Annotated in this window: 37 protein-coding genes, 3 tRNA genes and 1 riboswitch (1 of these 41 only partly in view); of the genes, 27 read left to right on the top strand and 13 right to left on the bottom strand. The window is 72.8% G+C overall.

Going from position 1 to position 41,379, the window contains the following annotated elements; all coding sequences use genetic code 11:
* The first annotated feature begins 128 nt into the window (after positions 1-128).
* From ACWAT2_RS07060 to ACWAT2_RS07010, 11 genes are all read left to right on the top strand, one after another.
* Positions 129-201, top strand: a tRNA-Thr gene (locus tag ACWAT2_RS07060).
* A gap of 65 nt (positions 202-266) precedes the next feature.
* Positions 267-343: transfer RNA gene (locus ACWAT2_RS07055), tRNA-Met, on the top strand.
* A gap of 94 nt (positions 344-437) precedes the next feature.
* Positions 438-608 carry a 50S ribosomal protein L33 gene (rpmG, locus tag ACWAT2_RS07050; RefSeq protein WP_106267369.1) on the top strand — a complete coding sequence of 57 codons (171 nt, stop codon included), beginning with the start codon at positions 438-440 and terminating at the stop codon, positions 606-608.
* A gap of 30 nt (positions 609-638) precedes the next feature.
* Positions 639-1,115 carry an FAS1-like dehydratase domain-containing protein gene (locus tag ACWAT2_RS07045; RefSeq protein ID WP_402372578.1) on the top strand — a complete coding sequence of 159 codons (477 nt, stop codon included), beginning with the start codon at positions 639-641 and terminating at the stop codon, positions 1,113-1,115.
* On the top strand, positions 1,115-1,546 hold the full coding sequence (locus ACWAT2_RS07040; RefSeq protein ID WP_402372577.1) for a MaoC family dehydratase: 432 nt from the start codon (positions 1,115-1,117) through the stop codon (positions 1,544-1,546). The genes ACWAT2_RS07045 and ACWAT2_RS07040 overlap by 1 nt, the downstream gene beginning before the upstream one ends.
* A gap of 87 nt (positions 1,547-1,633) precedes the next feature.
* Positions 1,634-1,739, top strand: a riboswitch (TPP riboswitch).
* A complete protein-coding gene (thiC, locus tag ACWAT2_RS07035; protein WP_402372575.1) occupies positions 1,736-3,523 on the top strand; it encodes a phosphomethylpyrimidine synthase ThiC in 1,788 nt (595 codons plus the stop codon). Its footprint overlaps the riboswitch before it by 4 nt.
* Positions 3,524-3,832: 309 nt before the next feature.
* Positions 3,833-5,410, top strand: a complete 1,578-nt coding sequence (locus ACWAT2_RS07030; RefSeq protein WP_402372572.1) for a pyridoxal phosphate-dependent decarboxylase family protein — start codon at positions 3,833-3,835, stop codon at positions 5,408-5,410.
* Complete coding sequence (locus ACWAT2_RS07025) at positions 5,407-6,792, top strand: lysine N(6)-hydroxylase/L-ornithine N(5)-oxygenase family protein (protein ID WP_402372570.1); 1,386 nt, start codon at positions 5,407-5,409, stop codon at positions 6,790-6,792. Before ACWAT2_RS07030 ends, ACWAT2_RS07025 begins: the two co-directional genes overlap by 4 nt.
* Positions 6,789-9,263 (top strand): GNAT family N-acetyltransferase, encoded by a 2,475-nt coding sequence (locus tag ACWAT2_RS07020; RefSeq protein WP_402372568.1) that lies wholly within the window; start codon positions 6,789-6,791, stop codon positions 9,261-9,263. The genes ACWAT2_RS07025 and ACWAT2_RS07020 overlap by 4 nt, the downstream gene beginning before the upstream one ends.
* Complete coding sequence (locus tag ACWAT2_RS07015) at positions 9,260-11,425, top strand: penicillin acylase family protein (RefSeq protein WP_402372566.1); 2,166 nt, start codon at positions 9,260-9,262, stop codon at positions 11,423-11,425. The genes ACWAT2_RS07020 and ACWAT2_RS07015 overlap by 4 nt, the downstream gene beginning before the upstream one ends.
* Positions 11,422-12,015 carry a GNAT family N-acetyltransferase gene (locus ACWAT2_RS07010; RefSeq protein WP_402372563.1) on the top strand — a complete coding sequence of 198 codons (594 nt, stop codon included), beginning with the start codon at positions 11,422-11,424 and terminating at the stop codon, positions 12,013-12,015. Before ACWAT2_RS07015 ends, ACWAT2_RS07010 begins: the two co-directional genes overlap by 4 nt.
* Before the next feature lie 2 nt (positions 12,016-12,017).
* On the opposite strand, the gene ACWAT2_RS07005 is transcribed toward ACWAT2_RS07010, so the two are convergent.
* On the bottom strand, positions 12,018-13,094 hold the full coding sequence (locus ACWAT2_RS07005; protein WP_402372561.1) for a LacI family DNA-binding transcriptional regulator: 1,077 nt from the start codon (positions 13,092-13,094) through the stop codon (positions 12,018-12,020).
* A gap of 104 nt (positions 13,095-13,198) precedes the next feature.
* Here ACWAT2_RS07005 and ACWAT2_RS07000 point away from each other — a divergent pair, with 104 nt between their 5' ends.
* Complete coding sequence (locus tag ACWAT2_RS07000; protein WP_402372559.1) at positions 13,199-14,488, top strand: MFS transporter; 1,290 nt, start codon at positions 13,199-13,201, stop codon at positions 14,486-14,488.
* Complete coding sequence (locus ACWAT2_RS06995) at positions 14,485-15,711, top strand: UDP-N-acetylmuramate dehydrogenase (protein WP_402372556.1); 1,227 nt, start codon at positions 14,485-14,487, stop codon at positions 15,709-15,711. The genes ACWAT2_RS07000 and ACWAT2_RS06995 overlap by 4 nt, the downstream gene beginning before the upstream one ends.
* Positions 15,712-15,817: 106 nt before the next feature.
* On the opposite strand, the gene ACWAT2_RS06990 is transcribed toward ACWAT2_RS06995, so the two are convergent.
* From ACWAT2_RS06990 to ACWAT2_RS06975, 4 genes are all read right to left on the bottom strand, one after another.
* Positions 15,818-16,819: a L,D-transpeptidase family protein gene (locus ACWAT2_RS06990; protein ID WP_402372554.1), complete on the bottom strand. Its 1,002-nt coding sequence runs from the start codon at positions 16,817-16,819 to the stop codon at positions 15,818-15,820.
* 231 nt (positions 16,820-17,050) lie between these two features.
* Entirely contained in the window at positions 17,051-17,311 is a 261-nt protein-coding gene (locus ACWAT2_RS06985) for an SHOCT domain-containing protein (RefSeq protein WP_402372552.1), read from the bottom strand.
* A 123-nt stretch (positions 17,312-17,434) separates the two neighbouring features.
* Complete coding sequence (locus ACWAT2_RS06980; protein WP_402372549.1) at positions 17,435-18,100, bottom strand: response regulator; 666 nt, start codon at positions 18,098-18,100, stop codon at positions 17,435-17,437.
* Positions 18,097-19,323: a sensor histidine kinase gene (locus tag ACWAT2_RS06975; RefSeq protein ID WP_402372546.1), complete on the bottom strand. Its 1,227-nt coding sequence runs from the start codon at positions 19,321-19,323 to the stop codon at positions 18,097-18,099. Before ACWAT2_RS06975 ends, ACWAT2_RS06980 begins: the two co-directional genes overlap by 4 nt.
* Before the next feature lie 151 nt (positions 19,324-19,474).
* Between ACWAT2_RS06975 and ACWAT2_RS06970 the strand changes: the two genes are divergently transcribed.
* Both ACWAT2_RS06970 and ACWAT2_RS06965 read left to right on the top strand, forming a co-directional pair.
* Positions 19,475-20,758 (top strand): phosphotransferase family protein, encoded by a 1,284-nt coding sequence (locus ACWAT2_RS06970; protein ID WP_402372543.1) that lies wholly within the window; start codon positions 19,475-19,477, stop codon positions 20,756-20,758.
* Between the two features lie 119 nt (positions 20,759-20,877).
* Positions 20,878-21,339, top strand: coding sequence for a hypothetical protein (locus ACWAT2_RS06965; protein WP_402372540.1), 462 nt, complete (start codon positions 20,878-20,880; stop codon positions 21,337-21,339).
* 154 nt (positions 21,340-21,493) lie between these two features.
* On the opposite strand, the gene ACWAT2_RS06960 is transcribed toward ACWAT2_RS06965, so the two are convergent.
* Genes ACWAT2_RS06960 through ACWAT2_RS06925 form a run of 8 tightly spaced genes read right to left on the bottom strand, consistent with a single transcriptional unit; the run spans position 21,494 to position 28,631 of the window.
* Positions 21,494-22,150 (bottom strand): response regulator transcription factor, encoded by a 657-nt coding sequence (locus ACWAT2_RS06960; RefSeq protein WP_402372539.1) that lies wholly within the window; start codon positions 22,148-22,150, stop codon positions 21,494-21,496.
* On the bottom strand, positions 22,147-23,649 hold the full coding sequence (locus tag ACWAT2_RS06955; protein WP_402372537.1) for a sensor histidine kinase: 1,503 nt from the start codon (positions 23,647-23,649) through the stop codon (positions 22,147-22,149). Before ACWAT2_RS06955 ends, ACWAT2_RS06960 begins: the two co-directional genes overlap by 4 nt.
* Complete coding sequence (locus ACWAT2_RS06950; RefSeq protein ID WP_402372534.1) at positions 23,649-23,948, bottom strand: hypothetical protein; 300 nt, start codon at positions 23,946-23,948, stop codon at positions 23,649-23,651. Before ACWAT2_RS06950 ends, ACWAT2_RS06955 begins: the two co-directional genes overlap by 1 nt.
* Positions 23,949-23,955: 7 nt before the next feature.
* Positions 23,956-24,993, bottom strand: coding sequence for an adenosine deaminase (locus ACWAT2_RS06945; RefSeq protein ID WP_402372532.1), 1,038 nt, complete (start codon positions 24,991-24,993; stop codon positions 23,956-23,958).
* Between the two features lie 15 nt (positions 24,994-25,008).
* Complete coding sequence (locus tag ACWAT2_RS06940) at positions 25,009-25,632, bottom strand: response regulator (RefSeq protein ID WP_402372530.1); 624 nt, start codon at positions 25,630-25,632, stop codon at positions 25,009-25,011.
* Complete coding sequence (locus ACWAT2_RS06935) at positions 25,629-26,873, bottom strand: sensor histidine kinase (RefSeq protein WP_402372529.1); 1,245 nt, start codon at positions 26,871-26,873, stop codon at positions 25,629-25,631. The genes ACWAT2_RS06940 and ACWAT2_RS06935 overlap by 4 nt, the downstream gene beginning before the upstream one ends.
* Positions 26,860-27,729, bottom strand: a complete 870-nt coding sequence (locus tag ACWAT2_RS06930; protein WP_402372526.1) for an ABC transporter permease — start codon at positions 27,727-27,729, stop codon at positions 26,860-26,862. The genes ACWAT2_RS06935 and ACWAT2_RS06930 overlap by 14 nt, the downstream gene beginning before the upstream one ends.
* Complete coding sequence (locus tag ACWAT2_RS06925) at positions 27,726-28,631, bottom strand: ABC transporter ATP-binding protein (RefSeq protein ID WP_402372524.1); 906 nt, start codon at positions 28,629-28,631, stop codon at positions 27,726-27,728. The genes ACWAT2_RS06930 and ACWAT2_RS06925 overlap by 4 nt, the downstream gene beginning before the upstream one ends.
* Positions 28,632-28,823: 192 nt before the next feature.
* On the opposite strand from ACWAT2_RS06925, the gene ACWAT2_RS06920 reads away from it, so the two are divergent.
* From ACWAT2_RS06920 to rpoB, 12 genes are all read left to right on the top strand, one after another.
* Positions 28,824-28,899 (top strand) — tRNA-Trp (locus ACWAT2_RS06920).
* Positions 28,900-29,033: 134 nt separating this feature from the next.
* Entirely contained in the window at positions 29,034-29,288 is a 255-nt protein-coding gene (secE, locus tag ACWAT2_RS06915) for a preprotein translocase subunit SecE (protein WP_402372522.1), read from the top strand.
* Positions 29,289-29,352: 64 nt separating this feature from the next.
* The gene (gene nusG, locus ACWAT2_RS06910; RefSeq protein WP_402372521.1) at positions 29,353-30,120 is read left to right on the top strand and encodes a transcription termination/antitermination protein NusG; all 768 of its coding nucleotides are present in this window, start codon (positions 29,353-29,355) and stop codon (positions 30,118-30,120) included.
* A 96-nt stretch (positions 30,121-30,216) separates the two neighbouring features.
* Positions 30,217-30,648 (top strand): 50S ribosomal protein L11, encoded by a 432-nt coding sequence (gene rplK, locus ACWAT2_RS06905; RefSeq protein WP_402372519.1) that lies wholly within the window; start codon positions 30,217-30,219, stop codon positions 30,646-30,648.
* Positions 30,649-30,757: 109 nt separating this feature from the next.
* Complete coding sequence (gene rplA, locus ACWAT2_RS06900) at positions 30,758-31,465, top strand: 50S ribosomal protein L1 (protein WP_402372516.1); 708 nt, start codon at positions 30,758-30,760, stop codon at positions 31,463-31,465.
* A 261-nt stretch (positions 31,466-31,726) separates the two neighbouring features.
* Positions 31,727-32,335 carry an RNA polymerase sigma factor gene (locus ACWAT2_RS06895; protein WP_402372514.1) on the top strand — a complete coding sequence of 203 codons (609 nt, stop codon included), beginning with the start codon at positions 31,727-31,729 and terminating at the stop codon, positions 32,333-32,335.
* The gene (locus tag ACWAT2_RS06890) at positions 32,326-32,826 is read left to right on the top strand and encodes a hypothetical protein (protein WP_402372512.1); all 501 of its coding nucleotides are present in this window, start codon (positions 32,326-32,328) and stop codon (positions 32,824-32,826) included. Before ACWAT2_RS06895 ends, ACWAT2_RS06890 begins: the two co-directional genes overlap by 10 nt.
* Positions 32,827-33,181: 355 nt before the next feature.
* Complete coding sequence (locus ACWAT2_RS06885; RefSeq protein ID WP_480048677.1) at positions 33,182-34,693, top strand: S8 family peptidase; 1,512 nt, start codon at positions 33,182-33,184, stop codon at positions 34,691-34,693.
* 18 nt (positions 34,694-34,711) lie between these two features.
* Complete coding sequence (locus ACWAT2_RS06880) at positions 34,712-37,264, top strand: CHAT domain-containing protein (RefSeq protein WP_402372507.1); 2,553 nt, start codon at positions 34,712-34,714, stop codon at positions 37,262-37,264.
* A gap of 297 nt (positions 37,265-37,561) precedes the next feature.
* Positions 37,562-38,092, top strand: a complete 531-nt coding sequence (rplJ, locus tag ACWAT2_RS06875) for a 50S ribosomal protein L10 (protein ID WP_402372505.1) — start codon at positions 37,562-37,564, stop codon at positions 38,090-38,092.
* Positions 38,093-38,175: 83 nt separating this feature from the next.
* Positions 38,176-38,565, top strand: a complete 390-nt coding sequence (gene rplL / locus ACWAT2_RS06870) for a 50S ribosomal protein L7/L12 (RefSeq protein ID WP_402372502.1) — start codon at positions 38,176-38,178, stop codon at positions 38,563-38,565.
* A 490-nt stretch (positions 38,566-39,055) separates the two neighbouring features.
* Positions 39,056-41,379: the 5' portion of a DNA-directed RNA polymerase subunit beta gene (rpoB, locus tag ACWAT2_RS06865; RefSeq protein WP_402372500.1), read on the top strand. It continues 1,189 nt past the right edge of the window; only the first 2,324 of its 3,513 coding nucleotides appear in the window; the start codon lies at positions 39,056-39,058; the stop codon falls past the right edge of the window.

The following is a 41,379-nucleotide window of genomic DNA, read 5'->3' as shown; positions in this document are numbered from 1 at the left end:
CTCACCTGCCACCGCACGGAGCGGTTCTCATCTCGGTGAGGTTGTTCCGGCACCCGGGGAGGGTGCAGGTGCGGCAGGGGAAGCCGGATTTCGTCCGGACCGCCCACGCCGTGTAATGTTCTCTCCGCGCCCCGATAGCTCAGTCGGTAGAGCATCTCCATGGTAAGGAGAAGGTCAAGGGTTCGATTCCCTTTCGGGGCTCTGTGACACGACGCGGGTCCGCCACCCGAGACAACGGGTGGACGGTCTCGCGCTGAGTCACGCGCGGCGGGGTAGCTCAGCTGGTCAGAGCGCACGACTCATAATCGTGAGGTCGCGGGTTCGAGCCCCGCCCTCGCTACCAACCACACGGCAACACACGGTTCGACGGCCGGCGTCGAACCACCCAGATCCTTGACGCACGTTGCGCCTTCCGGGGGCGCGAGAGGTGACACACCATGGCTTCCAAGAGCGCGGACGTCCGCCCGAAGATCACGCTCGCCTGCGTGGACTGCAAGGAGCGGAACTACATCACCAAGAAGAACCGTCGCAACAACCCGGACCGCCTGGAGATGGCGAAGTTCTGCCCGCGTTGCGGCAAGCACACCGCTCACCGCGAGACCCGCTGACGCGGTCTCGTCGCGAGACTCCACACCGACGTGGCGAACACCCAGCCCGACACCGCCTTCGCAGGCCGTGAGTACCCGGCCACCGAGCCGTACCAGGTAGGGCGCGAGAAGATCCGCGAGTTCGCCGACGCCGTCGGCGCCCAGCACCCCGCGCACCACGACACCGTGGCGGCGCGGGGTCTCGGCTATCCGGACCTCGTCGCGCCGCCCACCTTCGCGGTGGTGGTCGCCCAGCGCGCCGAGTCGCAGTACGTCGCGGACCCTGCTGCCGGGATCGACTTCGCACGCGTCGTGCACGCGGACGAGAAGTTCGAGCACCACCGCCCGATCGTCGCCGGCGACGAGCTGGTGACGGTCCTGCACGTCGACTCCGTCACGCAGCGGGCGAGCATCTCCATGGTCACCACCCGGTGCGAGATCTTCGCCACCGGGGCCGACGACGCCGCTCCGGGCGAGCACGTCGCCACGGTCACGTCCAGCCTGGTCGTCCGCGGGGAGGACTCCTGATGACCACGCAGCGCCCCGAGCTGGCCGAGCTGGCGGTGGGTGACGTCGTCGCCACCCGCACCCTCGAGCTCGACCGCGCCACCCTGGTCCGCTACGCCGGCGCCAGCGGCGACTTCAACGCGATCCACTGGGACGAGGGCTTCGCGACCGACGTCGGGCTCCCCGGGGTGATCGCCCACGGCATGTGCACGATGGGCTCCGTCATCGGCGTGGTCACCGACTGGGTCGGCGATCCGGGTGCGGTCGTCCGGTACGGCACACGATTCACCAAGCCGGTGCCCGTCCCCGCCCGCGGGAGCGCCGTCGTCGACGTCGTCGCGACGATCGGTGCGCTCGACCCCGAGGCCGGCACGGCACGGGTCGATCTCACCGTCACCCACGAGGACGTCAAGGTCCTCGGTCGGGCCCAGGCCGTCGTGCGACTCGCCTGACGACACCCTGCCAGGCTTCATCGGCCCCGCTCTGCTCTGCTCCGCACGCCCCCACGGCCCTCGCCGTGGGGGCGTGCTACGTTGACCGGGATCCCACGGGAGCCTCACGCAGGGGCTGAGATCGGGCTGACGCGGCCCGGACCGTCGAACCTGACCGGGTCATGCCGGCGTAGGAAGATGGAGTACCACATGTCGCACGACGCACCGTCGCGCGCGCTCGCCTTCGAGCGCGACATCGAGACCGGGATCGTCGTCCCGGTCACCGAGATCACCCTGGCCGACGCCCCTGACGGGTCGGCCAACCCACCGGTGCGGATCTACCGCACCGACGGCCCGGGCGGCGATCCCACGCAGGGGATCCCGGGCCTGCGCACGGCATGGATCGCCGGGCGCGACGACACCGAGGAGTACACGGGGCGGGAGCGCGACCTGGCCGACGACGGCCGGGGAGCCCGACGGCGGGGAGCCGCGTCCGCCGAGTGGCAGGGCGAGCGGCGCACGCCGCGTCGCGCGCTGCCCGGGCGCAAGGTCACGCAGATGCACTACGCCCGCCGGGGGGAGATCACCCCGGAGATGCGGTTCGTCGCGATCCGCGAAGGGGTCGACGTCGAGCTGGTGCGCTCGGAGGTCGCGGCGGGCCGCGCGATCATCCCCAACAACGTGAACCACCCCGAGTCCGAGCCGATGATCATCGGGCGCGCGTTCACCGTGAAGGTCAACGCCAACATCGGCAACTCCGCGGTGCACTCGACGATCGCGGAGGAGGTCGAGAAGCTGCAGTGGGCCACGAAGTGGGGTGCCGACACCGTCATGGACCTGTCCACCGGCGACGACATCCACACCACCCGGGAGTGGCTGCTGCGCAACGCGCCGGTCCCGATCGGCACGGTGCCGATCTACCAGGCCCTCGAGAAGGTCGACGGTGACGCGTCGCGCCTCACCTGGGAGATCTACCGCGACACGGTCATCGAGCAGTGCGAGCAGGGCGTCGACTACATGACGGTCCACGCCGGCGTGCTGCTGCGGTACGTCCCGCTGACGGCGAACCGGGTGACCGGCATCGTGTCGCGGGGTGGGTCGATCATGGCCGGCTGGTGCCTGGCGCATCACCAGGAGAACTTCCTGTACACGCACTACGACGAGCTCTGCGAGATCTTCGCGCGGTACGACGTGGCGTTCTCGCTCGGGGACGGGTTGCGTCCCGGGTCGATCGCGGACGCCAACGACGCCGCCCAGTTCGCCGAGCTCGACACCTTGGCCGAGCTGACCAAGAGAGCCTGGGAGCACGACGTCCAGGTGATGGTCGAGGGCCCGGGCCACGTCCCGCTGCACCTGGTGCGCGAGAACGTCGAACGGCAGCAGGAGCTCTGCGACGGCGCCCCCTTCTACACGCTGGGGCCGCTGGTGACGGACATCGCACCGGGTTACGACCACATCACCTCGGCCATCGGCGCCACGGAGATCGCCCGGTACGGCACGGCGATGCTCTGCTACGTCACGCCCAAGGAGCACCTGGGCCTGCCGAACCGCGACGACGTGCGCACCGGCGTCGTCACCTACAAGATCGCGGCGCACGCGGCCGACGTCGCCAAGGGGCACCCGGGTGCCACCGAGCGGGACGACGCGCTGAGCAAGGCGCGGTTCGAGTTCCGCTGGCGGGACCAGTTCAACCTCTCGCTGGACCCGGAGCTGGCCGAGGAGTACCACGACGAGACGTTGCCCGCCGAGGCGGCGAAGACGGCGCACTTCTGCTCGATGTGCGGGCCGAAGTTCTGCTCGATGCGCATCTCGCAGGACATCCGCGACGAGTTCGGCGACGCCGAGGCCCAGCGTGAGCGGGTCGCGGGGGCGGAGGCGGAGATGGCCGCGGGGATGGCGGCCAAGTCCGCAGAGTTCCGGGCCGCCGGGGGAGAGGTCTACCTGCCGACCCCGACGATGCCCACCCCCGCCGAGGTGGTACCCGACCCGGCGAGGTAGTACCGCTCTCCCCGAGGTAGTTGCCCGCCTGTCGAGGTAGCAGGCCGGTGGCCGAGGTAGTGCCTGACGGCGTCAGGTAGCGCCGGGCGGGAGCGTCGAAGCGGGGTGTCGGGTCCCGTGCACGGTCGTCAGTCCCGAAGTGGAGGGCGCCCTGCGCCCGTGAACGCGACCGTGCACGGGACCCGACACCCCGCGGCACCGCCAGCCCCACGCGGTCTCAGATAGTGGCTCGTCTGGACCTGGGACTTAGGTGAGACTAAGTTAGGCGAGCCTGACCAACTCATCCCCTTCGGCGAGGAGCCCCCGGACGTGCCCACCACTCCGCCCGACGCGACGCTGACCTGCACCGACGCTCTCCTGAACAGCAGCACGGCGAGCTCCTACGCCCGCTCGGTCGGCCGGGTCGTCGACGACGTCGCCGCCCGCCTCGCCGCCGTCGAGCAGCCCTGGAGCGGCGCGAGCCGCACCGAGCTGGCCGCCCTCGTGGAGGGCGTCGACCTCGACGCACCCATCGGCACCGACAGCGCCTTGCGTGAGACCGCGGACCTGTACGCCACCCACGCGGTGTGGTTCCACGACCCTGCGTACGCGGCGCACCTCAACTGCCCCGTGGCGATCCCGGCCGTCGGTGCCGAGGCGATGCTCGCCGCGATCAACACCTCGGTGGACACCTACGACCAGTCCACCGTGGCGACGCTCATGGAGCGCCGGCTCGTCGGGTGGACCACCGAGCGCATCGGCTTCACCGGCGGCGACGGCGTGTTCACCTCGGGGGGGACGCAGTCGAACCTCCACGCCCTCCTGGCTGCCCGGGAGAGTGCGCTGACCGGGCCGGAAAGCACGCGCCTGCGGGGTGTCGCGCGGCACGGGCTGCAGGACCGGCTGCGCATCCTGACGACCTCCAGCAGCCACTTCTCGGTCGCGAAGTCCGCCATGATCCTGGGGCTGTCGGACGACGCGGTGGTCACGGTGGGTGCGGACGCCGACGGCCGCATGGACCCTGGTGCGCTCGCGGAGGCGCTCGCGACGACGGCGCGGGTCGGCGACGTCGTCATGGCGGTGGTCGCCACGGCGGGCACCACGGACCGTGGCTGCATCGACCCGATCGCGACGATCGCGGACCTGTGCGACGCGACCGACGCGTGGCTGCACGTCGACGCGGCCTACGGCGGCGGTCTGCTCGTCTCGGCGGCTCGTCGTCACTGCCTCGACGGCATCGAGCGCGCCCGCTCGGTGACGGTCGACTTCCACAAGACGTTCTTCCAGCCGGTGTCCGCCAGCGCGGTGCTGGTGCGCGATCCGGCCGACCTGGCGCGGACCGCCTGGCACGCCGACTACCTCAACCCGGTCCCGGAGGCGGGCGCGGCCGACGTCGAGATCAACCAGGTCGACAGGTCGCTGCAGACCACGCGCCGGTTCGACGCGCTCAAGCTGTGGGCGACGCTGCGGGCGGTGGGTGCCGACGGGATCGGCGAGATGGTCGACGCCGTCTGCGACCTGGCTGCCGCGGTGCACGCGGACCTGAGGGACGACCCGGAGCTCCACCTGGTGGGGCGCACCGACCTGTCCACGGTGTTGTTCCGCTACCAGCCCGCCGGGGTCACGGACGCCCAGGCGGACGCCCTGGTGGCGCGGGTGCGGCGGGTGCTGTTCGACTCGGGGCGTGCGAGCGTGGCCAGGACGGTCGTGGAGGGGCGTCCCTGCCTCAAGCTCACCCTGCTCAACCCGGAGGTCACGCTCGACGACGTCCGCCACGTGCTGGGACTGGTGCGCGGCGCGGCGCACGGCATCCTCGCCGGTCAGGCGCTCGCCGACGACCACGTGCCCCCGTGCCGGGACGTGCACCCGCACCTGGACCGCTACGACACCACGGAGGCGGCACGATGAGCACCTACGACGTGGTCGGCATCGGCATCGGCCCGTTCAACCTGGGGCTCGCCGCGCTCGCCGACCCGTTGGCGGACGTCGACGCGGTGTTCCTGGACCAGGCGGACGAGTTCCGCTGGCATCCCGGCATGATGCTCGAGGGCGCGACCATCCAGGTGCCCTTCCTCGCGGACCTGGTCACGATGGCGGACCCCACCTCGCCGTTCTCGTTCCTGGCGTTCCTCAAGGCGACGGGGCGGCTGTACCCGTTCTACGTCCGCGAGTCGTTCTACCCGCTCCGTGCCGAGTACGACCAGTACTGCCGCTGGGTGGCCGCGCGGCTCGACTCGTTGCGCTGGGGCCGCCGCGTCGTCGCCGTGGAGCACGACGCGAGCGCGGACGAGTACGTGGTGACGGCGGAGGTCGCCGGGGACGACGGCGGCATCCGCCGGGAGCGGTACCAGGCCCGCCACGTGGTGCTCGGCGTGGGCACGACGCCCCGGCTGCCGCCTCCGCTGGCCGGTCTGGCGGAGTCCGCCGGGCGCACGCCGGGTGCCGGACCGGTGATCCACACGGCCGACTACCTGCCGCACCGCGACGCTCTGCGGGCCAGCGGCGCGGTGACGGTCGTGGGGTCGGGGCAGTCCGCCGCGGAGGTGTACCGCGACCTGCTGGAGGACGCGGGCGCCTTCCGGCTGGACTGGGTGACGCGTTCGCCGCGGTTCTTCCCCATGGAGTACACCAAGCTGACCCTCGAGATGACCTCGCCGGAGTACACGGACCACTTCCACGGGCTCGCGCCGGAGCTGCGCGACCTGGTCGGCCGCGAGCAGCGCAACCTCTACAAGGGGATCAGCGGCGACCTGATCGACGACATCTACGACACGCTCTACCGCCGCACCGCGCTGGGGCGGGAGGTCCCCACCACGCTGCTCAGCGACACGGAGGTCGTCGCCGCGCGCACGGAGCCCGCCGACGACGGCGGTCTGGAGCACGTGCTGACGTTGCGGCACGCGCAGCTCGGCCGCACCGTGGAGCACCGGACCCGGGCGGTCGTCGCCGCCACCGGCTACGGCGCGGGCGTGCCGGAGCTCCTCGAGCCGGTCCGCGACCGGCTCCTGCTGGACGACCGCGGCCGCTTCGACGTCACGCGCGACTACGCGGTGAGCACCGACGGGCGCATCCACACCCTCAACGGCGAGGAGCACACGCACGGTGTCACCGCGCCGGACCTCGGGTTCGGTCCGTGGCGCAACTCGGTGGTCCTCGCGAAGGTCACGGGTCGCGAGCCGTACCCGGTGGAGCGGCGCATCGCCTTCCAGCAGTTCGGTCTGCCCGGCGGGTTGCCCGACGGCGGCACCCCGGCCGCGTCGTCGGCACCGGCGGCGGAGGCGACCCGATGAGCGCGACGACTGCCACCGCCGTCGTGCCCGCGGCGGACCGCACGGTGTTCTCGGCCGCGACGCGGCTCGGGGAGCTGACGTTCACCGCCGTGTCGCCGGTCCGTGACGCCGCGACGGTGCAGGCGTGGCTGGCCCACCCGGCGTCGTCGGCGTGGGCGATGGCCGACCTGGACGTGGACGGGGTGCGTGGCTACCTGGCCGCGGTCGCCGCCGACGACGCGCAGGACGGCTGGATCGGCCGGCTCGACGATGAGCCGGTCGTGTACACCGAGACGTACGACCCGGCCCGCGTGCTGCTCACCCAGGTGCACGCCGCGGAGCCGGGCGACGTCGGCATGCACCTGCTGGTCGCGCCGCCGCCGGACGACCCGGCCCGCCGACGGCCGGGCCTGACGGACGCCGTGATGGGCGCCGTCGTGCGCTTCTGCCTCGCGGACGTGGCCGTGGGCGGGCGCGGAGGAGCGCGCGTCGTCGTCGAGCCCGACGTCACCAACGCGAAGATCGCCGCGAAGAACGCCGCCGCAGGCTTCCGGGTGCTGCGCGAGGTGCGGGTCAGCGACGCCGGCCACACGAAGACAGCCGCGCTGAGCGTGTGCACGCGGGCCGACTTCGCGGCGTCCCCGCTCGGGGACGGCGTCACGTTCGCCGGGCACCTGCGCAGCGACCTCGCCGACGTCGCCCACCGGCACCTGGCCGCCAAGGCGCTCGCGGAGCTCGCGCACGAGCGGTTGTTCACCCCGGCCCTGGACGGCCGGGACGGCCGTGGCGGCACCGGTGCGTACCGGCTCGACCTCGAGGACGCGAGCTACGCGTTCGCGGCCCGCACGTTCGCGCTCGAGCACTGGGTGGTGGACCCCGCATCGATCACCCGGACCGCCCCGGACGGGTCCGTGCTGCCGGTGGACGTGCTCGACCTGATCGCCGGGCTGCAGCCGCTGCTGCGGGTCCCGGACGCGCTGCTCGCCACGTACCTGGAGGAGCTGTCGAGCACGCTCGCCGCGGCGATCGCCAAGCGGGACCGGGAGCTGACCGGTGCCACGCCGGACGTCGCGCGCCTCGTCGCGGATCTCACGCTGCCGGCCGCCGACGCCGCGGCCGAGAACCGTCGGGCCGCGGAGGCCTACCAGGCCGTCGAGGGCGCGATGAGCGAGGGCCATCCGGGCTTCCTCGCGAACAACGGGCGCATCGGCTTCTCCCTGGAGGACTACGCGGCCTACGCGCCCGAGCGGGGCGGCCGGCTGCGGCTGCAGTGGGTCGCCGCGCGCCGTGAGCACACGCACCTGGCGCTCGGAGCGGGCCAGCGCGAGGACGCGCTGTACGGCGCGGAGCTCTCCGGCGCCGAGCGCACTGCCTTCGAGGACCGCCTCACCGCCCGCGGGCTGGACCCGGCCGAGTACCTCTACCTGCCCGTGCACCCGTGGCAGGCGCAGCACCGGCTGCCGATCACCTTCGCCGCCGACGTGGCGCGCGGCGACCTCGTGCCGCTCGGGCCGGGCGCCGACGAGTACACGCCGCAGCAGTCCATCCGCACGATGTTCAACCGCACCCGGCCGGAGCGCCACTACGTCAAGGTGGCGCTCGCGATCCAGAACATGGGGTTCCTGCGGGGCCTGAGCCCGGGCTACATGCGGGCGACGCCGGCGATCAACGACTGGGTCGCCGGGCTGGTGGCGCAGGACGCGACGCTCGCGGGCGCCGGGTTCGGCGTCCTGCGCGAGCTGGCGGCGATCGGGTACACCGGCGACGTCTACCACCGCACGCCGCAGCCGAACGCCCACCGCAAGATGCTCGCCGCGCTGTGGCGCGAGTCGCCGCTGCCCCGGACCGCTCCGGGCGAGCGGCTGGCCACGATGGCGAGCCTGCTGCACCGGGACGCGGCCGGGTCGGCGCTGGCCACCGCGCTGGTCCGGGCGTCCGGCATCGGCGCCGAGGCCTGGGTCCGCGCCTACCTGGACGCCTACCTGTACCCGCTGGTGCACTGCCTGCGCGCCCACGACCTGGCGTTCATGCCGCACGGGGAGAACCTCGTGCTCGTGCTGCGCGACGGCGTCGTGCGGGGTGCGTTCATGAAGGACATCGGCGAGGAGGTCGCCGTGCTCTCCGACCGCCTCTCGTCCGCGATGCCCGGCGACGTCGCCCGGATCGTCACGCCCGTGGACGACGCCGAGAAGGCGCTCGCCATCTTCACCGACGTGTTCGACGGCGTGCTGCGCCATCTCGCGGGCATCCTCGCGGTCGACGGCGTGCTCGCCGAGGACCGTTTCTGGGCGCTCGTGGGCGAGTGCATCGACCGGCACCACGCCGAGCACCCGGACCTCGAGTCCGGGGTGGACCTGCGGGCCGACCGGTTCGCGCACTCGTGCCTGAACCGGCTGCAGCTGCGCAACACGCTGCAGATGGTGGACCTGGCCGACCAGTCGAGCTCGCTGATCTATGCCGGCACGCTGGCGAACCCGGTGGCGCGCGGATGAGGTTCGAGACCTTCCGTGATGCCTGGGGCGTGCCGCACGTGCGGGCCGGCACGGAGCCGGACCTCGCCTACGGGCAGGGGTACGTGACGGCGCGCGACCGGGGCTGGCAGCTGGAGTCCGACCGCTGGCGCGCCGAGGGCCGCCTGGCCGCGCGGATCGGACCCGGCGGTCTGGCATGGGACCGGTTCGCCGTGCGGGTCCGGCTCGTCGACACCGCCCGGCGGGTCCACGCCGCGCTCGCGGCCCCGGAGCGGGCCTGGCTCGCGGCCTACACGGCGGGCGTGAACGCCGGCCTGGCCGAGGGCGGCCGCGACGTGCCCGAGCTCGACGTGCTGGCCGGTGCCGTCCCGGGGGAGCTGCCGCCGCACACCCCCTGGCCGGACTGGATGCCGATCGGGGTGTTCCTGACCAACCACGTCCTGTTCAGCGGCTGGCCGCACCTGCTGTGGCGCGAGCACGTTGCCCAGACGCTCGGCCCGGACCACGTGCTCCTGGGCGAGGCGGACGGCGACGGGTCCGGCGCGTCGGCCGGCTCCAACGCCTGGGCGCTCGCGGGCGGACGGACGGCGAGCGGCATCCCGCTGCTGGCCGGCGACCCGCACCGGCTGCTCGAGCTGCCGGGTGTGTACCAGCAGGTCCGCCTCGCCTGCGACGAGTACGACGTGGTGGGGCTGGCGTTCCCGGGCGTCCCCGGTATCCAGCACTTCGGGCAGGCGACGGTGCCCGACGGCGGCGCGCCGGACGGTCCGTCCCGCTCGGTGGCGTGGGGCATCACCAACGCGATGGCCCATCACGTCGAGCTGTTCACGGAGACGGCGGACACGTTGCACGGCTCCGCGGGAGACGGCGTGTCCGGTCGCGAGATCGTCCCGGTGCGTGGCGCCGAGGACGTCGAGGTCGCCTGGACCGAGACGCCGCGCGGGCCGCTGGTCACCGACCGGCACAGCCTGCGCTGGCCCGCCCGCACCGAGGCGGACCTCGGCGTCGCGTCGTGGCGTCGACTGCTGCGTGCGCGGAGCGCCCGCGACGTGGCGGCAGCGTTCGCCGGCTGGGTCGACCCGGTCAACCGTGTGCTCACGGCCGACACGGGCGGCACGGTGCTCAGCCTCACCGCGGGCCGGGCCCCGGACCGCTCGCCGGCCGAGCGCGTCCTTCCGCACGCCGTCGGCCCCGGCTGGTCGGCTCCGCCGTGGCGGTCGATGCCGGCCCCCGTCGAGGTGCGCGACCTCGCCGTCGACGCGAACGACCGCCCGGTCCCCGCTGGTCGCGTGCCCGGCCTCGGGCACACGTACGCCCCGCACCGTGCCGGGCGGATCGCTGCGCTGCTCGCCACGGCTCCGGACGACGGCGAGCGGCCCGACGGCCAGTCGCGGGTCTTCGGCGACGTGTCCGACGGCGGTGCGGCGGCCCTGGTCGGTCTGCTCGACGGGGTGCGGGGGCCCGGCGTCGGCCCGGCCGCGGCACGCCTGCGCGACTGGGCGGGGGCCGGCGCACGGATGGAGGCCGGCTCGCGGGACGCGGCGTCGTTCGTGCGCTGGCGGGACGCGCTGGCCCGTCGGGTGGCCGCGCACCCCGCGCTGGCTCCGGTCCACGCGCCGACCGGGCTGCCGGCGTTGTTCGATCCCTGGTGCGACGTGACCGCGCGGGTGGCGGGCGCCCTGGAGCCGCTCCTGCGTGCGGGCGTGACGTGGGACCCGCCGCTGGACCCGGCCGCCGTGGCCGGGGCCGCGCTGGCGGAGGTGACCGGGCGGACCGGTGGACCTGTCCCGGCCGAGGCTGTGCCGAGCGTCCCGGCGACCTGGGGAGAGCTGCACCCGGTCGTGCCGCTGCACACCCTGGCCGAGGTGACGGGGCTCGACCCGGTCGCCGTCCCGCAGGTCCCGGACGCGCTGCGGGCACCCGTCGGCGGGGCCGCCGACACCGTGTGCTGCACCGGCTCCGTGCCGGGCGTCTCGACCGTGTCCTGGCGAGGTTCCGTGGCGCGCTGGGTATGGGACCTCGCGGACCGTCGGCGCAGCCGGTGGGGCGTGCCGTTCGGGGCGAGCGGCGACCCGAGGTCGCCGCACCTCGCGGACCAGCACCCCGAGTGGGCGGCGGCGGGCACGCACGAGATCGAGACGGACTGGGCGCGGCTGCGCCCCGAGACCTGGGAGACGCCATGACGGCACGGCTGCACGACGGGGCGCCCGGCGAGGAGGTCTGGTGCGCGGGGACGTCGGGGCTGCGCGTGACGATGCTCGACCCGGCCGCCGACGTCGAGGTGCTGCACGACTGGGTGACACGGCCGCACGCCGGGTTCTTCGGCCTGGGGCGGCTGACGCGCGAGGAGCTGCGCGAGACGTACGAGTTCGTGGGCTCGCTGCCCACGCACCACGCCTACCTGGTGCGCGACGGTGAGGTCCCGGTGGCGCTCGCGCAGCTCTACCATCCCGAGGACGACCCGGTCGCGGCGGCGTACGACGTCCGGCCCGGCGACGTCGGTGCCCACTTCTTCCGCGGCAGCGAGGCGGTGGCCTGGGAGGTGCTCGGGCCGACGCTGGTCGGGTTCGCGTTCTCGCGGCCCGACGTCGAGCGGATCGTGGTGGAGCCCGACGTGCGCCACCGTGCGGCGATCGCGCGGACGGCGGCGATGGGGTTCGAGCTCGCCGGTGCGGTGCGCTTCGAGTCCCCGCACGGCCCGAAGGACGCGATGCTGGCGTTCCTGACCCGAGAGCGCGCGCTCGCCGAGGTAGTGCCGCGCTCGCCGAGGTAGTACTACTGCGGCGCGGGCCCCGTCGTCGTCCCCGTCGCCAGCCCCACCGGCAGCGTCACGGTGGTCGGTTCCTCGCCCGCGAGCAGGCCGATGACGGCGTGGCCCAGCGCGGCGCCCTTCTCCCGCAGCGGCTGGTGCACGCTCGTGAGCACGTCGGGCGACAGCCAGGGCAGGGCGATGCCGTCGAAGCCGGCGATCGAGACGTCCTCGGGCACGGACAGTCCGAGCTCGCGGGCGGCGATGACGGCCCCCGCCGCCAGCAGGTCCGAGTGGGCCACGATCGCCGTCGGACGTTCCCACGCCGGGACCCAGGTGGACAGGATCTCCGTCGCGGCGTCGCGCCCGTGCTCGACCAGCGACGCGGGCGTCTCCCAGGTGAGCACGGGGTCGACGGCGTCCCGCACGCCGGCGAGGCGGTTCGCGGTGGGCGTCCGGTCCACCCTCGTCAGCCGCTCGGCGTCGACCGGGCCGGAGCGTTCGCCGTGGCCGAAGGGCAGCGCGATCTCCGCGACGCGAGTGTGCCCGAGGTCGAGGAGGTGGCGGGCGGCCTCGGCCATCCCGACGCGGTCGTCGAGGGCGACCAGCGGCGCGCCGTCGACCGCGCGGCCCTCGCCGACGACGACGGGGACGTTGCGCCGTTGCAGCGCGGTGAGGATCGGGTCGTCCGTCAGCACGCCCCAGACGAGCACCGCGACGTCCATGGCCGCCGTCTCGAGCAGGGGGTCCACGCCGTCGTCGGAGGGGCTGACGCCGGGGATCAGCAGGACGCCGAGGCCCTGGGTGCCGAGCACGTCGACGAGGCCGTCCAGCACCTGCACGGCGACCGGGTCGCGGAAGGCGCGCCCGGGGTAGTCGCCGATGACGACACCGATGATGCCGGACCGCCCGCGGCGGAGCTGGCGTCCGAGCGGGTTGGGGCCGGTGTACCCGAGCTCCGCGGCCGCGACGAGCACCTTGTCGCGGGTCTCGCCGGTGATCGGCCCCGACCCGGAGAAGGCGAGCGAGGCCGTGGAGACGGAGACGCCGGCGTGCTCGGCGACCCGAGCGAGGGTCGGGCGGCTGCCCGGTGTGCGGCCCATGCGGCTCCTTCTGCCGTCGGTGCGAGCCGCCAGCCTATCGGTGCGCGAGGCACTCCGCTCGAAACGATTTGACCGAACGGTGGGTGCTGCTGGATCGTCATGCTGTGAACACCTCTGTCCCCGCCGCGGCCGCCGACGAGCGCCGCCTCCGCTCCGCCACGTGGGCGGTCTTCGGCGTCTTCGCCACCGCCGGGTTCGGCATGGCCACCTGGGCGTCCCGGATCCCCGCCGTCCGCGACGGTCTCGGGTTCTCCGAGGGGCAGATGGGGCTGCTGCTGCTCACCGCCTCCATCGGGTCGATCTGCGCGCTCCCGCTGTCCGGGATGATCAGCTCGCGGCTCGGGGCGTCGCGCACCGTGCTGTTCTTCGCCATCGCCTCCGCGGTCGGGTTCGCCGTCGCCTGCTTCGGGGTCGACGCCGGGAACCACGTCTGGGTGCGGGTCGGCCTCTTCCTCGCTGGCGTCGGCGTCGGAGTGTGGGACGCGGCCATGAACCTCGAGGGCGCGGTGGTCGAGCAGCGGCTCCGCAAGGCGATCATGCCGCGGTTCCATGCCGCGTTCAGCGTCGGCACCGTCGCCGGTGCCGGCATCGGCGCGGTCGCGGCGTGGCTGCAGGTCCCGATCACGCCGCACCTGGTGAGCATCGTCGTCCTCGACTCCGTCGCCGTGGCCTTCTGCGTCCGGGCCTTCCTGCCCGCGCACGACGCCGGTCCCACCATCTCGCAGGACGGCGCCCAGGACACGATCGCCGACCCGTCGATCGCCGTCGAGCCCTCGCACGGGCACACCGTCAAGGACACGCTGGCGACCTGGCGCGAGCCGCGCACCCTGCTCGTCGGTCTCATCGTGCTCGGCGCGGCGCTCACCGAGGGCGCCGCGAACGACTGGGTCGGCCTGGCCACCGTCGACGGATTCGGCGTCGGGGACGGCCTCGGAGCGTTCGCGCTGGCGATCTTCCTCGTCGCGATGACCGTCACCCGGATGGTGGGCACCGCGCTCATCGACCGGTTCGGTCGGGTGTGGGTCCTGCGGGGCAGCGGGGCGTCCGCCATCGTGGGCGTGCTGATCTTCGCCCTCGTGCCGAACCTGCCGACGGCGCTGGTCGGCGTCGCGCTCTGGGGCGCCGGCGCCGGCCTCGGGTTCCCGATGGGCATGTCCGCGGCGTCCGACGACCCGCGCCGCGCCGCCCTGCGCGTCGCCGTCGTCTCGACCGTCGGCTACTCGGCGTTCTTCCTCGGCCCGGCGCTCATCGGGTTCCTCGCCGAGCACACCGGCTACCGGCTCGCGCTGCTCGTGCTGGCCGCGCCCGTGCTCCTCGGGATCCTCGTGGCCGGCGCGGCGAAGCCTCCGCAGGACGAGGTGCCCGCGGTCGAGGCGTCTACCCTGGAGAGGTGAGCCAGACCGCGCCGAGCACCTCCACCGAGCCGACCTCCGCCGTCGGGCAGGATGCCGCCCCGACCCTCGCCGACCTGACGACGCTGCGCGTCGGCGGGCCGGTCGACCACTACGTCGAGGCCACCACGGAGGCCGAGCTGATCGACGCGGTGCGGGGGGCGGACGACGCCGGGGTGCCGCTGCTCGTCGTGGGCGGCGGGTCCAACCTGCTCGTCTCGGACGAGGGGTTCGACGGCCTGGTGGTGCGTGACGTGCGCCAGGGCCTGGAGGCGGACCTGGAGGACTCCTGCGGCACGGACGGTGCCTGCGGCGGGGCGAGCCTGAGCATCCCGGCGGGGCAGGACTGGGACGCGTTCGTGGCCGAGGCCGTGGCGAACGAGTGGGTCGGCGTCGAGGCGCTGTCCGGGATCCCGGGGACGGTCGGCGCGGCGCCCGTGCAGAACATCGGCGCGTACGGGCAGGAGATCTCGGGCGTGGTCGCGGCGGTGCGGACCTGGGACCGTGCCACGGGGCAGCGCAAGTCCCTGTCGCTGTCGGAGCTCGAGTTCGGGTACCGGTCGAGCCTGCTCAAGCGGACGATGCGGGTCGCCCCGACGGGCGGAGCCGACCTCTGGTACCCGACGCCGCGGTACGTGGTGCTCCAGGTCGACCTGCAGATGCGCCTCGGTTCGCTCTCGGCGCCCGTCGGCTACGGCGAGCTGGCGCGCCGCCTCGGTGTCGAGGTGGGGCAGCGAGCGCCGTCCGCCAAGGTGCGCGAGGCGGTCCTCGAGCTGCGGGGCGGCAAGGGGATGCTGCTCGACGGCGTGGGCCCGGACGCGCAGCCCGGTGACCATGACCGCTGGTCGGCCGGCTCGTTCTTCACCAACCCGGTGGTGCCGGTCGACGCGGCCGACGTGCTGCCGGCCGACGCGCCGCGGTTCCCGGTCCGGTCGGCGACGCCGACCACGACGACGGGTCCGGCGCTGGGAGAGATCGACCCGTCGCTGGTCAAGACGTCCGCGGCCTGGTTGATCGAGCACGCCGGGTTCGCCAAGGGTTTCGGGCTCGCGGGGGAGCACTCGCCGGCGCGGTTGTCGACGCGGCACACGCTGGCCCTGACGAACCGGGGCGGCGCGACGGCGCACGACCTCGTGGCGCTGGCCCGCGCGGTCCGCGACGGGGTGCGGGACGAGTTCGGCATCGAGCTGGAGCCGGAGCCCGTGCTGGTCGGCCTCGCCCTCTGACGCCCCGCCCCCCTCCCGCTGTGGGTGCACGACACGCCGGTGCGCAGAGCGACCCGCCGGCGCGTCGTGCACCCACAGCGGGAGGGGGTGCGGGCGCGGGAGGGGGTCAGTAGACGACGACCGGGGTGCCCTTCGACATGCCCCAGGTGTCCCAGAGCCAGTTCATCGCAGAGTTCGACACGCGGACGCAGCCGTGCGACGCCGGCCACGGCGGGATCGATCCCGACCCGTGCACGGCGAACGACCCGTGGAAGTACTTCGGCCGGTACATCGAACCCAGCTCCAGCGTCGACTCGTGCAGATAGTTGCGCTCCATGTACACCGCGAACGATCCCCGCGGGGTGCTCGCCGTGTACGTGCGGCCCCTGGCCTCGTACGTCTCGCCGTTGCCGGACGACGCGTTGAGCACGCGGGTGACGCGGCCGTCCTCGACCGTCATGAGGAGCTGTCGGGACAGGTCGATCTCCACGACCTTGCCCGACGACGACTGCGGTGACGGCCGGGCGCCCGAGTCGAGCGCCTTCTGCGTCTGGGGCCCGACGACGCCGTCCCGCCCGAGGCCGGCGGCCTTCTGCAGGGCCCACACCGCCTGCTGGGTCGCGGGCCCGAACCGCCCGTCGACCTCCGGCAGGAAGTAGCCGAGGTCGACCAGGCGCTGCTGCAGGGCGGTCACCTGCTTGCCGGACGCCCCGTAGACGGGCCAGTCGGGCGCCTCGTCCTTCGCCTCGGCCCCCTTCTTGCCGGAGCCCTTGCCCTTCTTGTCCCGAGAGCCGCGCTCCTTCGCCTCGGCCTGCTTCGCCTCGTCCACCGCCGAGTCGTCGGCGTCGTCCGCCTCGGCGTCGCCCGCGTCCGACGACGGCGACGCGGCCGCCGAGGGGCGCTCGGGCGGGAGGCCCTCCGGAGACGGCAGGTCCGTGACGGCGTCGGCCGAACCGGGCGAGGCCTGCGGGGCAGCCGTCGGCGTGGTAGCAGCCGTGCTCGACTTTGCCGACGTGGGCTCCTGCCCCTCGGTCCCGGTGAGCGTCGCGCAGCCGGGTACCAGCAACAGTGCGAGTCCGATACCGGCTGCCGTGAGCCGTCGTCGCCTCGTCGTCGTGGTCCTCGTCATCGTGCACACCTTCCCGGAACGGCCGCGTCGGGCCGGGCTCGCGACCGCGGACTTCTACCGTGCCGCGTCGGCGACCGCTTGGCGAGCCACGGCGCCGTCCGACCGGTGATCGACACCGTCTCGTGACCTGGACGTCGTCACCGTGAGGTGATCTCACCGTCCATGACGTACGGCAGGCGTCGATCGGGACAGACGGCACCGCGGCATCGATGCGCGGGAGCCTCGCCGGGGTCAGCGTGCGCGCAGCACCTCCAGGCGGTGCCGGTACTCGCTCTCGTCGATCTCGCCGCGCGCGTAGCGCTCGCCGAGCACCGACTCGGGGGACCCGGCACGGCCCCACGGGCCCCAGCCGTGCCGGGCGCGCCGGGCGACGAGGAACACCACCGCCGCGAGCAGCAGGAACCACAGGATCGGCAAGACGATCCACCAGCCGGGCCCACCGCCGCCCGACCAGGCGGGGTGGGCGGCGACGGATGCCACGGTGGTCAGCATGTCGGTCTCCTTCGGGTCGTGGCCGCGCGTGGTGCGGGCCTGGTCCCACGGTCGCGGTCGAGGCGCTCGCCGTCGTCCCCCGTGGGTGCCGATCCTCGTCGTCCCGGGGTGCCGCCCGGCCGGTCAGCCCGACCAGCCGGGCCGCACCACGCCGGCCTCGTAGGCGGTGACCACGAGCTGGGCCCGGTCGCGCGCCGCGAGCTTGGTCATCACGCGCGACACGTGGGTCTTGACGGTCGACTCGGAGAGGTGCAGGTGGCGGGCGATCTCCTCGTTGGACGCCCCGCCGGCCACCTCGACGAGGACCTGGTGCTCGCGGTCCGTGAGGTCGGCCAGCCCGGGCGGCGGCACCACCTCCCGGGTGGCGGCGGCGACCCGGGCCAGCAGCCGTCGCGTCACGCCGGGGGAGAGGAGGGCGTCGCCGGCGGCGGCCACGCGCACCGCCCGGACCAGGTCCGCCGGCTCGGTGTCCTTGACGAGGAACCCGGTCGCGCCGCCACGGATGGCCTCGGCCACGTAGTCGTCGAGCTCGAAGGTCGTCACCACGACGACGTGCACGTGGCTCGCCCGCCGGTCGGCGACGATCCGCCGGGTGGCCGCCAGGCCGTCGAGCCCCGGCATGCGGACGTCCATGAGCACGACGTCGGGGAGCAGCTCGAGGGCGAGGCGGACGGCGTCGTGCCCGGTGGAGGCCTCGCCGACCACCGTCATGCCGTCCTCGGCCGTCAGGAGGGCGCGGAACCCGCCGCGCACCAACGCCTGGTCGTCGGCCAGCAGCACCCGGATCATGTGTCCTCCTGCGTCCCGGAGCCCGCGTCGTGCGGCGGGCTCGCCCACGGGATCGTCGCATCGACCGCGAACCCGTCGCGGGTCGGGCCCGCGTACAGGGTCCCGCCGGCGCCCTCGACCCGCTCGCGCATCCCGCGCAACCCGTACCCCGGGTGTCCGGACGGGCCTGGGGTCGGTCCGTCGCCCGGGCGGCCGTCGTCGCTCACCCGTACGCGGAGCGACCCACCCTGGCGGTCGAGGCGGACGACGACGGCGCGCGCGTCCTGCGCGTGCCGGCCCACGTTGGTCAGGGCCTCCTGGACCACGCGGTAGGCGATCCCGGCGACGTGCGGCGGGACCTCGGGCAAGGGCTCCGCGTCGAACCGCACGGTGGTCCCGAGCGCACGCAGGGGCTCGGCGAGCGCCGGGAGCGTCGCCAGGTCCCAGGCGGGTGCGGGGACGTGGTCGCCGGCGACGACGTCCCCGTCCTCCGCGCGGACCACGCCCAGGACGGCGCGCACCTCGTCGAGCGCGTCACGGCTGGTGGCGCGGATCGACGTGAGCGCGGAGCGGGCCTGCTCCGGGTCGCGTTCCAGCAGGTGCAGCCCCACGCCGGACTGCACGGTGATCGCGGACAGCGAGTGGGCCAGCACGTCGTGCAGCTCGCGGGCGATGCGGAGCCGTTCGGTGGCCACGGCGGTGCGCTCCCGCTCGAGGCGGGCGGCCCGGTGCGCCGCCACCCGGGCGAACCGTTCGCGGACCGCACCCGCCACGAGCAGCGCGACGGCCGTCCACGCGATCCCGCCGAGGATGCCGGCGGGCCGGGGGACGTCGGTGCGCAGGGCGGCCGCCGCCAGGATCGCGCCCCAGCCCACCACCGCCCCGGACCAGGCGACGACGCGTGCTCGCCGTGCCGGGCCGGTCAGGGCGACCGTGACGAGCACCCCGAGCAACCCGCCGATCGCGGGACCCCACGCGTAGCCGAGCGCGAGGTAGCTGCCGACGGCGGTCGCGGCGAGCAGGACCGCCACCACGGGGCGCCGCACGAGCGCAGCCACGACGACGGGGGACGCCAGCGCCAGGCCGAGCCCCAGCACGTCCAGCGGTCGTTCGCCGGGACGCCAGTGCGAGGCGCCCAGCGTGCCGACCGTGACGACGACGGCCAGTGCCGTCGCGAGGAACAGGCGCGGCCGCCGCCGGTCGAGCGGACCTCGCGCGTCCTCGCCGGTGTGGGACCGGTCCATGCCTGGCACCGTACGCCGAGCGGTTCCCGGGCGCGTCCCGCTGAGGTGCCGTCCGCCGTCGTCCCCGGGTACCGCTCGCCCGACGGTCCGGATGAGAGGACTCTCATCCGGCTCTCACCGCCCACCCGCTCGAGTGCGATCGGATGGCCGTATGACCGTCGAGACCTCTGCCTCCCGGACCTCGCCCGCAGACCACCGCGTCTGGCGGGACCTGCTGACCGGTCCGTCGGCGGGCGCGGTCCTCGCGGCCGCGCTGGGGGCCGACGGCGCGAGCCTCGACACCTGGCACGTGCGCGAGGTGCAGGCACGCCCGGGCGCGGAGCTGACGGTGGCCTACGACGTCGTCGCGCGTCGCCGGGACGACGGCGCGGACACCAGCGCGCACGAGCACCTCTTCGCCACGAGCGCGGCGGGCCTGGACGCCGGCGCCGACAGCACGGCCCTGGACGACGGCGTGGTGCGGCTCGACGACGGCACGCACCTCCTGCACGTCTGGCGCCACCCGCACGACCCGGCGCTGCCCGGGATGCCGGTCGGCACCACACCGGCGCGACTGACGGCGCGGCTGCGCGAGGCCGGCATCGCCGCCGACGTCCTGTCGCTGGAGACCGTGACCTACCGGCCGATGCGGCGGGCCGTGCTGCGAGCCCGCACCACGATCGGGACGCTGTACGTCAAGGTGGTCCGGCCCGCGCGGGCGGCCGCCCTCGTGCAGCGGCACGAGCTGTTCACCGCCCAGGACCGGCTCGCCGCACCGCGGGTGCTGACCTGGGGCGACGACGGTGTCGTGGTGCTCGCGGAGCTCGTCGGCCGACCGCTGGCCGACCACCTGGCGGCCACGCCCGCGCACCGGCAGCCCGACGCTTTCGACCCCGCCGACCTCCTGCGCCTGGCCGCCGCGCTGCCCGCCGAGGGCGTCCGGCTGCCGCGCCGTGCGCCCTGGGCGGAGCGGCTCGACCAGTACACCGCGGCGCTCGCGGACGGGCACGGCATCGACCCCGCGCGGCTGGACCGGCTGGCGGCCGGGGTGCGTGACGCCGTCCGGGGCCGGGACCTGGGCCCGGTCGTGACCACGCACGGCGACCTCCACGCCGCGAACATCGTGCTCGGGGACGCCGGGCCGGGCGCCGCGCCGCGGCCGGCGGGCGTCCTCGACGTCGACACCCTGGGTCCCGGCCACCTGGTCGACGACCTGGCATGCGCCGTCGCCCACCTCGCCGTGCTGCCGGGCCTCGCGCCCGGGACGTACGACGGCGTCGACGGGCTGGTCGAGCGCTGCCTGGCGGGGTTCGGTGCCGCGGTGGACCCGGTGGTGCTGCGGGCCCGGGCGGCCGCCGTCGTGGTCTCGCTCGCCGTCGGGGCGCCGGACGCTGCGACCGCGTCCGGCTGGATCGACGTCGCCGAGCGGTTCGTGGCGGCGGTCGAAGGTTTCTGAGAGTCCTCTCACCTCGACCTCCTCGACGTCTCACCCGGAGCCGCGAGTCTTGAGTCATCAGGCAGCCGGAGGGCTGCACCGACGGACCGAGGGTCCTCGCCACGAAGGAGCTGGAACTCATGAAGGCACGCAACGTCTGGATCGTCAGCGGAGCGCTCGGAGCGGTCGCGCTGGGTACCACGATGGCCGCTGCGCAGGGGACGTTCGACGCGCCGTCGGACAAGGTGGTCTCGTCGGCCGTCACTGTCGGTGACGACACGACCGGTGCTGTGACCGACCCGGGGGCCAGCACCGCGACGGACACCCAGTCGGTCTCGCCGTCGCCGGCCGCCGTGCAGAACAGCACGTCGATCACCACGGTCACCGCGGGTTCGGTGGCCAGCGCCACCACGGCCCCGACGACGGACACCCCCGGCTCGCCGGTCAGCCCGGTCTCGGCGACGAGCCCCGTCAGCCCGGTGTCCCCCCAGAGCGCCCAGTCGGCCGACTCTGCCCAGTCGGCCCAGAGCGCCCAGTCGGCCCAGAGCGCCCAGAGCGCCCAGAGCGCCCAGTCGGCGCCGTCCGCCCCCTCGGCGGACTGAAGCCCGACCGGCCGGCAGTCATCCAGAAAGGTGGGTCGGGGTTCCTCGCGCCGTCGTCAGACGGGAAGCGCAGGTCGCGCAGCGACCGTGAGCGCGACGGCGCGAGGAACCCCGACCCACCCTTCGTCGTCGACCGGCGAACGAGACGGAGCCGTCACGCCAACCGGTACCCCATCCCGCGGACCGTGACGAACCGTTCCGCGCCCAGCTTGTTGCGCAGGTAGCGCACGTACACGTCCACCACGTTGGACCCGGGGTCGAAGTCGTAGCCCCACACCCGTGAGAGCAGCTGCTCGCGGCTGAGCACCTGCCCGGGGTTGCGCAGGAACGCCTCGGCGAGGGCGAACTCGCGAGCGGAGAGGTCCACCTCGACGTCACCGGCACGAGCCCGCCGGGTGCGCAGGTCGAGGCTGAGGTCGCCGTGGCTCAGGACGGTCACGTCGCCGCCGGGCTCGGTGCGCAACCGCAGCCGGATGCGCGCCAGGAGCTCCTCGAACCGGAACGGCTTGGGCATGTAGTCGTCGGCGCCGCCCTCGAGGCCTGCCACGGTGTCGGAGACCGAGGTCCGTGCCGTCAGGATGATCACGGGCATAGCGACCTTCGCCTCGCGGAGCCGGCGCAGCACGGTGAACCCGTCCTGGTCGGGCAGCCCGAGGTCCAGCACGAGCAGGTCGAAGTCGCCGGAGGCGGCGAGGTCGAACGCCTCGCGGGCCGTGCCCACCGTGGTGCTGGCGTAGCCGGCGGCGCGCAGTCCCTTGGCGATGAACGAGGCGATGCGGGACTCGTCCTCGGCGACGAGGATCTGGCTCACGGGTCGGTCCTTCCGTCTGGTCGGGTGTCGGTCGGCGTGGCCGCGGGACGGGCGATCACCGGCAGGTCGATGGTGAACGTGGCGCCGTGACCGGGGACGGAGTCCACGGAGACGGTCCCCTCGTGACCCTCGGCGATCGCGGCGACGATCGCGAGGCCGAGCCCGGACCCGTCCCGCCGGTCTCCGCCGTGGTCGCCGCGAGCGAACCGGTCGAAGATCGCGGTGGCGTCCTCGCTCGAGATCCCGACGCCCTCGTCGCGCACCCACAGGTGGACCCGCGAGCCGTCGTCGCTGATGCGCGAGCCGATCGCGACCACGCTGCCGTCGTCCGAGAACTTCACGGCGTTCGCCGCGAGCTGCAGCCAGGCCTGGGTCAGTCGCTGGGCGTCGGCGAGGGCGAACGCGTCGGTGCGGTCGTCCACGAGCCAGGTCCGCTCGCCGAGGGGACGGATCTTGTCGAGCACGTCGTCGGTGAGGCGCCCGAGGTCCACGAGGGCGGGACGGACGAAGTCCGGCTGCCCGACGGTGGCGAGGGTCACGAGGTCGTCGACGAGGCGGCGCATCCGGTCCAGCTCGTCGAGCGCCAGGTCGCGGGTGTCGGCCGCGTCGGCCGGGTCGTGCGGGTCCATCAGCTCGAGGTGGCCCTGCACGATCGTCAGTGGTGTGCGGAGCTCGTGCCCGACGTCGTCGAGCAGCCGTCGCTGTGCCTCGAAGGACTCCTCCAGCCGACCGAGCATGCCGTTGAAGGCCCGGGTGAGCTGGGTGAGGTCGTCGTTGCCGGTCTCGGGGATGCGCGCCGACAGGTCGGTGTCGCCGATCTGCTGGGCCGTCCGGGCGAGGAGGCGGATCGGCCGGAGCAGCCGTCCGGCGAGCAGCCAGCCCACGACGCCGGTGACCACCAGCGCGACGAGGGCCACGAGCGCGTAGCCGCGGAAGACGGCGTGGGTCACGGCGTGCTCCGCGGCCCGGTCGTAGGCGAGCACGAGCGCGGCCGGGGCGCCCGCGGAGTCCGCCTGCGCGCCGGGGAGCGACGCCACGGGGACCACGAGTGCGCGGTAGTCGGTCGACGCGGTCTGCACCGACCGGAGCACGGCCTGCTCGGCGTCGACCAGCGGGGTCACCGCCTCGACGAAGGCCGCGTCGTCCTCCAGGTGGACCGTCACCGCCTGCTGCGTGACCAGCGGGCTCTTCCCGGCACGCAGGCCGATCACACCTTCGTTGCGGCTCGGCACGGTGAGCTGGATCGCCGTGACGACGACATCCTCCGGGGAGGAGAACGGCTCACCGGTCACGGGGCTGACGCCGGACTCCGCGAGCGCCCGCAGCTCGTCGACGTCCTGCACGAGGTCGGCATCGATCCGGGTGTCGACCTGCCGGAAGGCGAGGAGGTAGGCGGTCCCGCCCGCCAGGGTGACGGCGAGCACGGTGAGGGCGAGCAGGGCGGCCAGGATGCGGGTGCGAACGGTGAGGCCACGGGCCGGGTCGGTGACGAGGGCCATCAGTCGTCGTCCTCGTCCTCGTCGTCATCATCGTCGTCGTCGTCATCGTCGTCGACCGCCGGCGGCACCGGGGCGACCTCGCCGTCCTCCCGGGCCGGGCGCTCCGACGGCGTCGGGCGATCGGAGGGCGTCGGGCCGGCGGGGAGCGACGGCTCGGGCGAGGGGGAGATGACGACGACGCTCCCGACGTCGCGGTCCTCGGGCTCGCCGGACACGGCGGCGGCCACCGCGACCCCGGCCGCGACCAGGAGGAGCCCGACGAGCGCCCAGGTGAGCAGACGGAGCGTCGGGCGAGTCATGCGCGGATCATCCCGCGGCCGGATGAGACGGAGATGAGAGCCAGTCGTCCACCCCGGCGAGCAGACGCTTGCGCGTCGTCTCGGAGGCCCGTGAGCCCCGGACGGAAGCCCGGGCGAGGTCGGCGAGCTCGGGGTCGCTGAAGCCGTGCACGGTGCGGGCGGTCTCGTACTGCTGCACCAGGCGTGAGCCGAACAGCAGCGGGTCGTCCGCCCCGAGCGCCACCTGGGCACCGGCGTCGACCAGCGTGCGCAGAGGGACGTCGTCGTCCCGTTCGTACACGCCCAGGCTCACGTTGGAGGCCGGGCAGACCTCGAGGGCCACCCCGGACTCGACGAGCGATCCCAGCAGGGCCGGATCCTCCACCGCGCGCACCCCGTGACCGAGCCGGTCCGGTGTCAGCGCCCCCACGACCTCGCGCAGGTGCGCCGGGCCGAGCAGCTCGCCGCCGTGCGGCACCGACGCCAGCCCGGCCCGCCGGGCGATGCGGAACGCGGCGGCGAACTCCGAGGTGTCGCCCCGGCGCTCGTCGTTGCTCAGCCCGAACCCGACGATCTCGCCCGGCCCGTCGCCGGCGTACCGGGCCGCCAGCCGGGCCAGCGTCCGCGCGTCCAGCGGGTGCCGCATGCGAGAGGCGGCGACGACGACGGCGACCTCCACCCCGTGCGCGGCGCTCGCGGCACGCGCCTCGTCCAGGACGATCTCGACGGCCGGGGTGATGCCCCCGACGAACGGGGCGTACGAGGTGGGGTCCACCTGGATCTCGAGCCGACCGGACCCCTCGGCGGCGTCGTCGGCCGCGGCCTCGGCGACGAGCCGGCGCATGTCGGCCTCGGAACGGACGCAGTGGCGGGCGGCGTCGTAGAGCCGCTGGAAACGGAACCAGCCGCGCTCGTCGGCGGGGACGCGCAGGGCGACGCCGTCGGTGAGCGCGGACGGCAGCCGGATGCCGTGCTCGGCGGACATCTCACGCAGGGAGGAGACCCTGAGCGACCCCGTGAAGTGCAGGTGGAGGTGGGCCTTGGGGAGCTTCGCCAGGTCGCGCACCCTGACAGTCTGGCACTACGTGAGCCAGCCGCGCCGTCGGGCCACCGTGACCGCCGCGGTGCGGTCGTCCACGCCGAGCTTGGCGAACGCGCGCAGGAGGTGCGTCTTGACGGTCGTCTCGGCGATGAACAGCTCGCGGCCGATCGCGGCGTTCGACAACCCGCGCTCCACCAGTCGCAGCACCTCGGCTTCGCGCGGGGTCGGGCGCTCCTCCGCCGTGCGCACGGAGGTCATCAGCCGTGTCACGACCGACGGCGCCAGCACCGTCTCGCCGCGGGCCGCGGCATGGACGCCGGCCACCAGCGTGGCCCGGGGTGCGTCCTTGAGCAGGTATCCCGTCGCTCCGGCCTCGACCGCACGCAGGATGTCGGCGTCGGTGTCGTACGTGGTGAGCACGACGACGCGGGGTCCGCCCGCGACGTCCCGGGCGATCTGCTCCGTCGCGCCCACGCCGTCGAGCACGGGCATCCGCAGGTCCATGAGGACGACGTCGGGGGAGAGCTCCCGGGCCAGGGCCACCGCGCGTTCGCCGTCGGCCGCCTCGCCGACGATGTGCACGTCCGGCTCGCCCGCCAGCATGCCGACGATGCCGGAGCGGACGACGGGGTGGTCGTCGACGACGAGCACACGGATCGTCACGACGTACTCACCGGCAGCCGGACCTGTACCCGGGTGCCTCGCGGGGCGGCGGGGCCGACCTCGAGCACCCCGCCGACCGCCGTGGCCCGTTCGCGCATCCCCGACAGCCCGAACCCCTCGGCGAACTGAGCGGGCAGGCCGCGGCCGTCGTCGGACACCTCGAGCTCGACGGCCGCGTCGGAACGGGTCAGGCGCACGGCGACCGCTGACGCCCCTGCGTGTCGGCGGACGTTCGTCAGCGCCTCCTGCGCCGCACGCAGGAGCACGACGTCGGACGCCGCCCCGGCGGGGTCGAGGCCGTCGGCCGCGTCGGTCTCGCCCTCGACGTCGAACCGCACGACCGTGCCCGTCTCGGTGGTGAACCGTTCCGCGAGGCGTCGGAGCGCTTCGGCGAGCGTGGTGTCCTGCAGCGGGACCGGTGCGAACGCCGCGACGAGCCCTCGTGCCTCGGCCAGGTTGTCCCGGGCGGTCGCCTCGACGACGGCGAGCCGGTCGCGTGCCGCCTGCTCCTCGCCGCGGTCGAGCGCGGCGGAGGCGGCCTGCACCTGGGTCACGACGCTGGTGAACCCCTGGGCGAGGGTGTCGTGGATCTCGCGTGCCATCCGTTCGCGCTCGGCCGCCACCCCTGCCGCGTGGTGGGTCTGCGCGAGCTGGTGCTGCGTGGACCGGAGCTCGTGCAGGAGCTGGGCCCGATCCTCGGAGCGTCGCATCCACGTCGCGGTCCAGAGCCCTAACGTCAGCGCGAAGGCGAGCGCGATCGCCATGTGCGGCGCCGCTGCGAGGAGCCCCCGGGTGGAGAGTCCCGCCTCGAACGCGAGCCCGAACGTCGTCGCGACGGCCAGGACCACCGACGCGAGGACGGCCCGGCGAGGAGGTTCGAGCAGCATCCAGAGCTGGGTGAAGGCCCCGAACAGCAGGAAGGTCGCCAGGCCGCCCTGGGAGACCGCGACGGTGGTCGCGACGACGAGCACCGAGACGTAGGCGGCTGCGCGTCGTTGGTCCCGCGACCGCGCCGCCGGCGCGCCCCATGCCGCGTAGGCGACGAGGATCGCTGCCATCGCCCCGTACGCGACCCACAGCTCGCGGCCGGACTGCCCGCTGACGGGCAGGGCGACGGCCGTGAGCAGGACGATCGCGACGAACGCGACGTCCCACCAGACCACCTGCCGGTCCCAGTCGTCGCCGAGGTCGCCGGGAGGTCCGGCGTCGCGGTCGTCGCCCACCGGGTCAGCCGTCGTCACGCCGCCGCCAGCGGAACGTGCGGACGCCGATCACGAGGCAGAGGATCAGCCATGCGCCCAGTACAGCAGCGACGGCCCCGAGCTGCCAGGACCCGCCGGTCTCGAGGACCACCATGTCCTCGGGCAGGAACACCGAGCGCATCCCCTGGGCGAGCCACTTGAGCGGGAAGACCGACGCCGCGGTCTGCATCCAGCCCGGCAGGGCGAAGAACGCGAAGAAGACGCCGGAGACGAACTGCAGGATCAGTACGACAGGGGTCACCACGGCCGACGCCGACCGCCCGGACCGGGGGACGCTGGAGAACGCGACGCCGCAGACCGCACCGGTCGCGGTGCCGAGGACGTAGACCCAGGCGAACGTCGCCCAGCGGGAGACGTCGTCGGGCATCGGGACGTCGTACAACCATGCCGCGACGGCGAGCAGCACGGCCGTCTGGACCACCGACGTCGCGAGCGTCAGCAGGACCTTGCCGCCGAAGTACGACGTCACGGGCAGCGGGGTGCCCCGCAGCCGGCGCAGCGTCCCGTCGTCGCGCTCCACCGCGATGGAGACGGCGAGCGACTGGAAGCTCGTGAGCATGATCCCCGTCGCGACCATGCCCGGCAGGAAGTACTGGGCGTAGTCCACGGAGGCGACCGGACCGCCCTGCTCCTCCGCGCCGAAGACCGTGGCGAAGATCGCGAGCATGACGATCGGGTAGGCGAAGACGAAGATCACGGCGTCGCGCTCGCGCCAGAACTGACGGAGCTCCAGGCCGGCGCGGGTCAGCGCCAGGCTCGGCACGGAGGGCAGGGGTGCGGTCGAGGGCGGCCTCGCCGTGGTGGTCGTCGCGCGGCGTGCTGTCGTGCTGCTCATCGGTGGGCCTCCGTCCCGACGAGCCCGAGGTAGACGTCCTCGAGGCTGGGGCGGGTGACGCGCAGGTCGGCGACCTCGCCGTCGGGGCCCGACGCCGTCGCGACGAGGTGCGCGACGAGCGCGGACGGTGTCGTGGTGCGGCGGTCGTGGGTGACCCCGTCGGCGGACCACGTGACGACCGGGACGCGGGCCTCGGGCCCGCCGAGCGTGTCGGGCGTGCCGGTGGCGACGACCCGCCCGTCACGGACGACGACGGCCCGGTCGGCGAGGTACGCGGCCTCGTCGAGGTCGTGGGTCGTCAGCAGGATCGTGGTGCCGCCGTCACGCAGCGCCCGCACGATCTCCCAGAAGGAGCGGCGCGCCTGCGGGTCGAATCCCGTCGTCGGCTCGTCGAGGAAGAGCAGATCCGGCTGGCCCACGATGCCGCAGGCGACGTCGAGGCGGCGCCGCTGCCCGCCCGAGAGGCCGCGGACGCGGGTGTCGCTCTTCGCGGTCAGCCCGACCGTGTCGAGGACGGTGCCGGGGTCCGCGGGCGCCGGGTAGTAGCGGGAGGTGTACCGCAGGGTCTCGGCCACGGTCAGCTCGGCCTGGTCGCGCGAGTCCTGGGTCACGACGCCGAGCCGTGCCCGCCAGGCCCGGCCCGCCGACGCCGGGTCCTCGCCGAGGACGCGGACCTCGCCGGCGTCGCGGGTCCGGAAACCTTCGAGGATCTCGATCGTCGTCGTCTTGCCCGCGCCGTTCGGCCCGAGCACCGCGACGATCTCGCCCTGGTCGATGTCGAGGTCGAGCCCGTCCACGGCGCGTCTGTCGCCGTAGCGCTTGCGCAGGCCGCGGACGTGCACGGCTCGGCTGCTCCTGCTCGGTGCGGCGGGCCTGGGGGAGTGTGTCGTCACGGTGGTCATGGACCCAGCCTCCCGACCGCGCGGTCCGGGCGGGACGTCCGTACGGTGGGACGTGGCGTCCACCGGTCGGTGGACACGGCGTGGTTCGACCCACGGCGTCGCGTCGCGTACAGTTGTCCCTCGGTGGTTGACGGCCGCCATGCTGGACCGCGCCCTCACGGGGCTCGACCGGTGCGACGTCGTCGGGCACGAAGGGTAGTGGCGCAATTGGTAGCGCAGCGGTCTCCAAAACCGCAGGTTGCAGGTTCGAGTCCTGTCTACCCTGCCAGCGTGATCCCCCGCGGGGCCGCGCGCAGCGGGGCCATGCGACATGTGTGACCCGAACGCCAGGAGTCTGTGCCGTGGGTACGTCGCCGGCAGGCGGCGTGGCTGCGGTGTGATCGCGAAACGGGGTAGGTCGAAGTGAGCGAGTTGCCGGCTGAGGCCGCTGGGACGCACGGTGCCGGAACGGGCAAGGAGCGTCGTGGCGTCTTCGCCCGCATCGCGCTGTTCGTCCGGCAGGTCGTGGGTGAGCTCCGCAAGGTCGTCACCCCGACCCGGTCGGAGCTGATCAACTACACGATCGTCGTGATCGTGTTCGTCACGGTGGCGATGCTCTTCATCACCGGGCTCGACCTCGTCGTCGGCCAGGGTGCCGGCTGGCTCTTCGGGAACTGATCCCGTCCAGCCCACGATCGCCCGGGCCGCAACCCACATCCGAAGTCAGAAAGCAGGTTCGTTCGTGTCCCAGGACCCTCTGGAGCAGGCGGAGAACGTCGACCCCACGCAGCCCGACGCCACCGGCGTCGAGGCCGACAACGACGCGCCCGTGGCCGACGAGGAGGCTGCGGCCACTTCTGACGACGCGGACGTCACCGCGGAGATCGAGGACCCCGCCGACGAGCTCCGTCGCATGCTGCGCGCGCAGCTCGGTGACTGGTACGTCATCCACTCCTACGCGGGCTACGAGAACCGTGTGAAGGCGAACCTCGAGAACCGCACCCAGAGCCTCAACATGGAGGACTACATCTTCCAGGTGGAGGTCCCCATGGAGGAGGTGACCGAGATCAAGAACGCGCAGAAGAAGACCGTCCGCCGCGTCCGGATCCCCGGTTACGTCCTGGTGCGCATGGACCTCACCGACGAGTCGTGGGGCGCCGTGCGTCACACGCCGGGAGTCACCGGCTTCGTGGGCCACACCCACCAGCCCGTCCCGCTGTCGCTGGACGAGGTCTTCGGGATGCTCGCCCCGACGATGCTCGAGGACTCGCCCGCCAAGCCGTCCGCCGGCGGCGCCGGCGGGGCGACCGGAGGCGCGTCCGCGCAGCCCTCCATCGAGGTCGACTTCGAGGTCGGCGAGTCGGTGACCGTCACGGACGGTCCGTTCGACACGCTGCCCGCCACGATCTCCGAGATCAACGCCGAGGCCCAGAAGCTCAAGGTCCTCGTCTCCATCTTCGGCCGGGAGACCCCGGTCGAGCTGTCGTTCAACCAGGTCGCCAAGATCTGACCGGAGCGCCGGACCTCCGGCCCTCCGCACGAACGACGTCATGCAACCGGGTCATCGCCCACGGCGTCGGCCCATGACACAGAGAGGGGAAGCACCATGCCTCCCAAGAAGAAGGTCGCCGGTCTCATCAAACTCCAGATCCAGGCCGGGGCCGCGAACCCCGCCCCGCCGATCGGGCCCGCACTGGGTCAGCACGGCGTCAACATCATGGAGTTCTGCAAGGCCTACAACGCGGCCACCGAGTCGCAGCGCGGCAACGTGGTGCCGGTGGAGATCACGGTCTACGAGGACCGCTCCTTCACGTTCATCACGAAGACCCCGCCGGCCGCGGAGCTCATCAAGAAGGCCGCCGGTGTGACCAAGGGCTCGGCGACGCCGCACACGGACAAGGTCGCTCAGCTCACCCAGGACCAGGTCCGGGAGATCGCCGAGACCAAGATGCCGGACATCAACGCGAACGACATCGAGTCCGCGAAGAAGATCATCGCGGGCACCGCCCGTTCGATGGGCATCACCGTCGCGGACTGACGTCCGCCGGAGTCCCACCAGGGACGACAAGTCCCGACGACAGTCGTCGGGCACGTGGGAGGGTCTGCGCAGACCCGACGAACCACGACTGCAGCAAGGAGACATGCAGATGGCACAGCGCAGCAAGGCGTACCGCGCCGCCGCGGCGAAGATCGACCGCGAGAACCTCTACACGCCCCTCGAGGCCGTGAAGCTGGCGAAGGAGTCCGCCTCCTCGAAGGCGGACGCGACCCTCGAGGTGGCCTTCCGCCTCGGCGTCGACCCGCGCAAGGCGGACCAGCTCGTCCGCGGCACGGTCAACCTGCCGCACGGCACGGGCAAGACCGCTCGCGTGGTCGTCTTCGCGAACGGCCCGAAGGCCGAGGAGGCCATGGCGGCCGGCGCCGACGAGGTCGGCGGCGACGACCTCATTGCCAAGGTCGCCGGCGGCTACACCGACTTCGACGCGGCCGTGGCCACGCCGGACCTCATGGGCAAGGTCGGTCGTCTCGGCAAGGTCCTCGGTCCCCGCGGCCTCATGCCGAACCCGAAGACCGGCACCGTGACCATGGACGTCACCAAGGCCGTGAACGACATCAAGGGCGGAAAGATCGAGTTCCGCGTCGACAAGCACGCGAACCTCCACTTCATCATCGGCAAGGCCTCGTTCTCCGAGGAGCAGCTGGTGGAGAACTACGGCGCCGCCCTGGACGAGGTCCTGCGGCTCAAGCCGTCGTCCTCGAAGGGCCGCTACATCACGAAGGCGACGCTGGCGACGACGTTCGGCCCGGGCATCCCGCTCGACCAGTCGCGCACCACGCGCCTGATGGAGAGCTGACACCGCTCTCCGCGCCACGACGGCCCGGTGCCCTTCTCGCGAGGGTGCCGGGCCGTCGTCGTTCCCGGCCCGGGACGATCGTGGGTCGATGTATCAGACAGAGCCCTGCTGCCTCCCTCCCCACGACAGAGCTGATCGTGCGGAGGGTGAAATGTCATGGGCGGACCCGGAGGACGCCGCGCGTCCCCACGCCCCGCCCTAGGCTCGTGGGCAGCCGCCGGAGCGTCCGGCAGCCAGGACCACGAGGACGCGCGACGAGAGATGACCAGCCCACCCGAGACGGAGAGCCTCGGTGACCGAGCGGCGGCAGCCCTGCTGGGCTATCGCGACGGCCGCACGGACGCCATGCGGGAGTTCGTCCGCGAGGCGACCCCGCTGCTGTGGCGGACGGTGCGCGCCCAGGGCGTACCTCGTGAAGTGGCCGACGACGTCGTCCAGCAGACGTGGGCGGCGCTCGTGAGCCACGTGGACTCGATCTCCGAACCGAAGGCCACACTCAAGTGGCTGCTGGTGACGGCACGGCGCGCCGCCTGGGAGGTCGTCCGCAAGGCACGTGCCGACGAGCAGCGGCGCACGGACCTGCCCGACGACGACACCGAGACCTCCGCGACCCTGCCTGACCCGACCCCGGGTCCGGAGGCAGAGGTCCTGCGGAACGAGCGCGACCGGCTGCTGTGGGGTGCGCTGCGCGAGCTGCCGGCACGGTGCCAGGAGCTGCTGCGCCTCGTCTCCCTCGCCGACCGTCCGGACTACCGGGCCATCTCCGCCGCGATCGGCATGCCGGTCGGGAGCATCGGCGCCACCCGGGGACGGTGCCTCGCCAAGCTACGCACCCTCCTCACCGAGCACGGGGAGACCTCATGGACATGACCTACTTCGACGACGTCCCCGGAGCGGAGGACCCGCTGGACGCCTCGGACGTCGCCCTGCTCGCCCGGCTCGCTGAGCTGGACGAGCGCCTCGACCCGGTGCCGGACGGGCTCGTCGAGCGGTCGCTGTTCGCCATCACCCTCGCAGGCCTCGAGTCGGAGGTCATGGAGCTCATGGTCCTCGAGGCGCCCGCGGGCACGGTACGCAGCGACGCGCCGCCGCTCGAGACCCGCACCATCACCTTCACGCACGAACGGCTCACCGTGATGATCGCGCTGTCTCCGGGCAACACTCCGCGGACGGTGCGTGTCGACGGCTGGATCGCGCCCGCGGACACGCTGACGATCGTCCTGCGCCGTCCCGACGGCGACCACCGCAGCACCGCGGACGACGACGGACGGTTCGTCCTCGAGGACGTGCCGCGCGGACTGGCCAGCCTGCTCGTCGAGCAGGACGACGTCCCCATCACGACACCCGTCATCGAGCTGTAGAGCGCCCATTCCTGTCTGACCTGCGGGCGCTTCCGTGCCCGCCCCTGAGGAGGAGCACGTGAGCGAGAGCCCTGTCGGTCCGAGCATGCGAGGACCGGGTCCCGTCGTCCGGTACCTCGACCCCAACTCGGTGCGGCGCCGTCCAGGCCGGCACGACGTGGGGCCCACCTGGTATCTGGCCGACCGACTCCTGGTCCACGGTGATCTACCACAGAGCATCCGTGCGCGTCTTCGACAGGTTGATGACGCCGGGGGATCGAGCGACGTCCTCGAGGTGGCCGCGCCGGAGTCCGAGGAATCGGCCACTCTGGTCGAGCGGGAGGCGCGCAGGCAGGGTTGTCGAGTCGGTCTCGAGGTGCGGTTCAGGCAGGACGTCGAGCCGACCGCGAGGTCATCACGAGCGGACCTGCTGGACCGCGTCGACCCTGAGTTCGGGTTCGTCCTCCGCCTGCTGACCGACCGGCCGGACCGGCAGCCCGACGCGTGGGAGGTGCTCGAGGCCGACGCCGACGACACCACGACAGGATGGCGGTTGAGCCTGGACCACGTCATGCTCGCGGTCCCGTTCACCTCGCACCCGTTCACCTCGCATCCGTTCACGTCGCACCCGTTCACCTCGCACCCGTTCACCTCGCACCCGTTCACCTCGCACCCGTTCACCTCGCACCCGTTCACCTCGCACCCGTTCACCTCGCACGGTCTGCCCGAGTACGGAGTTCCGGGGTCGGGCGGCCGCGCACCCGTCCAGTGGCTCGGCAGCCGCCCCGTACGGCAGGAACGCCCGGACGGCGACGACGCGAGGACGCCGTCGGGTGCGGTCCGGCCCGTCGTCGCGATCGTCGACACGGGTGTCGGGACGCACGAGTGGTTCGGGACCTACACGGGAGACGCGTCGAGGGACGACGGCAACGGCGTCGTGATCCGTGACGCTCGCCTGCCGGACGGGCCCATCGGGACGTTCCCCCTCGCGGCGTCGCCCGAGGAGGACGCAGAGATCGGCGGGACCAGCACCGCTCCGTTGACCGGTCCGCTCGATCCTGTCGCAGGCCACGGGACCTTCATCGCCGGCATCGTGCACCAGGTCTGTGCCGATGCCCGGATCCTGCCTGTCCGCGCCGTCGGCGGGGCCGGTGTGGCCGTCGAGTCGGAGGTCATCGAGTCCCTCCGTCGGCTGAACCGCTACCACCAGCGCGGGCTCGCCGGGCACGCGGGGTTCGTGCCGATCGACGTCGTCGTGCTGGCGATGGGCTACTACCACGAACGACCGGAGGACCTGCAGTGGGACCATCCGTTGTCGCAGGTGCTCGCCACGCTCCGGGAGTCGGGTGTCGCCGTCGTCGTGGCGTCGGGCAACGACGGTGAGACGCGACCGTCGTACCCGGCAGCCTTCGCACCGGAGGTCGATCGACGAAGCGACCCGGTACGCATCACCTGCCCCCGTGACACGTCGGCCGATCGACCGCCGATCCTCAGTGTCGGAGCCCGGAACCCGGACGGAACGACAGCCTTGTTCAGCAACGACGGGCCGTGGGTGACGTGCGTGCGGCCGGGCGCGGCTCTCGTCAGCACCGTTCCGACGACGCTGGACGGCCCTCTGACGCCGTCGGTGCGGATGAAGGAGAAGTACGCCGACAGTCACCGCGCGACGATCGATCCCGAAGGTTTTCAAGGCGGCTTCGCGACGTGGAGCGGGACGTCGTTCGCGGCACCGGTCCTCGCCGGAGAGATCGCCAGGGAGCTGCTCGCGGTCCGGGTTCCTCGTCACGATGCTGGTGACGCTACTGTCGAGGGGAGAGTCAGGGACATCTGGGATGCGGTGACCGCCGCGACCGGCCTCGAGCTCGGTGGCGCGGCCGAGCCTGGGTGAGCAGACATGGGGTGACCGATGGACGACGGGCTGGCCGCCGTGATGGCTCAGGTGGCCGATGCCCGCGCCCGGGCCCGCGTGAATCGCCACTTCGGACGTGCCGCACAGATGTACCGCACAGCTCTGCGCCGGCTCGACGGGCTGGGTGATGGGGTGCCTCGGGCGGAGGCCTCCGCGGTGCGTGCGCGCGCACTCGTCGGGCTGGCCGCCTGCAGCACAGAGCTCGGCGCCGGGCAGGAATCGGTGCTGGACGTCCTCGACGAGGCTGCGCGGTGGGCGCGGGACGCGAACGACGATGCACTGGTGGCCACTGTTCGTGGGAACAGGGGGTTGCAGCTCCTTCGTACGGGCGATCTCCGGAGCGCCAGGCACGAGCTCGATGCGGCACTCGAGCACATGAGTGACGAGGAGGAGATGGTCCCAGCCCTCCTCAACCGTGGGTCGCTCCATCTCGAGCGGGGTGACGTCGAGGCGGCAGCTCGCGACTTCGAGAGGTGTCGCGATCTCGCTCGCGGTGACGCGGAGGTGGTGTTCCGTCCGATGGCGGAACACAACCTGGGCTATGCGTACTACCTGCGTGGCGACCTGCCGGCCGCACTGCGAGCGATGGACTCGGCCGCGTCGGCGGCACCTCCTGAGCATGCCGGCGTCGGACTGGTCGACAAGGCGACGGTGCTGCTGGAGGCAGGGCTGCTGACGGACGCTGAGGCGGCGCTCACCGAGGCCTCGCAGCTGCTCGCGGCGAGTCATGGGTCTCGTGACCTGTTGGACGCGCAGATCACTCGGGCCCGCTGCTTGGTTGCGCTCGACCGGAACGAGGAGGCGGCTCGCCTGGCGCAGCGGGCGGGTGCTCGTGCACGGCGGGCAGGACTCGTGCTCGTCGAGCTCCGGGCGGAGCTCATCGTTCTCGATGCGAAGCACGGACGTCACCAGGAGGGAAGCGGCAGGTCGCGGGAGCTGGAGCGTCTCGCTCAGGCTGCCACGGGTCTCCGAGAACGAGCGGAGTCGACAGCAGGAGCTGAACGCGTCGCCGTCGACGCAAGCCTCGTCGCGGCCGAGGCGTTCGCCCGGGCGGGAAGGGCGACCGAGGCCCAGGGGGAGCTACAGCGTGTTCCGTCGAGCAGAGACCTGCCGCTCGGCGCGCGGGTGCGTCGCGAGGTGGTCCAGGCTCTTGTGGCGTTCGGGGGAGGGGACCGGCGAGCGGGCCTTCGTGCGGTGCGGCGGGGACACTCCCTCCTCGCGACCCAGCGGCAGAGGCTGGGGGCTGTCGAGGCGGTGACAGCCGCGGCCGCACACGGCATACGTCTCCAGCACGTCGATGTGGACGCAGCGCTCGCCACCGGGCGGGCGGCCTCCGTCTTCGACGCACTGGAGCGAGGCCGTGCCACCTTTGCCGGAGCGGGCCGTGTGCATCCACCCGACGACGAGGAGACGGCCGCGCTCGTCGCCGGCGCCAGGCGGCTCTTCGACCGGGCCCGACAGCTCCGCGCGACCCCAGGCGCCGCCGACGAGCAGAGTCGTCTGCACCGGGAGGCGCGCAGGCTCCAGAACCGCGCGCGAGAACGGTCGTGGTACGTCAGCGGCAACGCGGAGGTTCCACAACCCGCCACCGCACGTGGGATGCAGGCAGACCTCAGCGCAGCCGGCGACGACAGAGTGATCCTCAACTTCACGTTGCGTCGTGGCCGCGTGCTCGTCCTCCGCGTGGACCAGGAGGGTTCACGTCTGGTGGATCTCCTTGCCGTCGACGAGCTGAGAGAACATGCACACCGGATGCGGGCCGACCTTCGGATCGTCGCGAACTCGCTCATCCCGGCTCCGTTGCGCGGGACGGCCCTGCGGTCCCTGACGCGTGAGCTCACCTGGGTGGACGACGTCCTGCTCCGGAAGCTGGACGTCACCGGCCCGGTGTTCGTCGCTGCCCGCGACCGCCTGGTTTCTCTTCCCTGGGCGGCGCTGCCGTCTCGGCGAGGTCTGTCGACCGTGGTGAACTCGTGGGTCGACCGCGGCACCGGGAGCTGGCGACCAGGACGGGGGGTCGCGGTCGCGGGTCCCGATCTCAGCGGTGCACCCACCGAGGCGCGTGCGGTGGCGGATGTCTGGCGAGGTACGACCAGATGTCTGACCGGTGAGGACGCGCGATGCGAGGCGGTGGCAGACGCCATCGGGGGCGCCGCCGTCGTCCACATCGCGGCGCACGGTACGCACGAGCCCGAGAACCCGATGTTCTCTCGCCTCGCGCTGGCCGACGGGCCGCTGTTCGCGCACGAGCTGGACGGGCAGGACCTGTCGCAATCAGTTGTCGTCCTCTCGGCGTGCGACGTCGGGTCCATGAGCATGCGCCACGGGGGAGAACCGCTGGGACTGACGAGTGTGCTGCTGAGAATGGGTGCGCGTGCGGTGGTCGCGGCCGTCGCGCCCCTGCGAGACGACGTCGCCGTGCGTGTCATGCCGGCGCTGCACCGGGAGCTGAAGGCAGGGACACGGCCGGGCGTGGCCTTGGCGAACGCCATCGTGGACGAGCCGGAGCCCGTTCCCCTGGTCTGCTTCGGAAGGTCGGGCGAGTGGTAGCACTGCCACGTTCGAGAACTCGGTGAGGCCCGCTGTGACGCGTGCCTCCCGCCTCGGGTGCCGCACCGCCGCCGTCGTCGTGTAAGGTGTTCGAGTAACCCAAGACCGCCGGTCGTCCGGCGCTGCCCACGCAGGTGGACGCGCCAGACCGAAGTCCCGCGAAGAGCGGGGGCCTGCGCAGGTGACACAGACGACGATCCCACAGTTCCGCTGTGTGTTTCCGAGCCCCGTGCGCCTGCGCCGGGGCTCTTTCTCTTTCCCGGGGTGACCGGTGGCTCCACCACCGGAAGGATTGCCATGGCGAGGCCGGACAAGGCAGCCGCCGTCGCGCAGATCGCGGACCAGCTCCGTGAGACGAACGCGGCCGTGCTGACCGAGTACCGCGGGCTCACCGTCACGCAGCTCCAGGAGCTGCGGCGGTCGCTGCGCGGCAACGCAACCTACGCCGTGGTGAAGAACACGCTGACGACGATCGCGGCCAAGGAGGCGGGTGTCGAGGGTCTCGACGCCGACCTCAAGGGCCCCTCTGCGATCGCGTTCGTGACCGGGGACCCGGTCGAGGCCGCCAAGGGCCTGCGTGACTTCGCCAAGGCGAACCCTGCACTGGTCATCAAGGGCGGTGTCCTCGACGGGAACCCGCTGACCGCTGCGGAGATCACGAAGCTCGCGGACCTCGAGTCCCGCGAGGTTCTGCTGGCCAAGGTGGCTGGTGGGCTGAAGGCCACGCTGACGCGTGCGGCGTACGCCTTCTCCGCCAAGCCGGCCCAGGTCGCCCGAGTCATCGATGCCCTGCGTCAGAAGCAGGACTCGGAGGGCGTCGCCGCCTGACCTGGCGGCCGCCCAGACACACAACCCCTGCTTCTGGCGGGCCGTCCGGCCCGCGAAGCGCTGATTGAAAGGAACGCCACATCATGGCGAAGCTCAGCACCGACGAGCTCCTGTCCGCCTTCGAGGAGCTCACCCTCATCGAGCTCTCCGAGTTCGTGAAGGCCTTCGAGGAGAAGTTCGACGTCACCGCCGCCGCTCCGGTCGCCGTGGCTGCCGCGGGCGCCCCCGCCGGTGGCGGCGAGGCCGAGGCTGCCGAGGAGCAGACCGAGTTCGACGTCGTCCTCGAGTCGGCCGGCGACAAGAAGATCCAGGTCATCAAGGAGGTGCGCGCGCTCACGTCCCTCGGTCTCAAGGAGGCCAAGGACCTGGTCGACGGCGCGCCGAAGCCGGTCGTCGAGGGCGTCGACAAGGACGCCGCGGAGAAGGCCAAGGAGGCGCTCGAGGGCGCCGGCGCCACCGTCACCCTCAAGTGAGCCTCGCGGCCTGAGCCGCACTCACGGGTGATGCCGCGACCTCGGTCGCGGAGTCTCCGGCACGAAGGCCCGTTCCCCTCCGGGAGCGGGCCTTCGTCGTCGCTGCGTGGGGGACCTGTGAGGGACCGGGGGAGTGTGAGCAACGGCTCCGCCGTCCGGGTGGTCCCGGGGCCTGGTGGGCGGTAACGTCAGTGGGTACCGTTTCTTGGGCGGCATATGGCGGCCACCGAGACAACGTCCTCACAATCAGCGAAGCCGAGGGCGTCTGCTCGCGTGCCCCCGCGGGTGGACACGGTCCACGGCTTCGGCTACGCTAGCGCTTTGCGCTCGCCTGTGCCCTGACGCCCCTCCCCGCCGACGATGTCCCGCCTCCTTGAGCCCACCGTGGTCACTCCCCGGTGGCTCGTCGTGGCGGCCCTTCGCCCGCGGCTCGGCGCCCGTCGCAGCACGAGCGTACAGCGTGCCATCGAACTGCAGGGAAGGACCCCTCTTGGCTGCCTCGCGCACCCCTTCTGCTCCGTCCGCCGACGCCATCGCGAACCGCACCGCCTCCCGCCGCGTCTCCTTCGCCCGGATCCACGAGCCGCTCCAGGCGCCCGACCTGCTCGGGCTCCAGGTCGAGAGCTTCGACTGGCTCCTGGGGAACGAGTCCTGGCAGGCCCGGGTCGAGGCCGCGGTCGAGGCCGGTCGCCACGACGTCCCGGACGCATCCGGTCTCGAGGAGATCTTCGAGGAGATCTCCCCGATCGAGGACTTCGGCCAGTCCATGTCCCTCTCCTTCTCCAACCACCGCTTCGAGCCGCCGAAGTACACGGTGGACGAGTGCAAGGAGAAGGACTTCACGTACGCGGCCCCGCTGTTCGTCACGGCCGAGTTCGTCAACTACACCACCGGCGAGATCAAGAGCCAGACGGTGTTCATGGGTGACTTCCCGCTCATGACCGACCGCGGCACGTTCGTCATCAACGGCACCGAGCGCGTCGTCGTCTCGCAGCTCGTGCGTTCCCCGGGCGTCTACTTCGAGCGGACGCCGGACAAGACGAGCGACAAGGACGTCTACTCCGCCAAGATCATCCCGTCGCGCGGTGCGTGGCTCGAGTTCGAGATCGACAAGCGCGACGCCGTCGGCGTGCGCGTGGACCGCAAGCGCAAGCAGCCGGTGACCGTGCTGCTCAAGGCGCTCGGCCTGACGGAGTCGGAGATCCGCGAGGAGTTCGCCGAGTTCCCGACGATCCTCGACACCCTCGAGAAGGACCACGTCCACACGCAGGACGAGGCGCTCGTCGACCTGTACCGCAAGATCCGTCCGGGCGAGCCCCCGACGGTCGAGGCCGGTCGCGCGCTCGTCGAGAACTTCTACTTCAACCCGAAGCGCTACGACCTCGCGAAGGTCGGCCGCTACAAGATGAACAAGAAGGTCGGCGTCTCCGCCGAGCTGAGCGAGAGCACGCTGTCGGTGACCGACGTCGTCGCAACGATCAAGTACCTCGCCGCGCTGCACGCCGACAAGGCCACGCTCGACGGCACCCGTGACGGCGAGCCCTACGAGGTCCGCGTCGAGACCGACGACATCGACCACTTCGGCAACCGCCGCATCCGCGCCGTGGGCGAGCTCATCCAGAACCAGGTCCGCACGGGTCTGTCCCGGATGGAGCGCGTCGTGCGCGAGCGGATGACGACGCAGGACGTCGAGGCGATCACGCCGCAGACCCTGATCAACATCCGTCCCGTGGTGGCCTCGATCCGCGAGTTCTTCGGCACCTCGCAGCTGTCGCAGTTCATGGACCAGAACAACCCGCTCGCGGGCCTGACGCACAAGCGTCGACTCTCCGCGCTCGGCCCGGGCGGCCTCTCTCGCGACCGCGCGGGCATGGAGGTCCGTGACGTCCACCCGTCGCACTACGGCCGCATGTGCCCGATCGAGACGCCGGAGGGCCCGAACATCGGCCTGATCGGTTCGCTCGCGTCCTTCGGCCGCATCAACCCGTTCGGCTTCATCGAGACGCCGTACCGCAAGGTCGTGGCCGGCAAGGTCACCGACGAGGTCGTCTACCTCACGGCCGACGACGAGGACCGTCACGTCATCGCGCAGGCGAACACCACGCTGAACGAGGACGGCTCCTTCGCGCTCGACCGCGTCCTGGTCCGTACCAAGGGCGGCGAGACGGACGACATCCTGGCGGCCGACGTCGACTACATGGACGTCTCGCCGCGCCAGATGGTGTCGGTCGCGACCGCGCTCATCCCGTTCCTCGAGCACGACGACGCGAACCGCGCGCTCATGGGCGCCAACATGCAGCGTCAGGCCGTGCCGCTGGTGCGCTCGGAGGCGCCGCTGGTCGGTACCGGCATGGAGCGCCGTGCCGCCGTCGACGCCGGTGACGTCATCGTCGCGGCGAAGCCCGGTGTGGTCACGCAGGTCTCCGCCGACCTCATCACGGTCGAGAACGACGACGCGACGACGACCACGTACCGCGCGGCGAAGTTCCGCCGCTCGAACCAGGGCACGAGCTACAACCAGCGCGTGCTGGTCGACGCCGGCCAGCGGGTCGAGGTGGGCTCCGTGCTCGCCGACGGTCCCGCGACCGACGAGGGCGACCTCGCGCTGGGTCGCAACCTGCTCGTGGCGTTCATGTCCTGGGAAGGTCACAACTACGAGGACGCGATCATCCTGTCGCAGCGCCTCGTGGAGGACGACGTCCTGTCCTCGATCCACATCGAGGAGCACGAGGTCGACGCGCGCGACACCAAGCTCGGCCCCGAGGAGATCACGCGAGACATCCCGAACGTCTCCGAGGACGTCCTGGCGGACCT

The organism is Isoptericola sp. GX10416 (assembly GCF_056590155.1).
Note: the sequence above shows the minus strand (reverse complement) of the source record. Positions and strands in the feature narration are given on the sequence as shown.

What these genes read in the sequence shown, in the direction of transcription:
- ACWAT2_RS07010 (WP_402372563.1), top strand. Translation starts at nt 11,422, where the DNA reads ATGACGGCACGGCTGCACGACGGGGCGCCCGGCGAGGAGGTCTGGTGC.
- ACWAT2_RS06990 (WP_402372554.1), bottom strand. Translation starts at nt 16,819, where the DNA reads ATGACGAGGACCACGACGACGAGGCGACGACGGCTCACGGCAGCCGGT.
- ACWAT2_RS06970 (WP_402372543.1), top strand. Translation starts at nt 19,475, where the DNA reads ATGACCGTCGAGACCTCTGCCTCCCGGACCTCGCCCGCAGACCACCGC.
- rpmG (WP_106267369.1), top strand. Translation starts at nt 438, where the DNA reads ATGGCTTCCAAGAGCGCGGACGTCCGCCCGAAGATCACGCTCGCCTGC.
- ACWAT2_RS06890 (WP_402372512.1), top strand. Translation starts at nt 32,326, where the DNA reads ATGGACATGACCTACTTCGACGACGTCCCCGGAGCGGAGGACCCGCTG.
- ACWAT2_RS06950 (WP_402372534.1), bottom strand. Translation starts at nt 23,948, where the DNA reads ATGACTCGCCCGACGCTCCGTCTGCTCACCTGGGCGCTCGTCGGGCTC.
- rplJ (WP_402372505.1), top strand. Translation starts at nt 37,562, where the DNA reads ATGGCGAGGCCGGACAAGGCAGCCGCCGTCGCGCAGATCGCGGACCAG.
- rplA (WP_402372516.1), top strand. Translation starts at nt 30,758, where the DNA reads ATGGCACAGCGCAGCAAGGCGTACCGCGCCGCCGCGGCGAAGATCGAC.
- ACWAT2_RS07040 (WP_402372577.1), top strand. Translation starts at nt 1,115, where the DNA reads ATGACCACGCAGCGCCCCGAGCTGGCCGAGCTGGCGGTGGGTGACGTC.
- ACWAT2_RS07005 (WP_402372561.1), bottom strand. Translation starts at nt 13,094, where the DNA reads ATGGGCCGCACACCGGGCAGCCGCCCGACCCTCGCTCGGGTCGCCGAG.
- thiC (WP_402372575.1), top strand. Translation starts at nt 1,736, where the DNA reads ATGTCGCACGACGCACCGTCGCGCGCGCTCGCCTTCGAGCGCGACATC.
- ACWAT2_RS07025 (WP_402372570.1), top strand. Translation starts at nt 5,407, where the DNA reads ATGAGCACCTACGACGTGGTCGGCATCGGCATCGGCCCGTTCAACCTG.
- ACWAT2_RS06975 (WP_402372546.1), bottom strand. Translation starts at nt 19,323, where the DNA reads ATGGACCGGTCCCACACCGGCGAGGACGCGCGAGGTCCGCTCGACCGG.
- ACWAT2_RS06980 (WP_402372549.1), bottom strand. Translation starts at nt 18,100, where the DNA reads ATGATCCGGGTGCTGCTGGCCGACGACCAGGCGTTGGTGCGCGGCGGG.
- ACWAT2_RS07015 (WP_402372566.1), top strand. Translation starts at nt 9,260, where the DNA reads ATGAGGTTCGAGACCTTCCGTGATGCCTGGGGCGTGCCGCACGTGCGG.
- rplK (WP_402372519.1), top strand. Translation starts at nt 30,217, where the DNA reads ATGCCTCCCAAGAAGAAGGTCGCCGGTCTCATCAAACTCCAGATCCAG.
- ACWAT2_RS06880 (WP_402372507.1), top strand. Translation starts at nt 34,712, where the DNA reads ATGGACGACGGGCTGGCCGCCGTGATGGCTCAGGTGGCCGATGCCCGC.
- ACWAT2_RS06965 (WP_402372540.1), top strand. Translation starts at nt 20,878, where the DNA reads ATGAAGGCACGCAACGTCTGGATCGTCAGCGGAGCGCTCGGAGCGGTC.
- ACWAT2_RS06930 (WP_402372526.1), bottom strand. Translation starts at nt 27,729, where the DNA reads ATGAGCAGCACGACAGCACGCCGCGCGACGACCACCACGGCGAGGCCG.
- ACWAT2_RS06985 (WP_402372552.1), bottom strand. Translation starts at nt 17,311, where the DNA reads ATGCTGACCACCGTGGCATCCGTCGCCGCCCACCCCGCCTGGTCGGGC.
- rplL (WP_402372502.1), top strand. Translation starts at nt 38,176, where the DNA reads ATGGCGAAGCTCAGCACCGACGAGCTCCTGTCCGCCTTCGAGGAGCTC.
- ACWAT2_RS06955 (WP_402372537.1), bottom strand. Translation starts at nt 23,649, where the DNA reads ATGGCCCTCGTCACCGACCCGGCCCGTGGCCTCACCGTTCGCACCCGC.
- ACWAT2_RS06895 (WP_402372514.1), top strand. Translation starts at nt 31,727, where the DNA reads ATGACCAGCCCACCCGAGACGGAGAGCCTCGGTGACCGAGCGGCGGCA.
- ACWAT2_RS06925 (WP_402372524.1), bottom strand. Translation starts at nt 28,631, where the DNA reads ATGACCACCGTGACGACACACTCCCCCAGGCCCGCCGCACCGAGCAGG.
- ACWAT2_RS07020 (WP_402372568.1), top strand. Translation starts at nt 6,789, where the DNA reads ATGAGCGCGACGACTGCCACCGCCGTCGTGCCCGCGGCGGACCGCACG.